Annotated in this window: 50 protein-coding genes and 2 pseudogenes (1 of these 52 cut by a window edge); 25 read left to right on the top strand and 27 right to left on the bottom strand. The window is 72.7% G+C overall.

All coding sequences use genetic code 11. From position 1 onward, the window contains the following. A protein-coding gene (gene treZ / locus ACFWRV_RS09515) for a malto-oligosyltrehalose trehalohydrolase (RefSeq protein WP_384330721.1) crosses the window boundary here: on the bottom strand, window positions 1–1,604 show its 5' portion. It extends 157 nt beyond the left edge of the window; the window shows 1,604 of its 1,761 coding nt (coding positions 1–1,604); the start codon lies at window positions 1,602–1,604; its stop codon lies off the left edge, out of view. A 170-nt stretch (window positions 1,605–1,774) separates the two neighbouring features. Here treZ and ACFWRV_RS09510 point away from each other — a divergent pair, with 170 nt between their 5' ends. Next, complete coding sequence (locus ACFWRV_RS09510; protein WP_384330718.1) at window positions 1,775–3,169, top strand: GH1 family beta-glucosidase; 1,395 nt, start codon at window positions 1,775–1,777, stop codon at window positions 3,167–3,169. Between the two features lie 15 nt (window positions 3,170–3,184). Beyond that, complete coding sequence (locus ACFWRV_RS09505) at window positions 3,185–4,315, top strand: alpha-L-fucosidase (protein WP_384330716.1); 1,131 nt, start codon at window positions 3,185–3,187, stop codon at window positions 4,313–4,315. Here ACFWRV_RS09505 and ACFWRV_RS09500 read toward each other — a convergent pair. Together ACFWRV_RS09500 and ACFWRV_RS09495 are read right to left on the bottom strand one after the other, a co-directional pair. After that, window positions 4,287–5,198 (bottom strand): GNAT family N-acetyltransferase, encoded by a 912-nt coding sequence (locus ACFWRV_RS09500; protein ID WP_384330713.1) that lies wholly within the window; start codon window positions 5,196–5,198, stop codon window positions 4,287–4,289. The two genes, ACFWRV_RS09505 and ACFWRV_RS09500, sit on opposite strands and share 29 nt — an antisense overlap. Before the next feature lie 36 nt (window positions 5,199–5,234). Continuing rightward, window positions 5,235–5,660 (bottom strand): hypothetical protein, encoded by a 426-nt coding sequence (locus ACFWRV_RS09495; RefSeq protein WP_384330710.1) that lies wholly within the window; start codon window positions 5,658–5,660, stop codon window positions 5,235–5,237. Window positions 5,661–5,857: 197 nt separating this feature from the next. Between ACFWRV_RS09495 and ACFWRV_RS09490 the strand changes: the two are divergent. The 3 genes and pseudogenes from ACFWRV_RS09490 to ACFWRV_RS09480 all read left to right on the top strand — a co-directional run. Further along, a pseudogene (locus ACFWRV_RS09490) lies at window positions 5,858–6,415 on the top strand (FHA domain-containing protein); the annotation flags it as partial. Window positions 6,416–6,864: 449 nt separating this feature from the next. Continuing rightward, window positions 6,865–7,080 (top strand): hypothetical protein, encoded by a 216-nt coding sequence (locus ACFWRV_RS09485; protein ID WP_384330707.1) that lies wholly within the window; start codon window positions 6,865–6,867, stop codon window positions 7,078–7,080. A gap of 47 nt (window positions 7,081–7,127) precedes the next feature. Then, complete coding sequence (locus ACFWRV_RS09480) at window positions 7,128–8,192, top strand: cytochrome P450 (RefSeq protein WP_384330704.1); 1,065 nt, start codon at window positions 7,128–7,130, stop codon at window positions 8,190–8,192. A gap of 97 nt (window positions 8,193–8,289) precedes the next feature. On the opposite strand, the gene treY is transcribed toward ACFWRV_RS09480, so the two are convergent. Then, the gene (treY, locus tag ACFWRV_RS09475) at window positions 8,290–10,662 is read right to left on the bottom strand and encodes a malto-oligosyltrehalose synthase (RefSeq protein WP_384330701.1); all 2,373 of its coding nucleotides are present in this window, start codon (window positions 10,660–10,662) and stop codon (window positions 8,290–8,292) included. A gap of 67 nt (window positions 10,663–10,729) precedes the next feature. After that, on the bottom strand, window positions 10,730–12,859 hold the full coding sequence (gene glgX / locus ACFWRV_RS09470) for a glycogen debranching protein GlgX (protein ID WP_384330698.1): 2,130 nt from the start codon (window positions 12,857–12,859) through the stop codon (window positions 10,730–10,732). Window positions 12,860–13,252: 393 nt separating this feature from the next. Here glgX and ACFWRV_RS09465 point away from each other — a divergent pair, with 393 nt between their 5' ends. Both ACFWRV_RS09465 and ACFWRV_RS09460 read left to right on the top strand, forming a co-directional pair. After that, window positions 13,253–14,488 (top strand): SAV2148 family HEPN domain-containing protein, encoded by a 1,236-nt coding sequence (locus ACFWRV_RS09465; protein WP_384330695.1) that lies wholly within the window; start codon window positions 13,253–13,255, stop codon window positions 14,486–14,488. 151 nt (window positions 14,489–14,639) lie between these two features. Beyond that, window positions 14,640–15,353 (top strand): 3'-5' exonuclease, encoded by a 714-nt coding sequence (locus ACFWRV_RS09460; RefSeq protein WP_384330693.1) that lies wholly within the window; start codon window positions 14,640–14,642, stop codon window positions 15,351–15,353. Window positions 15,354–15,406: 53 nt separating this feature from the next. On the opposite strand, the gene ACFWRV_RS09455 is transcribed toward ACFWRV_RS09460, so the two are convergent. Beyond that, window positions 15,407–15,919, bottom strand: coding sequence for a hypothetical protein (locus tag ACFWRV_RS09455; protein WP_384330690.1), 513 nt, complete (start codon window positions 15,917–15,919; stop codon window positions 15,407–15,409). A gap of 65 nt (window positions 15,920–15,984) precedes the next feature. Beyond that, window positions 15,985–16,851 (bottom strand): phosphotransferase enzyme family protein, encoded by an 867-nt coding sequence (locus ACFWRV_RS09450; protein ID WP_384330687.1) that lies wholly within the window; start codon window positions 16,849–16,851, stop codon window positions 15,985–15,987. 143 nt (window positions 16,852–16,994) lie between these two features. On the opposite strand from ACFWRV_RS09450, the gene ACFWRV_RS09445 reads away from it, so the two are divergent. The 7 genes and pseudogenes from ACFWRV_RS09445 (at window position 16,995) to ACFWRV_RS09415 (ending at window position 24,330) form a co-directional block, all read left to right on the top strand. Then, complete coding sequence (locus tag ACFWRV_RS09445; protein ID WP_384330683.1) at window positions 16,995–18,017, top strand: carbohydrate ABC transporter permease; 1,023 nt, start codon at window positions 16,995–16,997, stop codon at window positions 18,015–18,017. Window positions 18,018–18,043: 26 nt separating this feature from the next. Beyond that, window positions 18,044–18,928 (top strand): carbohydrate ABC transporter permease, encoded by an 885-nt coding sequence (locus ACFWRV_RS09440; RefSeq protein WP_384330680.1) that lies wholly within the window; start codon window positions 18,044–18,046, stop codon window positions 18,926–18,928. Beyond that, complete coding sequence (locus ACFWRV_RS09435) at window positions 18,928–20,223, top strand: ABC transporter substrate-binding protein (RefSeq protein ID WP_384330677.1); 1,296 nt, start codon at window positions 18,928–18,930, stop codon at window positions 20,221–20,223. The genes ACFWRV_RS09440 and ACFWRV_RS09435 overlap by 1 nt, the downstream gene beginning before the upstream one ends. 18 nt (window positions 20,224–20,241) lie before the next feature. After that, window positions 20,242–21,478, top strand: a pseudogene (mgt, locus tag ACFWRV_RS09430) (macrolide-inactivating glycosyltransferase). Window positions 21,479–22,046: 568 nt separating this feature from the next. Next, window positions 22,047–23,249 (top strand): S8 family serine peptidase, encoded by a 1,203-nt coding sequence (locus tag ACFWRV_RS09425; protein WP_384330674.1) that lies wholly within the window; start codon window positions 22,047–22,049, stop codon window positions 23,247–23,249. Between the two features lie 141 nt (window positions 23,250–23,390). Beyond that, window positions 23,391–23,936 carry a DUF1697 domain-containing protein gene (locus tag ACFWRV_RS09420; RefSeq protein WP_384330671.1) on the top strand — a complete coding sequence of 182 codons (546 nt, stop codon included), beginning with the start codon at window positions 23,391–23,393 and terminating at the stop codon, window positions 23,934–23,936. Beyond that, window positions 23,929–24,330: a DUF4440 domain-containing protein gene (locus ACFWRV_RS09415; RefSeq protein WP_384330668.1), complete on the top strand. Its 402-nt coding sequence runs from the start codon at window positions 23,929–23,931 to the stop codon at window positions 24,328–24,330. Before ACFWRV_RS09420 ends, ACFWRV_RS09415 begins: the two co-directional genes overlap by 8 nt. 7 nt (window positions 24,331–24,337) lie before the next feature. On the opposite strand, the gene ACFWRV_RS09410 is transcribed toward ACFWRV_RS09415, so the two are convergent. Beyond that, window positions 24,338–25,849 carry an alpha/beta hydrolase gene (locus ACFWRV_RS09410; RefSeq protein ID WP_384330665.1) on the bottom strand — a complete coding sequence of 504 codons (1,512 nt, stop codon included), beginning with the start codon at window positions 25,847–25,849 and terminating at the stop codon, window positions 24,338–24,340. A 224-nt stretch (window positions 25,850–26,073) separates the two neighbouring features. Here ACFWRV_RS09410 and ACFWRV_RS09405 point away from each other — a divergent pair, with 224 nt between their 5' ends. From ACFWRV_RS09405 to ACFWRV_RS09390, 4 genes are all read left to right on the top strand, one after another. Next, on the top strand, window positions 26,074–26,892 hold the full coding sequence (locus ACFWRV_RS09405) for a MerR family transcriptional regulator (RefSeq protein WP_384330662.1): 819 nt from the start codon (window positions 26,074–26,076) through the stop codon (window positions 26,890–26,892). Window positions 26,893–26,970: 78 nt separating this feature from the next. Beyond that, window positions 26,971–28,662 carry an ABC transporter ATP-binding protein gene (locus ACFWRV_RS09400; protein WP_384330659.1) on the top strand — a complete coding sequence of 564 codons (1,692 nt, stop codon included), beginning with the start codon at window positions 26,971–26,973 and terminating at the stop codon, window positions 28,660–28,662. Beyond that, a complete protein-coding gene (locus ACFWRV_RS09395; RefSeq protein ID WP_384330656.1) occupies window positions 28,659–30,464 on the top strand; it encodes an ABC transporter ATP-binding protein in 1,806 nt (601 codons plus the stop codon). Before ACFWRV_RS09400 ends, ACFWRV_RS09395 begins: the two co-directional genes overlap by 4 nt. A gap of 226 nt (window positions 30,465–30,690) precedes the next feature. Continuing rightward, the gene (locus tag ACFWRV_RS09390) at window positions 30,691–31,308 is read left to right on the top strand and encodes a DsbA family protein (RefSeq protein ID WP_384330653.1); all 618 of its coding nucleotides are present in this window, start codon (window positions 30,691–30,693) and stop codon (window positions 31,306–31,308) included. 12 nt (window positions 31,309–31,320) lie between these two features. Here ACFWRV_RS09390 and ACFWRV_RS09385 read toward each other — a convergent pair whose 3' ends face one another. From ACFWRV_RS09385 to ACFWRV_RS09325, 13 genes are all read right to left on the bottom strand, one after another. Then, on the bottom strand, window positions 31,321–32,073 hold the full coding sequence (locus ACFWRV_RS09385; protein ID WP_384330650.1) for a sirohydrochlorin chelatase: 753 nt from the start codon (window positions 32,071–32,073) through the stop codon (window positions 31,321–31,323). Between the two features lie 8 nt (window positions 32,074–32,081). Continuing rightward, window positions 32,082–33,008, bottom strand: a complete 927-nt coding sequence (locus tag ACFWRV_RS09380) for an ABC transporter permease (protein WP_384330647.1) — start codon at window positions 33,006–33,008, stop codon at window positions 32,082–32,084. Next, complete coding sequence (locus ACFWRV_RS09375; protein ID WP_384330644.1) at window positions 32,995–33,786, bottom strand: ABC transporter ATP-binding protein; 792 nt, start codon at window positions 33,784–33,786, stop codon at window positions 32,995–32,997. The genes ACFWRV_RS09380 and ACFWRV_RS09375 overlap by 14 nt, the downstream gene beginning before the upstream one ends. 47 nt (window positions 33,787–33,833) lie before the next feature. Beyond that, window positions 33,834–34,946: an aliphatic sulfonate ABC transporter substrate-binding protein gene (locus ACFWRV_RS09370; RefSeq protein ID WP_384330641.1), complete on the bottom strand. Its 1,113-nt coding sequence runs from the start codon at window positions 34,944–34,946 to the stop codon at window positions 33,834–33,836. A gap of 231 nt (window positions 34,947–35,177) precedes the next feature. Beyond that, the gene (locus ACFWRV_RS09365; protein ID WP_384330638.1) at window positions 35,178–36,524 is read right to left on the bottom strand and encodes a sulfate adenylyltransferase subunit 1; all 1,347 of its coding nucleotides are present in this window, start codon (window positions 36,522–36,524) and stop codon (window positions 35,178–35,180) included. Window positions 36,525–36,526: 2 nt separating this feature from the next. Further along, a complete protein-coding gene (gene cysD, locus ACFWRV_RS09360) occupies window positions 36,527–37,465 on the bottom strand; it encodes a sulfate adenylyltransferase subunit CysD (RefSeq protein ID WP_384330631.1) in 939 nt (312 codons plus the stop codon). Continuing rightward, on the bottom strand, window positions 37,462–38,007 hold the full coding sequence (gene cysC / locus ACFWRV_RS09355; RefSeq protein WP_384330628.1) for an adenylyl-sulfate kinase: 546 nt from the start codon (window positions 38,005–38,007) through the stop codon (window positions 37,462–37,464). Before cysC ends, cysD begins: the two co-directional genes overlap by 4 nt. 23 nt (window positions 38,008–38,030) lie before the next feature. After that, window positions 38,031–38,747, bottom strand: coding sequence for a phosphoadenylyl-sulfate reductase (locus ACFWRV_RS09350; protein WP_384330625.1), 717 nt, complete (start codon window positions 38,745–38,747; stop codon window positions 38,031–38,033). Continuing rightward, entirely contained in the window at window positions 38,744–38,923 is a 180-nt protein-coding gene (locus tag ACFWRV_RS09345) for a hypothetical protein (protein WP_384330622.1), read from the bottom strand. The genes ACFWRV_RS09350 and ACFWRV_RS09345 overlap by 4 nt, the downstream gene beginning before the upstream one ends. Then, window positions 38,920–40,617: a nitrite/sulfite reductase gene (locus ACFWRV_RS09340; RefSeq protein ID WP_384330619.1), complete on the bottom strand. Its 1,698-nt coding sequence runs from the start codon at window positions 40,615–40,617 to the stop codon at window positions 38,920–38,922. The genes ACFWRV_RS09345 and ACFWRV_RS09340 overlap by 4 nt, the downstream gene beginning before the upstream one ends. Before the next feature lie 115 nt (window positions 40,618–40,732). Next, entirely contained in the window at window positions 40,733–40,816 is an 84-nt protein-coding gene (locus ACFWRV_RS09335) for a putative leader peptide (protein WP_309486338.1), read from the bottom strand. A 188-nt stretch (window positions 40,817–41,004) separates the two neighbouring features. Continuing rightward, the gene (locus ACFWRV_RS09330; RefSeq protein WP_384330616.1) at window positions 41,005–41,601 is read right to left on the bottom strand and encodes a GNAT family N-acetyltransferase; all 597 of its coding nucleotides are present in this window, start codon (window positions 41,599–41,601) and stop codon (window positions 41,005–41,007) included. A gap of 114 nt (window positions 41,602–41,715) precedes the next feature. Continuing rightward, window positions 41,716–43,011, bottom strand: a complete 1,296-nt coding sequence (locus ACFWRV_RS09325) for a GAF domain-containing protein (protein ID WP_384330613.1) — start codon at window positions 43,009–43,011, stop codon at window positions 41,716–41,718. A 396-nt stretch (window positions 43,012–43,407) separates the two neighbouring features. On the opposite strand from ACFWRV_RS09325, the gene ACFWRV_RS09320 reads away from it, so the two are divergent. Further along, complete coding sequence (locus ACFWRV_RS09320) at window positions 43,408–43,968, top strand: DoxX family protein (protein ID WP_384330610.1); 561 nt, start codon at window positions 43,408–43,410, stop codon at window positions 43,966–43,968. An 82-nt stretch (window positions 43,969–44,050) separates the two neighbouring features. Here the strand turns inward: ACFWRV_RS09320 and ACFWRV_RS09315 are convergent, their stop codons facing one another. Then, window positions 44,051–45,688, bottom strand: a complete 1,638-nt coding sequence (locus tag ACFWRV_RS09315; protein ID WP_384330607.1) for an acyl-CoA dehydrogenase family protein — start codon at window positions 45,686–45,688, stop codon at window positions 44,051–44,053. A gap of 17 nt (window positions 45,689–45,705) precedes the next feature. Here ACFWRV_RS09315 and ACFWRV_RS09310 point away from each other — a divergent pair, with 17 nt between their 5' ends. Continuing rightward, window positions 45,706–46,950: a YhjD/YihY/BrkB family envelope integrity protein gene (locus ACFWRV_RS09310; RefSeq protein ID WP_384330604.1), complete on the top strand. Its 1,245-nt coding sequence runs from the start codon at window positions 45,706–45,708 to the stop codon at window positions 46,948–46,950. Between the two features lie 25 nt (window positions 46,951–46,975). Next, the gene (locus ACFWRV_RS09305; RefSeq protein WP_384330601.1) at window positions 46,976–47,743 is read left to right on the top strand and encodes a DUF6597 domain-containing transcriptional factor; all 768 of its coding nucleotides are present in this window, start codon (window positions 46,976–46,978) and stop codon (window positions 47,741–47,743) included. On the opposite strand, the gene ACFWRV_RS09300 is transcribed toward ACFWRV_RS09305, so the two are convergent. The 4 genes from ACFWRV_RS09300 to ACFWRV_RS09285 form a co-directional block, all read right to left on the bottom strand. Beyond that, a complete protein-coding gene (locus tag ACFWRV_RS09300) occupies window positions 47,674–48,078 on the bottom strand; it encodes a VOC family protein (protein ID WP_384330598.1) in 405 nt (134 codons plus the stop codon). The genes ACFWRV_RS09305 and ACFWRV_RS09300 overlap by 70 nt on opposite strands. Window positions 48,079–48,151: 73 nt before the next feature. After that, window positions 48,152–49,702, bottom strand: coding sequence for a 3-hydroxyacyl-CoA dehydrogenase (locus ACFWRV_RS09295; protein ID WP_384330595.1), 1,551 nt, complete (start codon window positions 49,700–49,702; stop codon window positions 48,152–48,154). Between the two features lie 49 nt (window positions 49,703–49,751). Then, window positions 49,752–50,597 carry a CoA-transferase subunit beta gene (locus ACFWRV_RS09290; protein ID WP_384330592.1) on the bottom strand — a complete coding sequence of 282 codons (846 nt, stop codon included), beginning with the start codon at window positions 50,595–50,597 and terminating at the stop codon, window positions 49,752–49,754. Between the two features lie 140 nt (window positions 50,598–50,737). Further along, entirely contained in the window at window positions 50,738–51,691 is a 954-nt protein-coding gene (locus ACFWRV_RS09285) for a CoA transferase subunit A (protein ID WP_384330589.1), read from the bottom strand. A gap of 91 nt (window positions 51,692–51,782) precedes the next feature. Here ACFWRV_RS09285 and ACFWRV_RS09280 point away from each other — a divergent pair, with 91 nt between their 5' ends. Both ACFWRV_RS09280 and ACFWRV_RS09275 read left to right on the top strand, forming a co-directional pair. Next, window positions 51,783–52,688: a LysR family transcriptional regulator gene (locus ACFWRV_RS09280; protein ID WP_384330586.1), complete on the top strand. Its 906-nt coding sequence runs from the start codon at window positions 51,783–51,785 to the stop codon at window positions 52,686–52,688. 122 nt (window positions 52,689–52,810) lie between these two features. After that, window positions 52,811–54,031: an acetyl-CoA C-acetyltransferase gene (locus tag ACFWRV_RS09275; protein ID WP_384330865.1), complete on the top strand. Its 1,221-nt coding sequence runs from the start codon at window positions 52,811–52,813 to the stop codon at window positions 54,029–54,031. Between the two features lie 225 nt (window positions 54,032–54,256). Here ACFWRV_RS09275 and ACFWRV_RS09270 read toward each other — a convergent pair whose 3' ends face one another. Beyond that, window positions 54,257–54,919: a chaplin family protein gene (locus ACFWRV_RS09270; RefSeq protein ID WP_384330583.1), complete on the bottom strand. Its 663-nt coding sequence runs from the start codon at window positions 54,917–54,919 to the stop codon at window positions 54,257–54,259. Between the two features lie 540 nt (window positions 54,920–55,459). Between ACFWRV_RS09270 and ACFWRV_RS09265 the strand changes: the two genes are divergently transcribed. Together ACFWRV_RS09265 and ACFWRV_RS09260 are read left to right on the top strand one after the other, a co-directional pair. Next, window positions 55,460–55,861: a rodlin gene (locus ACFWRV_RS09265; protein WP_006128514.1), complete on the top strand. Its 402-nt coding sequence runs from the start codon at window positions 55,460–55,462 to the stop codon at window positions 55,859–55,861. 295 nt (window positions 55,862–56,156) lie between these two features. Beyond that, the gene (locus ACFWRV_RS09260; protein WP_384330580.1) at window positions 56,157–56,390 is read left to right on the top strand and encodes a chaplin; all 234 of its coding nucleotides are present in this window, start codon (window positions 56,157–56,159) and stop codon (window positions 56,388–56,390) included. Window positions 56,391–56,551 lie beyond the last annotated feature (161 nt).

Here is a 56,551-nt window from a genome sequence, read left to right as displayed (position 1 = left end):
TTGACCACGATCCGCAGATCGCCCCTGCGGTACGCGAACCAACGCGCGTCCTCGTCGAAGGCGACCTTCACCGACGCCAGGTCCGGATCGTGCAGATCGGGCAACGTACGCCGCAGCGCGATCAGTTCGCGGTACCAGGCGAGCAGCCGTGCGTGCGGTTCGCGCTCCGGCTCGGCCCAGTCGAGGCAGGAACGGTCCCGGGTCGCCGGGTCCTGCGGGTCGGGGATCTCCTCCTTTGCCCAGCCGTGCTCCCCGAACTCCCGCCGCCTGCCGCTGCGTACGGCCTCGGCCAGCTCCGGGTCCGTGTGGTCGGTGAAGAACTGCCACGGGGTGCGCGCCCCCCACTCCTCGCCCATGAACAGCATCGGGGTGAACGGCCCGGTCAGCACGAGGGCGGCGGCGCACGCCTGGAGGCCGGGGGAGAGGGAGGAGGCCAGCCGGTCGCCCAGCGCCCGGTTGCCGATCTGGTCGTGCGTCTGCGCGTACCCGACGAAGCGGTGCGCCGGGCTTCGCGTCACGTCGACCGGGCGGCCGTGGGTGCGGCCCCGGAAGCTGGACCACGTCCCGTTGTGGAAGAAGGCCGACGTCACCGTCTTGGCCAGGGCGGCGAGCGGGGCGTGCGCGAAGTCGGCGTAGTAGCCCTGGGACTCGCCGGTCAGCGCGGTGTGCAGGGCGTGGTGGAAGTCGTCGTTCCACTGGGCGTGCAGCCCGAGGCCGCCCGCCGGGCGCGGGGTCGTGGTGCGCGGGTCGCAGAGATCGGACTCGGCGATCAGCCCGAGCGGCCGCCCCAGCTCCACCGCCAGCGCGTCGACCGCCGCCGACAGCTCCTCCAGGAAGGTGAGCGCCCGGGTGTCGGCCAGCGCGTGCACCGCGTCCAGCCGCAGCCCGTCGAGCCGGTAGTCGCGCAGCCAGGCCAGCGCGCTGCCCAGCAGGAACGCCCGCACCTCGTCCGAGCCGGGCGCGTCCAGATTGACCGCCGCGCCCCACGGGGTGTGGTGGGTGTCGGTGAAGTACGGGCCGAAGGCGGGCAGGTAGTTGCCGGTGGGGCCCAGATGGTTGTGGACGACGTCCAGGACGACCCCGAGGCCCAGCCCGTGCGCCCTGTCGACAAAGCGCTTCAGTCCCTCCGGCCCGCCGTACGGCTCGTGCACCGCCCACAGCGAGACGCCCTCGTACCCCCAGCCGTTGACGCCCGGGAACGGGCAGAGGGGCATCAGCGACACATGGGTGACACCCAGCTCCGCCAGATGGCCCAACCGGGCCGCCGCCGCGTCGAAAGTGCCCTCGGGGGTGTACGTCCCCACATGCAGCTCGTACAGCACGGCCCGGTTCAGCCGCCGCCCCGCCCACCCGTCGCGCCAGGCGTACGCCTCCTGGTCGACGACCGCGCTCGGGCCGTCGGGCCCGTCCGGCTGACGGCGTGAGCGGGGGTCCGGCAGCAGCGGCCCGTCGTCCAGCCGGAAGCCGTACCGGTCCCCGTCCGAGGCCTCCGCCTCGGCCGTCCACCAGCCGTCACGCCCCATGTCGCGCTCCATCGGGGAGCGGACGTCCGCCGCCTCCAGCACGACCGAGTCCGCATCGGGGGCCCACACCTCGAACTGCATCCACCACTCCTCGTCCCTGGGCGGGGCGCGCGGTCGCCCGGGGCGGGCTCCACGATCCACGCGACGGACTCTGTTGCCGCCCGCCACCGGCCATTAAGGTCTGGTCCTGATCATTGCCCGGCGAGGCGCCCGCTCATACGGATTCCCACGTACGGCTGCTGGAGGCCGCGATGACCCTGCCGATCTTCCCGCCCGGCTTCCTCTGGGGAGCCTCCGCCTCCGCGTTCCAGACCGAGGGGGCGGTGGACGCGGACGGCAAGGGCCCCTCCGGCTGGGACGCCTTCGCCGCGCTCCCCGGCCGGATCAAGGACGGCACCGACACCACCCGGGGTACCGGATTCCACGCCCGCTACCGCGAGGACGTCGCCCTGCTGGCCGGGCTCGGCGCCGACGCCTTCCGGTTCTCCGTCAGCTGGCCGCGCGTGGTGCCCGGCGGCAGCGGAGCCGTCAACGCCGACGGGCTCGACTTCTACGACCGGCTCGTCGACGAGCTGTGCGCCCACGGCATCACCCCCGCACCGACCCTCTACCACTGGGACACCCCGCTCCCGCTGGAGGAGGCGGGCGGCTGGCTCGACCGGGACACCGCCCACCGCTTCGCCGAGTACGCCGGCATCGTCGCCGAACGCCTCGCCGACCGGGTCCCGATGTGGATCACCGTCAACGAGCCCGCCGAGGTCACGCTGCTCGGCTACGCACTCGGCGAGCACGCCCCCGGCCGCACCCTGCTCTTCGACGCCCTGCCCGCCGCCCACCACCAGCTCCTCGCCCACGGCCTGGCCGTCCGCGCCCTGCGCGCGGCGGGCGCGGACAACATCGGGGCCGCCTTCTCGCACGCCCCGGTCTGGACGGCCGGGGACAGCGACGAGGACCGCTTCGGCGCGGAGCTGTACGACACCCTCACCAACTGGCTCTTCGCCGACCCCGTCCTCACCGGCCGCTACCCGGACGAGAACCTCGCCGCCCTGATGCCGGGCCCGGTCGCCGACGACTTGAAGGTCATCTCCACCCCGCTCGACTGGTACGGGATCAACTACTACAACCCGACCCTCGTCGGCGCGCCCCGGCCGGAGGCCCTGGAGACCTTCTCCGGCTTCACGATGCCCGCCGAACTCCCCTTCGGCATCCGGGAGATCGAGGGGTACGAGAAGACCGGTTTCGGCTGGCCCGTCGTCCCCGAAGGCCTCACCGAGATCCTCACCACGCTGCACACCCGCTACGGCGACCGCCTCCCGCCCCTGTACATCACCGAGAACGGCTGCGCCCTCAAGGAGCCCCACGCCGACGACCGCCGCATCGCCTACCTGGAGAGCCATCTGACCGCCCTGCGCGCGGCGATGGACGCGGGGGTGAACGTTCGCGGCTACTTCACCTGGTCGCTGACCGACAACGTGGAGTGGACGGAGGGGGCCTCGCAGCGGTTCGGCCTGGTCCACATCGACTACGAGACCCTGACCCGCACGCCCAAGCGGTCCTACGCCTGGTACCGCGACCTGATCCACGCCCAGAAGACGCACCACCGGGATCCGGCGGCCGAAAGGGCTTACGCGACGCCGCCCGAGTGATCAATACTTCCCGCCATGGTCGCTTCATGGTGGTCCCGGGCCCGGCTGGGGATCTTCGTTCACTGGACACCCGCCTCCGTCCCCGGCTGGGCCCCGCCCTACGTCCCCGCCGCCGACCTCCCGGCGGCGGGCCGGCGTGCGCCGCTGGGCTGGACCTCGTACGCGGAGTGGTACGAGAACGCGCTCCGCTTCCCCGGCTCCCCGGTCGCCGCCCACCACCGCGCCACCTACGGCAAGCGCCCCTACACGGACTTCGGCCACGATTTCGAGGACGGGCTCGCCACCTGGGACCCGGCCGCCTGGGCCCGCTCCTTCCGGGAGGCGGGGGCCGGTTACGCGGTCCTCGTCACCAAGCACCACGACGGGTTCTGCCTCTGGCCCTCCGGGACGAAGAATCCGCACCGCACCGGCTGGCACACCACCCGGGACGTGGTCGGCGAGTTCGCCGAAGCGGTACGGGCCGAGGGCCTGCGCTTCGGCGTCTACTACTCCGGCGGACTCGACTGGACCTTCGACGACCGGCCCATCGGCACCGCCGCCGACATGTTCTCCGCCGTCCCGCGCGGCAGTTACCCCGCCTACGCCGACGAGCAGATGCGGGAGCTGATCCGCCGCTACCGCCCCGACATCCTCTGGAACGACATCGCCTGGCCGGCCGCCGCCGACGGGATCCGCTCGCTGGTCGACTTCTACCGCTTCACCGTCCCGCACGGCGTCGTCAACGACCGCCTGCTGCCCTACGCACCGCACTGGCGGGGCCTGCGTCTGCCGGGTGCGAAGGCGCTGTACAACTGGTGGGACCGCCGGACGGTGGCGCAGGGCGAGGGCTTCGTCCCGCGCACACCGCCCGTCTTCGACTTCCGCACCCCCGAGTACGCCCGGTACGAGGGCTCCGACCCGTACGAGATCACCCGGGGTGTCGACCACAGCTTCGGCTACAACCGGGCCTCGGCACCGGACGCCTTCATCGGCCGCGAGGCCCTGACCTCACTGGTCCGCGACACGGCGGCCGACGGCGGGAACGTCCTGCTCAACGTGGGTCCGCGCGGCGAGGACGCGACGATCCCCGCCGAGCAGCGACGCCGCCTGGACTGGCTGGCCGAGGAGGCCGGAGCCCTCACGCCAGATGGATCCACTCCTGGGTGACCGGGTACCCGGCGCGGGCGAACGCGGCGGCCATCGGCACGTTCCCCCGGTCCGTAGCCCCCGCGACGAACTCGGCGCCCCGCTCGACCAGGAAGCGCGTGCACTCCACCAGCAGGTCGTAGCCGTACCCGTGCCCGCGCGCCTCGGGCACGACCCCGATGAAGCCGACGCAGGGCCCCGACGGGTTGTGCGCGGGCACCTGGATGCCCGCCACCTCGCCGTCCGGGGTGTACGCGAGCTGCCACCACTCCCTCGGTGAGGGGCACCAGTGGAAGAAGTCCAACTCCTCCTGTGCCGCCGCCTCCAGACCTCCGGGTCCCTCGATGGCCTTGCGGGCGTGGGCGTCCAGTGTCGCCGAGTGCACGCGGCGCAGCACGTCGAGGATGACCTCGTCGTCCGGCTCCGGGCGGAAGGTGAGCCGGCCCGTCCGCTCGGGCAGCGGGCAGCCGGGGGTCCACCGATAGCGGTAGCGCTCGACCAACGGCTTCATGCCGGCGGCGGTCGCGGCGGCGACCCGCCCCTCGACGGCGGCCCGCACCGCCGGGTCGTCCCGCCACCCGGTGGGCGCGATCAGCTCGTACTCCTTGTCGAACGGGGCGCGGCGCAGGAGTTCGGCGGCCGCCTCCGCCTCCCCGTCCGCGAAGTCGAACCAGTTGAGCACGACGGGCTCGGTGTCGTCGGGCCCGGACCACCAGGCGGCCCTGGCGATCACGGTGTCGCCGCGCAGGGCGACCCAGGACCACTCGGGGCGGTACTCGCCGCCGTCGGCGGTCGAGGTGTAGCGGTGGCCGAAGGCGGCCCGGCCGACGTGGGGGCTGTCGGGGAACGTGGTGAAGAGTGCGGCGTCGCTCGGCGTGAGCGCGCGGATGACCGGATCGGTCATGAAGGTGTCCTCCGGGACGGAATGCCGCGCTCCCGGTCAGACGAGGTCCGACACCGCCCGGTGGACGGGACGGGAGCGCGAGAGTGACGTACTGCGGTTGGTGGTGCGGCTGTTCGCGCGCATGTCTCTCGCCTCCTTCCACGACGGGCGTCGGACGTCGGTGCAGACGGTAGCCGCCGCCCGCACCCGCCGTCCACCGAATATCCGGGAACCGGCCTCGGACACGCCCCAGCGCCAGCCCTGGCCCCGGTCCTCGCCCTTCTCCGCGTCCCACACCATGGTGAACGCCCGCTCGAAGGACTTCGCCATCGGTACGTTGCCGAGGTCGGCCGCCGCCCCGGGCACCGGCGTACCGGTCCGCCACTCCAGCCGCCGCCGTTCCCTCCGCATCAGCGCCCCGGTCGCCTCCATCACAGCGATCCGGGTCTCGACGGTGTCCCGCGCCACCGGGTCGAAAGGCAACAGAACAGGTTGAGTTCGCCGGGTCCGGTCAGCGGACGGACCGTCAAGCGGGAGGGCGCAGGGGCACACGGTCTCCTGGTGATCAGTGAGCCGCAGACGTCAGCAAGGCGGTCCGTGTGGCAGCGGCGCAGGTCAGGGCGGGAGGAAACACGGCCTCGTCTGGACACTCCGGGCCCTTCGGCCCGACAATCGTCGACGTGACATCCTCCTTCGAGTTCCACACGTATCCCGCGCGGCTTTCGGACGCCCAGCGCGACCGTGTCCTCGGCGTGCTCAGAGAGGGTGCCGCACAGGGCAAGCTGTCGCACGACACCTTCATGCGGCGCATGGAACTCGCCCTCGTCGCCCGGCGTCCGGAGGAGCTGGCGGCCCTCACCTCCGACCTGGACACCGGCGGTCACTGGTCCCAGGGACTGGTCCGCGCGGTGGGCGGCATCTCCGCCTTCCCCGGACGGCTGCGCCGTGCCTGGCAGACCGAGCGGCTCCCCAAGCTGCTGCTCCCCGTGCCCGGACCGTATCCGCTGCTCATCGGCCGCGACCCGGCCAACGGGCTGCGCCTCAACCACGAGACGGTCTCCCGGCTGCACGCCGAACTCCACGCGCTGAACGGGCGCTGGCTGCTGCGCGACCTCGGCTCCACCAACGGCACCTGCGTCAACGGCCAGCGGCTCGTCGGCTCGATCCCGGTGCGGGACGGGGACCAGGTGAGCTTCGGCCGGATGAGCTTCCGCCTCACCGCCCCGGCCCACCGTCCGCTCGAACTGCCGCCTCCCGCAGCCCGGCCGGCCGCCGCCGCGCCGCCTCTCGCAGCCCGGCCGGCCGCCGCCGCGCCGCCCGAGCGGCCGTCGCACGCACCCGAGCCTCCGTCGCCGGGGCCCGAGCTGCCGCCGCCCGGCCCCGGCTCGGTGCCCCGCCCGGCTTTCGGGCCCGGCTCGGTTTCCGGGCCCGGCTCGGCTTCCGGCCCCGGCTCGGCTTCGGGCCCCGGCCCCGGCTCGGCTCCCGACCCCGGATCGGTTCGCGGCCCGGCTTCCGGCCCTGGCTCGGCTTCGGGCCCCGGCCCGGCTTCCGGCCCGCCCGAGCCCCCGCGCCAGGAGGCCTGAGCCCCGCGTTCGCCCTGCCCTGCGTCGCCCCGGCCTCGCCTGCCCCCGCCCTGCCGGTCCGGGTCAGTGCTGCCGGCGCGGCCCTCGCCCACCTCGTCCGGAGCGTGATCGGCGAGGGCTGCGCGGTATCTGGCGTCGGCCCGTCCTGGCTGCGCCCGCTGGGCGTGTTCTCCCGGGTGGCGCCGACCGGGGCGGCGGCGGCCTTCACGGAACTGCTCGGCGCCCTGCCCACTGCCGGGATCCGCGCCCCGCGCCCCGCCGCGCTCTCACCCGAACGGCCGTACGCCGACTGCGGTGCGCCCCCGTCGGTGGTCCGCTGAGAGGGCGCGCGCCGACCACCGGCGCACCGAATTCCAGGGGGCGCGGGATGCCGGTCGACCGCCCCGACGCGCTGCCCGCCGCCCGTCGCCCGCACCGGATAGCGGGCGGGCAGCCGGGACTTCTGGCTCCGGGGGCCACCACGGACCCGTACCGGCTGCGCCTCTACCGCCTGCTGCGCACCGACTACCCGCTCGGTTACGACCCTGACCTCGGCGCCTGGCTACTGAGCCGGTACGTGGACGTGGCCCTGGCCCTCACCGACCCCCGGTTCACCGGCTACCCGCACGACGGGGCCCCGCGCGGCCGGGCCCCCGTCCCGCTCGGCCTCTGCCGGGGCAGCCTGGTCTGCGCCCCGCCCGCCGTGCCGTGGCGCACCGCCGAACCCGCCGTCGAGCGGACCGCGTACGTCCTGGCCCGCCGGATCGCCGGGCGCGACCGGGCCGATCTGGTCGCCGACTTCTGCCGGTGGCTGCCCGCCGGGGCCGCCGCCGCGGCGGCCGGGCTCTCCTATCCGGACCTGAGCACCCTGCCCCGGGCCACCCGCCACCGGGGCGGGGGAGCGGGTGACTGCTCCGGCCCCACCGGGCTCCGCGAGCACGCCCTCGCCTCGTTCCTCGCGAACATGCTGGACGACCCCGACCTGCTGGCAGCCGCCACGGCCGTCGCGACGGCCGGAGGCGCGGCCGGGGGAACAGCCGGAGACGCAGGAGGGGAAGGTTCCGCGACGCTGCTCGGGCGGGCCTGGGCCGAGACGCTGCGCCGCGATCCGCCCGTCCAGATCGTGCTGCGCCGTACCCGTACCGAGGTGGCCGTCACCGGCGGCACGCTCCCCGCCGACGCGCCCGTCGCCTGCCTCATCGGCGCGGCGGGCCGCGACCCGGCCCGGTTCTCCGCACCCGACCGGTTCGACCCGCTGCGCGCCGACGCCGACCCGCTGCTCATCGGTCCGGCCGGCTGCCCCGCCGCCCTCCTCGGCAGGCTGGAGGCCGAACACGGCCTGCGCGCCCTGCTGACGGCGATGCCCGGCATCCGCTGGGCCGACGGCTTCCGCCCCGTGGCGGGCGGCCTGCTCACCCGCGGCCCGCGCACCCTGCTCGTACACCCGTCCTGACGGCGGTCACCGGTTATCGGTCATCGGTTGCCGCGCGCCGGTCTCCGGGCGAGGCGCCCTGACGGCAGCGGCGGGATACCGGCCAGGCCCCGGTCCGTCAGTCGCGCACCCGTCGCAGCAACGCCACCGGCCGCTCGGCGAACAGCTCGCCCGCCACCACCGTGCCGCCCGTGAACTCCCGGCCCGGCGAGGCCGACAGCAGGTCCCGCCAGGGGCCCTCGTCCGGCAGCTCCAGCACGGTGTCCCGCCAGCCCCCGCCCTCGGCCAGCCGCAGCGACAGCCGGGTCACCGCCGTGACCACCTCGCCCGACCGGCAGAACGCCAGCAGATGGGAGGCGGCCGGACCGGTCGCCTCCAACGGCTCGTACGTCCCCGACTCACCGAACACACCCGGCAGTTCGCGGCGCAGCCCCAGGGCGGTCGTCGTCAGCGCCTGCTTCTCGTCCGGGACCTCGGGCCGCCGGAACGGCCGTCGGTTGTCCGGGTCGACCAAGGCCAGGTACTCGTGCTCCGTGCCCTGGTAGAGATCCGGCACCCCCGGCATCGTCAGCTGTACCAGCGCCGCCCCCAGCACCTGGGCCCGCACCTGCGGGGCGAGCGCGTCCGCGAACTCGGCCACCATCCGCCGGGCCACGCCCGCCCCGCTGCCCGGCCCGGCGGCGACGAACTCCGACACCGCGCGCTCGTACGCCGGGTCCGGCTCCGTCCAGCTGGTGAACAGGCCCGCCTCGCGCACCGCCTTCAGCAGCGCAGGCTCCAGCCGCCCGCCCAGCTCGTCGGCCGGCAGCTCCGCGCAGCCGTACGCCGACTGCCACGCGGCCCAGGCCAGTTGGGGGTCCGGGGCGGCGAGCGGCGTCACCGCCGTCAGCTCCGCCACCAGCACCGCCCACCGCTCCGGGCACTGCGACAGCACCGCGATCCGGGCCCGAACGTCCGCGCTGCGCTTGGTGTCGTGCGTGGTCAGGACCGTGCCGGTGGCGGGCCAGTCGCGGGCGATCCGCGCGGCGAACGCGTGGAACTCCGCGGGTGACACGGCGGGTTGCCCCGGGTCGCCGCCCACCTCGGTGGCCGAGACCAGCGGGACGTACCGGTAGAACGCCGTGTCCTCCACCGACTTGGCGTGCAGCGCGGACGCGGTCTGCGCGAACCGGGCACAGAAGGAGGCCTGTTGCTCACCGCCGCCGAGCCGTCCGAGCGCCAGATCGCGTACGACGTCGACGGCCGCCGCCTCCTCCGGCACGGAGAACACCGCCTTCGCCTCCCGTACCGCCGTCCCGGTCAGTGTCTCCTCGGCGATCCGGGTCGGCGGCTCGCCCGCCGTGACGTACGGCCGGTAGACCGGGATCCGCACCAGCAGCTCCCGGATCGCTGTCCGCAGCGCCCACGGTGCGTGGTCGCGCAGCGCGGGGTCGCGCTCGCAGATCCCGGCCGCGAGCCGGGTCAGCCACGCGGTCTCGGCGGCCAGCTCGTGCGTCGCCACCCGGTACGCGGCCCGGCGCACGGTAGCCGTCCAGTCGCCGCCCCGGTCGCCGGGCGGGCCCGCGAACTCCCGGTAGCGGCCCAGCAGCTCGGCCGCGCCGGACGGGTCGGTGAACAGCCCGTCGATCCGGCGCAGGGCGTCGTACCCGGTGGTGCCCGCGACCGCCCAGTCCGGCGGGAGGTGCTCGTCGGCGGTGAGGATCTTCTCCACCACCGTCCAGCGGCCTTCCGTGGCCTCGTTGAGCCGCTCCAGATAGGCGGCGGGGGCGGCGAGACCGTCGGGGTGGTCGATGCGCAGCCCCTCCAGGACGCCGTCGCGGAGCAGTTCGAGGACCTTGGCGTGCGTGGCGTCGAAGACCTCCGGGTGCTCGACGCGCACCCCGATCAGCTCCGGGACGGTGAAGAACCGCCGGTAGTTCAGCTCGGTGCGGGCCAGGCGCCACCAGCCGAGCCGGTAGTGCTGCTCCTCCAGCAGCTCCGGCAGCGGGAGGTCCGCCGTGCCGGCCCGGAGCGGGACCTCCAGGTCGTGGTAGCGCAGCACCTCGCCGTCCACGGTCAGGTGCTCCAGCTCCTGGCCGAGCGGCCCGGCGAGCACCGGCAGCAGCACCTTGTCGCCGCCCGCCGCCCAGTCGATGTCGAACCAGCGGGCGGAGGGGGAGTCCGGGCCCTCGCGCAGCACCTCCCACAGCCGGCGGTTGTGCCGGGGCGAGGCGGCCATGTGGTTGGGCACGATGTCCAGGACCAGCCCGAGCCCGTGCTCCCGGGCGGCCGAGGCGAGCGAGCGCAGCCCCTCCTCACCGCCCAGCTCCGCCCGGACCCGGCTGTGGTCGACCACGTCGTAGCCGTGGGTGGAGCCGGGGACCGACTCCAGGACGGGGGAGAGGTGGAGGTGCGAGACACCGAGCGCGGCGAGGTAGGGCACGGCCTTCTCGGCGGCGGCGAAGGGGAAGTCGGGCTGGAGCTGAAGCCGGTACGTGGCGGAGGGCGTCATGGACTCCTACGTACCCCGCCCGGGGCGATCTGTGTCACCCCGGGCGGGACGCTCACTCCCGTCGCCCTCAGGCGGGGCGCTTCAGGACGGTCAGGCTGCGTCCGATCAGCGTGACGTGTTCGCCCTCGGCCACCTTCGGCCCCGTGCCGGGCGGCACCCCGTCGGGGCGCGCGGTGTCCACGACGACCTGCCACTGCTCCCCGTGGGCGACCGGGACGGCGAACTCCAGCGTCTCGGCGCTCGCGTTGAACATCAGCAGGAACGAGTCGTCGGAGATCCGCTCCCCGCGCGGTCCGGGCTCGGAGATCGCGTGGCCGTTCAGGAACACGGTCAGCGCCTTGGCGTGGGCCGCCTGCCAGTCCTGCTGGGTCATCTCCTCCCCGTCGGGCGTGAACCACGCGATGTCGGAGAGGTCGTCGTGCGTGCCCTCGACCGGCCGCCCGTGGAAGAACCGGCGACGGCGGAACACCGGGTGGTCGCGGCGCAGCCACACCATGGCCCGGGTGAACTCCAGCAGGGTGGACGCCGGGGCGTCGGCCGGCTCGTTCGGATCGGGCCAGTGCACCCAGGCCAGCTCGTTGTCCTGGCAGTAGGCGTTGTTGTTGCCCTTCTGCGTACGGGCGAACTCGTCGCCGTGGCTCAGCATCGGCACGCCCTGCGACAGCATCAGCGTGGCGACGAAGTTCCGCATCTGGCGGGCCCGCAGCTCCAGGATCTCGGGGTCGTCCGTCTCGCCCTCGGCCCCGCAGTTCCAGGACCGGTTGTGGCTCTCGCCGTCCCGGTTCTCCTCCCCGTTGGCGTCGTTGCGCTTCTCGTTGTACGAGACCATGTCGTGCAGCGTGAAACCGTCGTGGCAGGTGGCGAAGTTGATCGAGGCGAGCGGCCGGCGGCCGTCGTCCTGGTAGAGGTCGGAGGAGCCGGTGAGCCGCCCGGCGAACTCCGCCAGCGTGCGCGGCTCGCCCCGCCACAGATCGCGCACCGTGTCGCGGTACTTGCCGTTCCACTCGGTCCACAGCGGCGGGAAGTTGCCCACCTGGTAGCCGCCCTCGCCGACGTCCCACGGCTCCGCGATCAGCTTCACCTGGCTGACCACCGGGTCCTGCTGCACCAGGTCGAAGAACGAGGACAGCCGGTCCACCTCGTGGAACTGGCGGGCCAGCGTGGCCGCCAGGTCGAAGCGGAAGCCGTCCACATGCATCTCGGTCACCCAGTACCGCAGTGAGTCCATGATCATCTGGAGGACGTGCGGGGACCGCATGAGCAGGGAGTTCCCGGTGCCCGTGGTGTCCATGTAGTACCGCTGATCGTCGGTCAGGCGGTAGTAGGAGGCGTTGTCGAGTCCGCGGAAGGAGAGGGTGGGCCCCAGGTGGTTGCCCTCGGCGGTGTGGTTGTAGACGACGTCGAGGATGACCTCGATCCCCGCCTGGTGCAGGGCCTTCACGGCCTGCTTGAACTCCAGCACCTGTTCGCCGCGGTCGCCCCAGGAGGCGTAGGTGTTGTGCGGGGCGAAGAAGCCGATGGTGTTGTAGCCCCAGTAGTTGGCGAGCCCCATGTCCGCGAGGCGGTGGTCCTGCACGAACTGGTGAACGGGCATCAGCTCGATGGCGGTGACGCCCAGTTCGGTGAGGTGGGCGATCACCTCCGGGTGCGCGAGCCCCGCGTACGTGCCGCGCAGCTCGGGCGGGAGGCCCGGGTGCAGCATGGTCAGGCCCTTCACATGGGCCTCGTAGATGACGGTCCGGTGGTAGTCCGTACGGGGGAGGCGGTCGTCGCCCCAGTCGAAGTACGGGTTGACCACCACCGAGCTCATGGTGTGCGGGGCCGAGTCGAGGTCGATACGGGCGTCCGGCTTCCCGAACGGATAGCCGTACACCTCCTCGCCCCAGCCGATCTTCCCGGCCACCGCGCGGGCATAGGGGTCGAGCAGCAGCTTCGCGGAGTTGCACCGCTGCCCGTTCTGCGGTTCGTAGGGCCCGTGCGCCCGGAAGCCGTACCGCTGCCCCGGCATGGTCCCGGGGAGGTAGGCGTGGCGCACGAAGGCGTCCGACTCGCGGAGTTCCACCGCCGTTTCTGAACCGTCGTCGTGCAACAGGCACAACTCGATCCGATGGGCGGCCTCGGAGAAGACCGCGAAGTTGGTTCCGGCGCCGTCGTAGGTGGCGCCGAGGGGATAAGCGTGTCCCGGCCAGACCTGCATGATGAAGACTCTTCCATTTCTGATCCGGGTTCGGCGGCTTTCCGCGGTCCTTCACTCCCCGCATATTCCCCGAAAACGCGATGCCCACCTAGGACGTCACGCGGCACGGCCGGGTCCCGGTCGCCCGGCCGGGCCGACCGGTCAACTTCGGACACTCCCGTGCCGCCCCGGACGTGCTTGCGGACCCCGTCACCCGGCGGGCGTCCGGTTCCCGCTCCGGAGCAGGGGGTCCAATCACTATGAATCCGCTCACTCCACCCGATCTCGACGTAAGGAACAGGCCTTACGTTCAGGGGAGTTGAGAAAGTCGCCTGTGCATCGGGCTGCGTCGGATCACGCTCCCGGAGTACCCTTCCTTGATCGTTGGGTGGGGGAGTGGAAGGCGGTACGCGGGTGAGCTCGGGAGGGTTCGAGCTGCCCCCAGGTGACGCAGGTCACGAGGGGGAATCGACCGATGCCCCGCCCGGGGCGGTGTCCCTCGCGCAGCCCGTGGAGATAGGCGCCGAGCTGGACTGGGGCACAGAGGCCTGGGGCGAGGTGCGGACCCGGGCCCAGCGGGCCGGGCGGGCCTATATCTGGCTGAATCTGGTCGAACAGCGCCTACGGGCCGTCGTCGCCGCGGTGCTCCGGCCGATCTACGAGCCGGTGCACGGCGAGGAGTGGGTGGTGGCCGCGGCCGGACCGGCCGGTCAGGAGTGGGTGCAGCGCGCCGTCGCCGTACGCGAGGTCTCGCGCCGCAAGGGCTATCTGCTCGACCCGGCCGACGACAACGTCCTCAGCTTCCTGACGCTGCCGCAGCTGCGCGAGCTGATGGTCCAGCACTGGCCGTGCTTCGAGCCGTACTTCGACGACCGGCGCGATGTCGAGCTGGCCCTGGACGAGCTGGAGGTCGCGCGGAACGTCGTCTCCCGCAACCGCGCCCTGAACGAGGCGGTCCTCGCCCAGGCGGAGCGCGCCTCCGCCCGGCTCCTGGACATCCTCGGCAGCGGGGCCGGGGTGCCCTCCGCCGACCGGCTGCCGGTGGACGCGGTGGAGGAGCTGGTCGGCGACCGGTACGCGGACGTGGTCTCCGTCCACCCCGACCGGGTCCGGCTCCAGCGCCAGCTGCCCGCCGAGGACCTTTTCGGCGGGGCGCGGCGGCTCGACGCCATCGGGATAGGCCTCAACCTCCTCGTCCAGAACTTCTCCGGCCGCCGGCTCGTGCGGCTCGCCGAGTCGGGCTGCCGGGTCCGGCTGCTGTTCATCAACCCGGCCAGCAGCGCGGTGCGCCGTCGGGAGCGGGAACTCGGCCTCAAGAAGGGCGAGCTGAGCCGCTCGGTGGAGATGAACATCCTGCACATGCGCCGGGTCCGCTCCAAGCTCCGCGACCCGGGCGCGTTCGAGATCCAGGTCTTCGACGAGACCCCGCGCTTCACCGCCTACCTGGTGGACGGCGACGGCCCGGACGCGGTGGGCGTCGTCCAGCCCTACCTGCGCCGGGCCCGGGGCATGGAGGCGCCCGTGCTGGTGCTGCGCGGCGGGGGCAGGCGCACGGTGGTGCGGGCGGGCCAGGACAACGAGCACGGTCTCTTCGAGACGTACCGCGAGGAGTTCGAGTCGGTCTGGACGGACTCCCGCCCGGTCTCCTGACGCGCCGGAGCCGCGCCCGGACGGTTCCCGCCCGGTCTCCTGACGGGTCGTGCGCCCGCAGGGCCCTCGGGGGCGCTGTCAGTGGCCCGTGCGAAGGTGGTCATCACTCGGGGGGAGCACCACGGGGGAGCACCACGAAGGAGGTATCGGGATGAGCTGGCACCAGGGCACACTGGTCGGCTTCGACCTGGAGACGACGGGGACCGACGTCGAGAGCGACCGGATCGTCACCGCCGCACTCGTCCGGCTGGACCCGGACGGCACGGTCGCCGAGCAGCGGACCTGGCTGCTCGACCCGGGGGTGGTGATACCCGAGCAGGCCTCCGCGATCCACGGCATCGGCACCGACCACGCCCGCAGGCACGGGGCGCGGGCCGTCTCCGCGGTCGAGGAGATCGCCCACGCGGTCGGCGAAGTGCTGCGCTCGGGCGTCCCGCTGGTGGTGATGAACGCGCGCTACGACCTCTCGCTGCTGGACCGCGAATGCCGCAGGTACGGGCTGCCGTCGGTCGAGGAGCGGGTCGGCGGGGCCCCCTCGCCCGTCATCGACCCGCTGGTGATCGACAAGCACGTCGACAAGTACCGCAAGGGCAAGCGGGCCCTCCAGGCGCTGTGCGACCACTACGGGGTCACGCTCGACGGGGCACACGACGCGAGCGCCGACGCGGTGGCCGCGGTGCGCGTGGTGCGCCGGATGGGGGAGCGGCACCGGCCCGTCGCCACCCTGCCGCCCGACGAACTGCACGCCCTCCAGGTGCGGGCCGCCGCCGAGCAGTCGGCCTCGCTCCAGGCCTATCTGCGGCGCACCACCGACCCGGCGGCCGTGGTCGAGGCGTCCTGGCCGGTGATCCCGCGCAGCCGCTGAGCCGGCAGCGGCCCCGCGGAGCCGGTGGACCCCGGCCGTTGCCGTCGGGCCGCTCAGAGCTTGCCGAAGATCACTCCGCGCCAGGTCCAGCCCGATGCGAGGGTGGTGGTCCGCAGAGGGTCCGTCAGCTGCGCGCTGTCGAAGCTGAACGACTCGGCCGCCTCCAGACGGCCGCTCTCCCCTCGTCGCAGCGTGTACTGGCGCGAGATGGTCCTGCCCCCGCCACGCTCGTACGTCGCCGACGTCTTCAGCCGCGGAGGGTTCCCGACGCGGGTGACCTCCCAACTCTCCTGGACGGCACGCACCTCGGGGACGTCCTCGGCCAGCCGCATCCGGATCCGGACGGCGTGGGTCAGCTGTGACTGGACGAAGATGTGCTGCCAGGCGGGCTCGTCGATCCGCCACTCCGCCACCAGATCGGCGCCGTGCGCCGCGCCGTCGCTGATGAGGTAGGGGACGTCCGGCCGGTTGAGACCGAGCAGTGCCGTCCGCAACTCCTCGGCCGGTCGTGGCGCCGCCCCGGCCTCGGGGTGCTTGGTTCCGGTCAGCTTGTCGAAGAGTCCCATGAGGTCAACCTAAGCGACCACGGAAGTCGCGACCGGAACCAGGTCGTTGGGAGGTGGGAGGCCGTTCAGAACGGGTACCAGCGGACCTCGGGGTCGTTCTCGCGCAGCGAGGCGACCCGGCGGCGGAATTCCGTGAGCGCCTTCGGGTTGGCCGGGGCGTGCTGGGAGACCCAGGCGCAGCTGGCCGTCTCGCGGGCGCCGCGCAGGACCGCGCACCCCTCCCACTCCCGGACGTCCCAGCCGTACGCGGAGGTGAAGGCGTCGTAGGCCGCGGGGTCGAGGCCGTAGCGGTCGCGGGAGAGGGCCAGAACGACCAGGTCGTGTTCCCGCAGATCGGCGGAGAAGGTCTCCAGGTCGACGAGGACCGGGCCGCCCGGCCCGACGAGGACGTTGCGCGGGAGGGCGTCGCCGTGGATCGGGCCCCGGGGGAGGTGGGGCACCAGCGCCGCGGCCGCGGCCGCGAAACCGTCGCGGCGCTCGCGGAGGTAGTCGGCGTCCGCCGGGTCGATCGTGTCCCCCGCCAGGGTCAGCCACCGCTCCACGCCGCCCAGCAGTTCGCGGCGCGGCAGGGTGAAGTCCGTCGGGGCGGGCAGCGCGTGCACCAGGGAGAGCAGCGGGGCGAGGTCGCGCGGCTCGGCGGGGCGTACGGGGTCGGGGAGCCGGTGCCACAGCGTCACGGGGTGGCCCTCGACCAGGCGGGGTTCGCGCTCGGCCGCGCGGACGGCCGGGACGCCGGACGCGGCGAGCCAGTCGGCGAGGGCCACTTCCCGCTCGGCCCGCGCGCGCAGCTCGGGGTGGCCGGTGGCGTCCCGGCCGACCTTGATCACCAGGTCGCCGGCGGCGAACACCGCGTTCTCGCCCAGCGCGAGCAGCTCCGCCGTACCGGGGAGCCCGGCGGTCGTCAGTACCTCGCGCGCACGCATCTCGTCCATGGGTGCGATTTTCGCATCCGTGCAGGCCACCTTGACGAACCGACGGCCCGTCCGCACGATGACGGAGGCCTCCCCGGCAGCCAGAACGGGATGAAGTCCACCTCAGGTGCATCAGTGAGATACGGGACAGAGGGGTCTTCTTCGTGACATCGGTGACCGCGACCAAGCGGCCCGGACCGGACAGTCCGCACGGCGGGCGGAACGGCCCGGGCGGGCACGACGGGCAGGGCGGGCAGGGCGGACGCCCGGGGAGGTCCTGGCGTCCCGGGCGCTCGGGCGGGCCGGAGCAGAAGGCGTTCGGGGACCGGGCCGCCTGGTTCCTGGTGCTGCCCGCGCTCATCCCGATCCTGATCCTCAGCGTCGGACCGCTCCTCTACGGCATCGCGCTCGCCTTCACCGACGCCCAGTCCGGCCGGACCCGCTCCACCCAGTGGATCGGCACCCTCAACTTCCAGGACCTGTTGCACGACACCCTGTTCTGGGACTCGTTCCGGATCGGCCTGGTCTGGGCCGTCGGCGTCACCGTCCCGCAGTTCCTCCTGGCCCTCGGCCTCGCCCTGCTGCTCAACCAGAACCTGCGGCTGCGCTGGCTGGCCCGGGCGCTGGCGATCATTCCCTGGGCGATGCCGGAGGTCGTCGTCGGCATCATGTGGCGGCTCGTCTACAACCCGGACGCCGGCATCCTCAACGAGACGATCCGCGACCTCGGACTCGGCGACGGCCGGGACTGGCTGACCGGCCTCGCCACCGCGCTGCCCGCCGTCATCCTCGTCGGCATCTGGGCGGGCATGCCGCAGACCACCGTGGCCCTGCTCGCCGGACTCCAGAACACCCCGCGCGAACTCCACGAGGCGGCGGCCCTCGACGGAGCGGGCGCGTGGCGCCGGTTCCGTACGGTCACCTGGCCCGCGATCAGGCCCGTCGCGCTCGCGATCTCCGCCCTCAACCTGATCTGGAACTTCAATGCCTTCGCCCTCGTCTACGTCCTGACCAGTGGCGGACCCGGTGGCCGGACCCGGCTGCCGATGCTCTTCGCCTACGAGGAGGCCTTCCGGTACGGGCAGTTCGGCTACGCCGCGGCGATGGGCTGTGTGATGGTCGCGGTGATCTCCGTGCTGCTCGCCCTCTACCTCGTCGGCCGGCTCCGGGGAGGCGAGGACCGATGAGGCGAGGGCTGATGGGACGAGGGCCGATGGGACGAGGCCCACTGGGGGGCGGACCCGGGCGGCGGGAGTCCACGGGGCTGCGTACCGGCAGGGCCGCGCGCACCGGGCAGTACCTGGCCCTTCTGGCGTACCTGGTCTTCCTCGCGTTCCCGTTCGTCTGGCTGATCTCGACGGCCTTCAAACCCGCCCGCGAACTGGGCTCGCTGCACCCCACCTGGATCCCCGAGCAGCCCACGCTGGACAACTTCCGGCAGGCCTTCGACGAGCAGCCGCTGCTCCAGGCCGCGGGCAATTCGCTGGTCGCCGCCGTCTCCGCCGCCCTGATCGCCGTCGTGATCGCCACCCCGATGGCCTATGTGATGGCCCGCCACCGGGGCCGCCTCGCCACCGCGGCGACCGGCTGGGTCGTGGTCAGCCAGGCGTTCCCGTTCGTCCTGGTGATCATCCCGCTCTTCCTGATCCTGAAGAACCTGCACCTGATCAACACCCTGTGGGGGCTGATCCTCGTCTACGTCGTCTGGTCGCTGCCCTTCGCGCTGTGGATGCTCGCCGGGTACGTACGCGCCGTGCCCACCGAGCTGGAGGAGGCCGCCGCCGTGGACGGCGCGGGCCGCGTCCGTACCCTCGTCTCGGTCGTCGCCCCGCTGCTCGCCCCCGGCATCGTCGCCACCGCGCTGTTCGCGTTCATCACCGCATGGAACGAGTTCTTCTTCGCGCTCGTCCTGCTCAAGACCCCGGAGAAGCAGACCTTGCCGGTCGTCCTCACCCACTTCCTCGGCGCGGAGGGCGTGGCCGACCTCGGGCCGCTCGCCGCCGCCGCGTTCCTCGCCACGCTCCCCTCCCTCGTCCTCTTCGCCTTCATCCAGCGGCGGATCACCGGCGGGATGACGGCCGGGGCGGTGAAGCACTGATGCGCGCCACTCTCCGGCGGGCGGCCACCGTCGTCGCCGTCCTGGCCCTGCTGCTCACGGGCTGCTCCGGCGGCGACGACGGGCGGGACGCGGACGGCACGATCCGGCTCCGGTTCCAGTCGCTGGCCTGGCAGAAGGAGTCCGTCGACGCCAACAAGCAGCTGGTGAAGGAGTGGAACGCCGCCCATCCCGACGTCCAGGTGGAGTACGTCCAGGGCAGCTGGGACAGCGTCCACGACCAGCTCCTCACCTCCTTCGAGGGCGGCGAGGCCCCCGACATCATCCACGACGCCTCCGACGACCTGGCGGACTTCGCGTACGGGGGTTACCTCGCCGACCTGCGCCCCCTCCTGCCCGAGCGGCTCAAGGCCGACATCCCCGAACAGTCCTGGCGCACCACCACGTTCGGCGAGGGCGTCCACGGGGTGCCCTTCCTCCAGGAGCCCCGCGTCCTGATCGCCAACACGAAGCTGCTGAAGGCCTCGGGCGCGCGCATCCCGACCCCGCGGCGCCCCTGGAGCTGGGAGGAGTTCCGGCAGGTGACGAAGGAGCTGTCGGGCAAGGGGCGGTACGGGATCGCCTGGCCGCTCAAGGAGCCGGTCTCCGTCACCCTCAACCTGGGCCTGTCCGGCGGCGGGCAGCTCTTCCACCGGGACGACGACGGCAAGGCGGTCCTGCGCTTCGAACCGGGCGACGGCGTCGTCACCGGCACCATTCACGACCAGGTCAACACCGACGGCAGCGCGGCCCGCAGCGCCCTGGGCATGGGCGGGTCGGACGCGCTGCCCGGGTTCTTCGGCGGCAAGTACGCGATGCTGCCGCTCGGGTTCTCCTACCGCCAGCAGATCATCCAGCAGGCCCCCGAGAGGTTCGACTGGACGGTCCTGCCGATGCCCGCGGGCGCGGGCGGCACGGTCCAGGGCGTCAGCCCGCAGACGCTGTCGGTCGCCGAGGAGAGCCCGCACAAGGAGGAGGCCGTGGCCTTCATCGACTTCCTGCTGCGGCCCCCGAACATGGTGCGCCTGGCGCGCGGGGACTGGATGCTGCCGACCGGAACGGAGGCGCTGGCCGACCCGTCGCTGCGGGTAGCCGAGCACGGCTGGGCCGTCGGCGCCGCCCTCGCGCAGGGGCTGCGGCCGGCGCCCGCCCAGGCGGTGCGCGGCTACCCCGAGTGGAAGGACAAGGTCGCTACCCCGGCGTACCAGGAGTTCTACAGCGGCGCGATCGACACCGACGAGCTGAGCAAACGGCTGGTGGAGGACGGGAATCGGGTGCTGGCCCGCTACCAACGCTGACCCCGACGCGAATAGAGGTTGCACGAGACGTCTCGTCTCGCCTACGGTGAGCGGCATGACGGAATCCCCGCGTGCCCACATCGCCATGTTCTCCATCGCCGCCCACGGACATGTGAACCCGAGCCTCGACGTCATCCGCGAGCTCGTCGACCGTGGACACCGTGTCAGCTACGCCATCCCGGCCTCCTTCGCCGAGAAGGTCGCCGCCACCGGCGCCGAACCGGTGATCTGGACCTCCACCCTGCCGACGGACGAGGACCCCGAGGCCTGGGGCACCGAGCTGATCGACAACATCGAACCCTTCCTCAACGACGCGATCCAGGCACTCCCGCAGCTCGTGGACGCCTTCGCGGGCGACGAGCCCGACCTCGTCCTGCACGACATCACCTCCTACCCCGCCCGCGTCCTCGCCCACCGCTGGGGCGTCCCCGCCATCTCCCTCTGGCCCAACCTGGTCCCCTGGGAGGGGTACGAGAAGGAGGTGGCGGAGCCGATGACCGCCGAGCTGAAGCAGACCGAGCGCGGCCGGGCGTACTACGCGCGCTTCGAGGGCTGGCTCGCCGAGAACGGCCTCGGCCATGTCCCCAGCGACGACTTCGTGGCCCGCCCGCGCTTCGGCATCGTGCTGATCCCCGAGGCGCTCCAGCCGAACGCGGACCGGGTGAACCGCGAGATGTACACCTTCGTCGGGGCCTGCCAGGGTGACCGTGCCGACCAGGGGGAGTGGCACCGCCCGGCCGGCGCGGAGAAGGTGCTGCTGGTCTCGCTGGGCTCCTCGTTCACCAAGCAGCCCGCCTTCTACCGGGAGTGCGTCGCGGCTTTCGGCGACCTGCCCGGCTGGCATGTGGTGCTCCAGATCGGCGCGCACGTCGACCCCGCCGAACTCGGCGACGTGCCCGGCAATGTGGAGGTACGTGACTGGGTGCCGCAGTTGTCCGTCCTCCAGCAGGCCGACGCCTTCATCACCCACGCAGGTGCGGGCGGCAGCCAGGAAGGGCTCGCCACCGGCACCCCGATGGTGGCCGTACCGCAGGCCGTCGACCAGTTCGGCAACGCGGACATGCTCCAGTCGCTGGGCGTGGCCCGGCATCTGCCGATGGAGGAGGCCGACGCGGCGAGCCTGCGCGAGGCCGTGCTCGCTCTCGTGGGCGACCCCGAAGTGGCCGCCCGGTGCGAGCGGTTGAGCGAGCGGATGGCGCGCGAGGGCGGCACCCCGAGGGCCGCCGACCTCATCGAGGCGGACCTGTCGCGCTGAGCGGAGTCCCCTGACTGATATCCGGACGTTCTCCGTCCCGCCCCGGCAGCCGCGGCCTGCGGTTTCCCGGGGTGGGGCGTTCGTGTTTCGGTTCTGTGAAGCCGACAGGGCGGCAGGTCCGTTCGGTGCATCTGCACGCACCCCCTCGCGATTTCACACCCGGGACCGGGTGTTCACCCTTCTTGCGCACACCTTCACGGCTCTTCACGTGTCTTCACGCATGGTCATCCCTGTCCCAGGGGCCCCGGGCGGGGTGCGGGCGCCGGTCGGGCGAGCGGTGTCCGGCGCTTCACGTGCGGCTCTGAGCAGGCGGAACGCGGGGCGGAGGGGCTCTCCCGGGATGGCCGACGACCGGCCGATCCGGGCGAGGTGGGTGCTCGCCGGCCCGCCGCGGCCGTTGTGACCAGCCATGGCCGATTTCTTATTACGAAACCTTGTTGAGCAAGTCACACCTCCATGAGGGTCTTGATCTGCGCTCGTCAATCGGTCAAGGTTTCGACCCAACCCCCGGAGATCTTCCGGCCGAGGGTCAATCCCCCCACAAAGAATGACGAGGAGAGCCCTCTTCATGGCCAAGCACCAGCGCACCCGTCGCATCAAGCTCACCGCCGCGATCACCGCCGTGGCGGCCGCCGCCGGAGTCACCCTTCTCGGAACCTCGTTCGCGGGAGCCGCACCGGCCCCCATGGGAACGGTCTACGGCGCCGACGCCGCGACCGCGGTGTCCGGCAGCTACATCGTGATGCTGGACGAAAAGAAGGCCGACAAGTCCGAGCTCGCCAAGGAGTACGGCGGCAAGCTCAAGCGTGACTACACCTCCAGCATCAACGGCTTCTCCGCCAGCGGCCTTTCGGAGACCGAGGCCAAGCGCCTCGCCGCCGACCCGGCCGTCGCCAAGGTGGTGCAGAACAAGAAGTTCAGCATCAACGCCACCCAGGAGAACCCGCCGTCGTGGGGTCTGGACCGGATCGACCAGGCCGAGACCGCCGGCGACAAGGCGTACAACTACCCCGACGCCGCGGGCGAGGGAGTCACCGCGTACGTCATCGACACCGGGGTCCGCGTCACCCACGAGGACTTCGAGGGCCGGGCCACCTCGGGCTTCGACGCCATCGACAACGACGACGACGCGGACGACGGCAACGGGCACGGCACCCACGTGGCGGGCACCATAGCCGGGGCCGCGCACGGCGTCGCCAAGAAGGCGAAGATCGTGGGCGTCCGCGTCCTGGACGACAACGGCTCGGGCACCACCGAGCAGGTCGTCGCCGGGATCGACTGGGTCGCCGCCAACGCCAAGGGCCCGTCCGTCGCCAACATGAGCCTCGGCGGCGGGGCCGACCCGGCCCTCGACGAGGCGGTCCAGAAGGCCATCGCCGCGGGCATCACCTTCGGCGTCGCCGCCGGGAACGAGTCCAGCGACGCCGGCCAGGGCTCGCCCTCCCGCGTCCCGGAGGCGATCACCGTCGCCTCGTCCACGGAGGCCGACGAGCAGTCGGACTTCTCCAACTTCGGCTCGGTCGTGGACATCTACGCCCCGGGCTCGGACATCACGTCCACCTGGAACGACAGCGACAGCGGCACCAACACCATCTCCGGTACGTCCATGGCCACCCCGCACGTCGTCGGCGCGGCCGCCGTCTACCTGGCGGGCCACCAGGACGCCACCCCGGAGGCCGTCGCCACGGCGCTCACCGAGGGAGCCACCCCGGACGCCATCACCAACGCCACCGAGGGCACGGCGAACAAGCTCCTCAAGGTCGTCGAGTAGGACCCCGTTTCCGACCGGAAGCCGGGCGGCCGGGGGCACGCTCCCCCTGCCGCCCGGCCCCGCGCACACCAGCCGCCGCGCTCGCCCCCACGGGGCGCGGCGGCTGCGGCGTGTACGGAGACCGCTCTAAGGTGAGTGGCCATGACGACGTACGCAGCGCTCTTGCGCGGGATCAACGTGGGCGGCAGCAAGAGGGTCCCGATGCCCGAACTGCGCGACGTGCTCGCCGGACTGGGCCACACCGCCATCGCCACCCACCTGCAGAGCGGCAACGCCGTCTTCCGCAGCGACAGCGAGGACGAGCAGGCCCTGGCCGCCGCCCTGGAGCAGGCCCTGCACCAGCGGTTCGGGTTCGCCGTCGACTGCCTCGTGCGCGACGCCGGATATCTCGCCGCCGTCGCCGACGCCTGCCCCTTCCCCGCCGCCGAGCTGGCGGGCAAGCAGCTCCACGTCACCTACGTGGACCGGCCCGTGGACGCGAGACGCTTCGCGGACCTGGAGGCGGAGACCTTCCTGCCGGAGGAGTTCCGGCTCGGCGACCGCTGCCTCTACCTGTACGCCCCCGACGGCCTCGGCCGCTCCAAGCTGGCCGTCGCGCTGGGACGCCCCCGCCATGTCAAGGGAATCGTCGCCACCACCCGTAACTGGAACACCGTGGCCAAACTGGTGGAGATGACCCGTGACTGAGCCGACGCCCGCCGTGGCCGCGGCCATCGAGGGCGAGCTCCGCCTGCTGGACCCGGCGGTCCGTGCCTCCGCCGGTCTCCTCGCCGAGCTGCTGCACCCCGAGTTCCGGGAGATCGGCTCCGGCGGCCGGCTCTGGACCCGGGAGTCGATCATCGCCTCGCTCACCGCGGACGACGCCCCGCGCCCCGGCCCGCTCACCGCCTCGCGGATGCGGGGGGTGCAGCTCTGCCCCGACCTGGTGCACCTCACCTTCGACACGGAGTCCAAAGGGATCCGCTCGCACCGCAGCTCCCTGTGGCGGCTGACCCCGGAGGGCTGGCGGCTCTACTTCCACCAGGCGACCCCGTTCGCGGAGGACCCACCGGCGGGCGGGTCCTCCGCGAACGGGGAGTGAGCGCGGCTCAGCCCGCCGGGCAGAACGTGTCCTTCCCGGGCATCTTCCCCTCGACGAGGTAGCGCGTGGTGGTGTTCAGCGCGCAGGGGTTGTCGCCGTACACATAGACCCCGTGACCGCTGTCGTCCACGCTGACCAGCCGGGACCGGTCCGCGAACTTCTGCCGCAGCAGCTTCCCTCCGACGTGCGGGGTGGGCACGTCGCGCAGGTTCTGGACGAGCAGGATGTTGCGCGGCCCGTCGTCGTCGATCGCGACCGGCTTCTCCGCCGGGGCGTACGGCCAGAAGGCGCACGGGGTGATGTTGGCGGTGGCGGCGCCGAACATCGGGTAGCGGGCGCGGTCCTCGGCGACGCCCTTGCGGTAGGTGTCCACGCTGGTGGGCCACGGCACGTCGTTGCAGCTCACGGCGAGGAAGACGGAGAGCTGATTGTCGATGGACGGCGGGGTGTCCGCCGCACCGGCCTGCGGTTCCGCCGCGCGCACGGCCCGGGCGTCGCCGCTCTTCAGCGCCTGCCACTGCTGGGCCAGCTTGGGGTACTGCACCTCCTTGAACAGGTAGCCGAAGGTGAGCAGACGCAGCACGTTGCCGTCGAAGCCGTCGACCGGTTCCTCGTCGAGCCGCTCGGCGAGGGTGAAGTAGGTCCGGCGGACCTCGGCGGGGGTGCGGCCAAGACCGTAGCTGTCGTGGCGGGCGGCCGCCCACCGGGCGAAGTCGGGGAACGTCTGCTCCACCCCGAGCGCGTAGCGGCGCATGCCGTCGCGGTCGAGGTGGGTGTCGCCGATGTTGCTGTCGAGCACGATGCGGTCGGAGCGCTCGGGGAACATCGACGCGTAGGCGGCCCCCAGCGCCGTGCCGTAGGAGTAGCCCAGGAAGCTGGTCTTCTCCTCGCCGAGCGCGGCCCGGACGCGGTCCAGGTCGCGGGCGGTGTTGGCCGTGGTCAGGTGGGGCAGCACCCCGTCCTTGTCGCGCTGCGCGCACTGCTCGGCCACCTTCTTCACCACCTTCGCCCGCGCGGTGACCGCCGCGTCGTCGACCGCGTACGGCGGGATGTTGGCGAAGTACGGGCCCTCCGGAGTGAATCCGCAGGTCACCGGTGCCGAGCGCCCGATGCCCCGGGTGTCCGTGCCGATCACGTCGTAGGTGTCCAGCACCTCGGAAGGGATGCCCCGGTTCGCCAGGAAGGCGGGCTGCGACAGACCGGAGCCGCCCGGACCGCCCGGGTTGAGCATGAGCGTGCCGCGCCGCTTGTCGGGGTTCGTACTGGCCAGCCGGGAGATCATCAGCTCGATCCGGTCGCCGCCCGGGTCGGCGTAGTCCTTCGGTACGGGCACGGTGCCGCACTCCAGCACGACCGGCGCCGCCTCGGCCGCCACGTCCTCGGGGCAGGCGCCCCACCGTACGGTCGGCCCCTCCTTCTCCTCCGCGCCCGCCGGTCCCGCGACGAGCGACCCGCTCAGGCCGAGGCCGAGAGCGACCGCCAGGGCCGCGCTCCGCCGGATACCGCGTCCTCGTGTCATATATCCGCATCTCCCCATGCGCTGGTGGTGGGTTGGCCGCGCCCATCGCACTCTGTGCCCCAAGGGCACGGTCAAGCCCGCCGCGCGCGAGGCGTCCCGTGCCGGCCGGGGATCGATCCGGCGGCCAGGGGGCAGGGGAGTGGCAGGGCCCCTCCCACCGGACGGGCCGCCGGACGGCGCGCGCGGTCCGGCGACGGACGACGGAACCCCGGAAAGGGACGGCCGTGACATGGAGTACGCGTCAGCTGGCGGAACTCGCGGGCACGACGCTCAAGACGGTCCGGCACTACCACCGGCTGGGTCTGCTGGAGGAGCCCGAGCGTGCCCCGAGCGGCTACAAGCGCTACGACGTACGGCATCTGGTCCGGCTGATGGGCATCCGCCGGCTGACCGACCTCGGCGTGCCGCTCTCCGACATCCCCACGGTGGCCGCCGCGGACGAGCGGTCCAAGGAGATCCTGCGCGTCCTGGACGCCGAACTCGCCGCGAACATCGAGCGCCAGCAGCACATGCGCCGCCAACTGGCCGCCATCCTGGAGGACGGGGCCTCGCTCGACCTGCCCGCGGACTTCGGGGCCGCCGCAGCGAGTCTGCCGCGGCCGCAGCAGGATCTCCTGGTGGCGTATTCGAGCGTCCTCACGCCGACGGCGATGTCCGTCATCCGGGACCAGTACGCGCACCCCCGCGACGACATCGCCGAGGAGTTCGAGCGGCTGCCGGCCGACGCCCCCGAGGACGTGCGCCGCAGACTGGCGGGCCACATGGCGGCCGAGGTACGGGCCAAGCGGGCGGACCCCTCCTTCATCACGGACCTGGACGCCGCGTCCCGCCGCAACGGCGCGCTCACCCGGTCCGTCGTCACGCAGGCCCTGGTCGCGTTCTACAACGAGGCCCAGCTGGGCGTCCTCCGCCACCTGCACGCCCTGCTCGAACAGGAAGAGGCCGACGGGAGCGTCGAGCGGGACGAGCGGGACGGGAAAGGCGAGCAGGATCACAGCGGCGATCCCCACCCGCACCGGGTCACCCCCGGGGCGACAGGTTAGCCTTGCCTTCGTTTGGCTGGAGGCGGCTGTCCTGAAATCACCCCTCCGCTGTCCGTGACACGCTGAGGAGCAGATGAAGTGGGGGCTGACACAGCCGGGCGCGGGGTCATACGCCGCGCTGTCGCGGGACAGCGTCGGGATGTCGTCGTCGGGTCGATCCTGGGCGCCTGCCACCAGATCGGCGAGGCGCTCGTCCCCGTACTCATCGGGCTGATCGTCGACCGCGCCGTGGTCCGCCCCGACGGGGGAGCCCTGGCGATGTGGCTGGTGGTCCTCGCCGTCGTCTACACCCTGCTCTCCTTCGGCTTCCGCTTCGGCGCCCGCGCCGGTGAACGCGCCGCCGAACAGGCCGCCCACCACCTGCGCCTCGACGTCGTCCGCCGCGTCCTCGCCCCGCACGCCGGCGCGGAGGCGGGCCGCCCGCCCGGCGCGCTGGTGAACGTGGCCACCGAGGACGCCCGCCGCGTCGGGGCAGTCAACATGGCCCTGACCCTCGGCATCGCCGCCGTCGTCGGAGTCGTCGCGGGCGCGGTGCTCCTCCTCCGCGCCTCCCTGCCCCTCGGGCTCCTCGTCCTGATCGGAGCCCCGGTCCTGATGGCGCTCGGCCACTTCCTGGCCCGCCCCCTGGAGCACCGCAGCGAGGCCGAACAGGAACAGGCCGCCCACGCCTCCGGGGTGGCAGCCGACCTGGTCGCCGGGGTCCGCGTGCTCAAGGGCCTGCGGGCCGAGCGCGCCGCCGTCGACCGCTACCGCGCCACCAGCCAGGCCTCCCGCGAGGCCAATGTGCGCGCCGCCCGCGCCGCCGCGCTCCAGACCGGCCTGATGCTCACGCTGACCGGCTCGTTCATCGCGCTCGTCGCCCTCGTCGGCGGCCGCCTGGTCCTCAGCGACTCCATCGGCCTCGGCGCCCTCGTCTCCGCCGTCGGCCTCGCCCTCTTCCTCCCCGGCCCGATCGGCATGCTGGCCTGGGTCGGCGCCGAGCTGGCCAAGGGCCGCGCCTCCGCCGCCCGGATCGCCGACGTGCTGGCCGCCCCGGGCGAGACCGCCGGCGGCACCGCCGAACCTGCTGCCTCCGCCCCCGGCGAACTGCGCCTGAACGGCCTCGGCCACGCCGGACTGGACGCCCTCGACCTGACCGTCCGCCCCGGCGAACACCTCGGCATCGTCGTCACCGACCCGACCCACGCCCAGGCCCTGCTGCACTGCCTGGCCCGCCGCCGCGACCCGGAGCGGGGGAGCGTCGAACTCGACGGCGTACCGCTCACCGAACTGGCCCCGGCCGCCCTGCGCTCCGCGCTGCTCGTCGCCGAGCACGACGCCCAGCTCTTCGACGGCACCCTCCTGGAGAACGTCACCGCCGCCGCCCCCGCCGGGGCCGACCCGCACGCGGCGATGGACGCCGCCGCCGTCGACGAGGTGGCCTCCGCCCTGTCCGGCGGCACGGGCGGCCTGATCGGCGAGCGCGGCAGCTCGCTCTCCGGCGGCCAGCGCCAGCGCGTCGCCCTGGCCCGCGCACTCGCCGCCGACCGCGGCGTCCTCGTCGTCCACGACCCGACCACCGCGGTCGACGCCGCCACCGAGGCCCGGATCGCCGCCGGCATCCGGCGCGCCCGGGCCGGCCGTACCACCGTCCTGGTCACCAGCAGCCCCGCCCTGCTGGCCGCGACCGACCGCGTCGTCCTCGTCGACGGCGGCACGATCACCGCCGAGGCCCCGCACGAGGACCTCGTACGCGACCATCCCGTCTACCGCACGGCGGTGCTCACATGACCACGCCTCCGCAACCGGCCGACGACAGCGCCGAGCTGCTCCCCATCGCCACCCCGGCCCGCACCCGGGCCGCCCTGCGCGCGCTCATCCGCCCGGACCGGGGCCTCGCCCTGGCCGGCATGGGCATCCTGGTCGCGGCCACCGCCGTCGGCCTCCTCGTCCAGCCGCTGCTGGGCCGGATCGTCGACATCGTCGCCGACGGCCGCCCCGCCGGGGACCTGACCCTCCCGGTCGTCCTCCTCGTCGCGGTCGCCGTCGTCCAGGGCCTCACCACCACGCTCGGGCTCACCCGGATCGCCCGGCTCGGCGAGACCGTACTGGCCCGGCTGCGCGAGCGGTTCGTCGAACGCGCCCTGAACCTTCCCGCCGACCGCCTGGAGCGCGCCGGGTCCGGCGACCTCACCGCCCGCGTCACCGGCGACGTCGCCCGGGTCGCCGAGGCGGTCCGCTCCGCGCTGCCCGAGATGGCCCGCTCCGTCCTCGCGATCCTCCTCACCCTCGGCGCGCTGGCCCTGCTCGACGTACGGTTCCTGCTCGCCGCGCTCCTCGCCGTCCCCGTCCAACTGCTCACCGCCCGCTGGTACGTAGGCCGGGCCCTCACCCTCTACGCCGATCAGCGGGTCGCCAACGGAGCCCAGCAGCAACAGCTTCTGGAGACCATCGGCGGAGCCGCGACCGTGCGCGGTCACCGGCTGGAGGAGCAGCACACCGAGCGCGCCGCCGGACGCTCGCGCAAGGCCGTCGACCTGACCATGCGCAGCGTCAACCTGGTGCTCGGCTTCTACGGACGCCTGCACATCGCCGAGTACATCGGCCTGGCCGCCGTGTTGATCGCCGGCTTCTGGCTGGTCCGCGACGGCGCGGTGTCGATCGGCACGGCGACGGCCGCCGCCCTCTACTTCCACAGCCTCTTCGGACCCGTCAACGCCGCCCTGGTCCTGCTCGACGACGCCCAGTCGGCGGCGGCCGGACTCGCCCGCCTCGTCGGGGTGACCGACCTCGCCGAGCAGCCGGAGCCGGCGGCGGGGAAGGCGGCGCCCGCCTCCGTACCGCAGCAGCGCACCGCCCCCGAAGAGGCCGTCGCCGTCGCCGTGCACGCCGTCAGCCACGCCTACGGGCCCGGCCGCCCCGTGCTGCACGAGGTCTCCCTCACCCTGGAGCCCGGCGAACACGTCGCGCTCGTCGGGACCAGCGGCGCCGGGAAGTCCACCCTCGCCCGGATCGTCGCGGGCGTCCAGCAGCCCACCGCGGGCACGGTCACCGCACCGGCGGGCGCGGGGGAACCGTCCGTCGTCCTGGTCACCCAGGAGGTCCACGTCTTCACCGGCACCCTCGCCGAGGACCTCCGGCTCGCCCGCCCCGACGCCACCGACGCCGACCTGCGCGCCGCCCTGTCCGCCGTGCACGCCCTGGACTGGGCCGAAGCGCTCCCCGACGGGCTCGGCACCGTCGTCGGCGAGGGCGGCCACCGCCTCGACCCCGCGCGCGCCCAGCAACTGGCCCTCGCCCGGCTCGTCCTGGCCGACCCCGCCCTCGCCGTCCTCGACGAGGCCACCGCCGAGGCGGGCAGCGCGGGCGCCCGGGTCCTGGAACGCTCCGCCGAGGCCGCCCTCGCCGGCCGCACCGCCCTGGTCGTCGCCCACCGCCTCACCCAGGCCGTCGCCGCCGACCGGGTCGTCGTGCTGGAGGCCGGCCGCGTCGTCGAGAGCGGCCCGCACGAGGAACTGCGCGACGCGGACGGGCCGTACGCCGCCCTGTGGCGCGCCTGGTCCGGCAGCCGGGCCGCCGCACCGCACCGCTGACCCCACCCCAGGACGTCTTCGGCCCCGCGTTGACAGGCGACGACGGACCCGGTCAGCCGGACCCCGCTGGTGATCCCGGTCGGCCGCCACCACACCCCGGAGCCGGAGGAGCCGGGCCAGAACCTCGCCTGAGGGGCGGAGCGCGCGGCGGGCGCCCCGAATGGCCCACCGGATCGGTGGGCGATTGGCCCGGGAGCTCCCGCCCATCGCTTCCTAGGCTGGGCCCATGAGCACCGGACACCGCACCTCCGTCGACTTCTTCTTCGACCCCGCCTGCCCGTTCGCCTGGATCACCTCCCGCTGGATGCTGGAGGTGGAGCGGCACCGGGACATCGACCTGCGCTTCCGCCCCATGAGCCTCTACCTGCACAACGAGGGCAACGACCTGCCCGACTGGTACCGCGAGCTCGTCGACAAGTCGATCGGCCCCGTCCGCGTGGCCGTCGCCGCGGCGGCCGCCCACGGCGACGCCGTCCTGCGGGACCTCTACACCGCGCTCGGCACCCGCATCCATCAGCACAAGGAAAAGGACTTCGACACGGTCGTCGCCGCGTCCCTCGCGGAACTGGGCCTGCCGCCCGAGCTGGCGGAAGCCGCGCACTCGACGGCGTACGACGACGGGGTCGCCCGCGGCCACGACGCGGGCAAGGACCCGGAGCAGGACGCGTACGTGGGCACGCCGACGATCCACGTCGACGGCACGGTGTGGTTCGGCCCGGTCCTGAACGCGATCCCGCGCGGCGCGGAGGCGGCCGAACTCTTCGACAGCTTCAGGGTCCTCGCGAACCACCCGGGCTTCTTCGAACTCAAGCGCGCCCGGTCCGGCGGGCTGTCCTACGACTGACCGGCCGGGGCCTCACGCCGACAGCGACGCCCGCACCGTCACCCGCGCCTCGTCGAACCGGGTGAGCAGCAGCCGCGCCAACTCCGGTGCGGGGCCCAGGACATCGGCCAGGACATCCGCCCCGGCCGCCTCGGCGCCCGCCGCGATGCGGTCGGGGAGCCGGCCGGGCGCGATGACGTACGGGGCCACCGCCACCCGGTCCACGCCCTCGGCGCGCAGGGCCCGGACCGCGTCCTCGGTGCGGGGGAGGAGTGCGGAGGCGAACGCAGGCCGCACGGCGCACCAACCGGTGTGCCGCAGCTCCCGCGCGATTTCAGCGATCACTGCGATCGCCTCCGGGTCTGAGGATCCCGCCGAGGCCAGGACGAGCCCGGTCCGGGGGAGGTCGCCGGGACGGACCCCGGCCTCCCGCAGCCGCCGCCCCAGGGTGGCGTTCAGCAGCGGCGACGGGCCGAGGACGTCGGCCTGCCGGATGCGCAGCATCGGCAGCCGGGCGCGGGCCTCGCGCAGGACCGAGGGGATGTCGGTCTTGGCGTGGAACGCCCGGGTCAGCAGGAGGGGCAGGGCGACGACCTCGTCGGCCCCCTGCGCGGCCAGGCGCTCCAGCACCCGGGGCACGGACGGGGCGTTGAACTCCAGGAACGCGGTCTCCACCCGCAGCCCCGGCCGCTCGGCGCGGACCCGCTCGGTGAGCGCGTGCACGGTCGCGGCGTGCCGCGGGTCGCGGCTGCCGTGGGCGATGACGAGGAGAGTGGGACGGGACATGGCGTGACTCAGTTCTTGACGAGGAGACCGCGGCTGCGCAGCACCCGCCGCTCCAGCGGACTGAAGATCAGCAGGTCGATCGCGATGCCGACGAACAGGATGAGCAGGATCGAGAGGAAGATCCCGGGCATGTCGAAGTTGCTGCGGCCGTTCTCCAGCAACTGACCGAGCCCCAGGCCCAGTTCGGGAGACGATGCGATGATCTCGGCGGCCATCAGCGAGCGCCAGGAGAACGCCCAGCCCTGCTTGAGGCCCGCCAGATAGCCGGGCAGCGCCGCCGGGAGCACGATGTGCCAGGTCCCGCGCAGCCCGGTCGCGCCCAGCGTGCGGCCCGCCCGGAGGAACAGCGGCGGCACCTGGTCGACGCCGGAGACCAGCCCGTTGGCGATCGAGGGCACCGCGCCCAGCAGGATCACCGCGTACATCATCTGGTCGTTCAGGCCGAGCCAGATCACCGCCGGGGCCACCCACGCCACCGAGGGCAGCGACTGGAGCCCGGACAGGATCGGGCCGATCGCGGCCCGGACCAGCTTGACCCGGGCGACCAGCAGCCCCAGCGGCGTACCGATGGCGACCGCGAGCAGGAAGCCGAACAGGCCGCGCGAGACGCTGGTCCAGACGACCTCCAGCAGCGTGCCCGCCAGCCACATGTCCTTGGCGCTGTCCCATACGGCGGACGGCGGAGGCAGCTTGTACACCTCGGTGACCTGGGCGCGGACCAGCAGCTCCCAGACCACCAGGACCAGTGCCACCGCCACGACCGGCGGCAGCACCTTCTGCAGGAGGACCTCGCGCACCGGGGTACGGCGGATCTGAACGGCGTCGAGCGCGTCGAGCCCGGCCTCCAGGCCCGCCAGATCGTCGGTCTTCGCGTCGACCGGTCCGGCCGCCGCGTCCGGCCGCTTCCGGTCGGACGTGATGTCAGTGCTGGCCATGTCGGCGGATCTCCCCACGCAGTTCTTCGGTGATCTCGACGGACAGCTCCGCCACGGCGGTGTCCTCGATGCGGCGCGGCTGCTCGATGTCGACCGTCCACTCCCGGGCGATCCGGCCGGGCCGGGACGACAGCAGCACGACGCGCTGCGCGAGCCGTACGGCCTCGCGCACGTTGTGTGTGACGAAGAGGACCGAGGCGTTCGTCTCCCGCCAGATCCGGGTCAGCTCGTCGTGCAGCACATCGCGCGTGATGGCGTCGAGCGCCGCGAACGGCTCGTCCATCAGCAGCAGCTGGCTGTCCTGCGCGAGCGCGCGGGCCAGCGCGACACGCTGGCGCATACCGCCGGACAGCTCGTGCACCCGTTTGCCGTACGCCCCGCCTAGCCGGACGAGTTCGAGCAGCCGCTCCGCCTCGGTGCGGCGCTCCGACTTCGGCACTCCGCGCAGCCGCAGGGCCAGTTCGATGTTCTTGCCCGCGGTCAGCCACGGGAAGAGGGCGTGCTCCTGGAACATCAGGGCCGGCCGCCCGCCGGGGGTCTCGATGGACCCCTTCGACGGGCGGTCGAGTCCGGCCACCAGATTGAGCAGCGTCGACTTGCCGCACCCGGAAGCTCCCAGGAGGGTGACGAACTCACCCGGAGCGACATCGAGGGTGATGTCGTCCAGCACGAGCTGCTGACCCGTGGGTCCGGCGAAGGACTTCGAGACGTGCGCGAGACGGGCTGCGTGCTCGACCGTCGTACGGTCCTCGGCCTTGGTGAGGGTAGGGGTCGCCATGGTCGTCACCTCCTGGGAATCCTTACGTCCTGCTGCGGATGGGCGGGCTACTTGACGCCGAGACCGGCGTCGGCGATCTCGGGCTGCCCTTCGGCCTTGAGGATCTTGTTCAGCGGGCCCAGGTCGTAGATGCCCTGGAGGTTCGGCTCCTCTAGCAGACCGGACTTCACCGAGTAACCGGCCTGCGTCTTCAGCGTCTCGGCCAGCGGGTCGTTGGTGATCTCGATGGACTCCCACGCCGGGTCGAGGATCTCCGTCGGCAGCGGCTTGCCGCTCAGCTTCTCCAGCGCCTTGTTGGCGGACGCCTTGGCCTCCTCCGGGTTGGCGTTGATCCACTTGTTGGTGGACACCGAACCCTTCAGCACCGCCTCGACCACGTCCGGGTGCTCGTCCAGGAACTTCTGCGACACGATGATGTTCGTGATCACGAACTTCTTGTCCGGCCACAGGTCCTTCTCGTCGAGGAGCACCTTCGCCCCCTCGGAGACCAGCTTGGAGGCCGTCGGCTCGGGCACCCACGCGCCGTCCAGGTCACCGGACTTGTAGGCGTCCGGGGTCACCTTGTTGTCCGAGCGGACCACGGAGACGTCGCCCTTGCCGCTCTGGGCGTCGACCTTCCAGCCCTTCTCGGAGATCCAGTTGAGGAAGGCCACGTCCTGGGTGTTGCCGAGCTGCGGGGTGGCGATCTTCTTGCCCTTGAGGTCGTCCAGGGTCTTGATCTTGTCCGGGTTGACGACCAGCTTGACCCCGCCGGAGGCCGAACCGGAGATGATCCGCAGCCCCTTGCCCTGGGACTTGCTGTACCCGTTGATGGAGGGGGAGGGGCCGATGAACCCGATGTCGATGGAGCCGGCGTTCAGCGCCTCGATCTCGGACGGGCCCGCGTTGAAGGTCGTGGACTCGACCTTGGTGCCGCCCAGTTCCTTCTGGATGGTGCCTTCCTGGATACCGACCAGGGCGGTGGCGTGCGTGAGGTTCGGGAAGTACCCGATCTTCACGGTGTCGGAGGAGAGCTTCTTCCCTCCGGCGGAGACGTTCGCCTTGGCGTCGTCGTCCTTGGACTCGGAGCCGTAGCCGCAGGCGGTGGCAGCCAGGGCGAGCAGCGGCAGGGCGGCGGCAGCGGCGAGGCCGCGGCGAACGGTGGAACGGTGGGCAGGCACGGGAGGCTTTCCTCTCGTTGGCCCGGTACTCGCGTCCCGCTGTCTGGTCAGGGGGGCGCGGCCGGGAGGTCGGCAGGTCTTCGGCGGTACGGGTGCGGGGGGTTCAGGGCGCGCGAGCGGTGCGCGTACGTCATCACGCACATCGCCCCACGCCTCCCTGACCGCTGCCGAGGGCGCCGCTGCCCACGCGGCCGCCCTCCTTCGCGAAGGTGGAGAAGAAGTCGGTGGCCATCAGAAGTCCCATTCGGCGTCGTCGTCGGCGGCCTGCGCGACGGCTTCGGCGACCGCGGCGAACGCGGCGCCCGCCATGCCGGCGCTCAGCGTCGTACCGTCGGCCGGGTCGATCAGCAGGAACGAGCCGGTGCGCCGGGAGTCCTCGTACGCGTCGAGCGCGAGCGGCTCGGCGGTGCGCACGACGACCCGGCCGATGTCGTTGGCGACCAGCTGCCCGGGGGCCGGGTGCTGGGAGAGGTCGTCCAGCGTGAGCCGCGACGGGATGTCCTTGACGATCGCCTTGACGGTGCGGGTGGTGTGCTTGAGCAGCACCCGCTGGCCCACCGAGAGCGGCTGGTCGGCGACGTGGCAGACGGTCGCCTCCACGTCCTGGGTGACCGGCGGGGCGTCGTCGGCGGGGGCGATCAGGTCGCCGCGCGAGATGTCGATGTCGTCGGCCAGCCGCAGCGTCACCGACTGCGGGGCCCAGGCGATGTCGACGCTCCCGCCGAGCGCGTCGATGCCGGTGATCGTGGTCGTACGCCCCGAGGGGAGTACGGAGACGGGCTCGCCGACCCGGAACACCCCGGCGGCGATCTGCCCGGCGTACCCCCGGTAGTCGGGGTGCTCGGGGCTCTGCGGCCGGATCACGTACTGCACGGGGAAGCGGGCGTGGCAGGCGGTGAGGTCGTGGCTGACCGGCACCGTCTCCAGGTGCTCCAGGACGGTCGGCCCGCCGTACCAGTCCATGTGCGCGGAGGGCTCCACCACGTTGTCCCCGGCCAGCGCCGAGATCGGGATCGCGGTGATCTCCGGGACGCCGAGCGACGCGGCGTACGCGGTGAACTCCTCGGCTATCGCGGCGAACACGGGCTCCGCGTAGTCGACCAAGTCCATCTTGTTGACCGCCAGCACCACGTGCGGGACCCGCAGCAGGGCGGCGACGGCGGCGTGCCGGCGGGTCTGCTCGACGACCCCGTTGCGGGCGTCGACCAGCACCACGGCCAGCTCCGCCGTGGAGGCGCCGGTCACCATGTTGCGCGTGTACTGCACATGGCCCGGGGTGTCGGCGAGGATGAACCGCCGCCGGGTGGTGGCGAAGTAGCGGTAGGCGACGTCGATGGTGATGCCCTGCTCACGCTCGGCCCGCAGGCCGTCGGTGAGCAGCGCCAGGTCCGGCGCCTCCTGGCCGCGGCCCCGCGAGACCTGCTCGACGGCCTCCAGCTGGTCGGTGAGGACCGACTTGGAGTCGTGCAGCAGACGTCCCACGAGGGTGGACTTGCCGTCGTCGACCGACCCGGCGGTGGCGAAGCGCAGCAGGGTGGTGGCCGACAGCTGCTCGGCCGACTGGAGTTGGGTGGTCATGGTTAGAAGTACCCCTCGCGCTTGCGGTCTTCCATCGCGGCCTCGGACATCTTGTCGTCGGCGCGGGTCGCGCCCCGCTCGGTGAGCCGGGAGGCGGCGATCTCGGTGATCACGGCGTCCAGCGTGGTGGCGTCGGAGTCGACGGCCCCGGTGCAGGACATGTCGCCGACCGTGCGGTAGCGCACCAGACGGGTCTCGGTGGCCTCGTGCTCCTTCGGCCCGCCCCAGTGGCCCGCGGTCAGCCACATGCCGTTGCGGTTGAACACCTCGCGCTCGTGGGCGAAGTAGATCTCCGGCAGCGCGATCCCCTCGCGCTCGATGTACTGCCAGACGTCCAGCTCGGTCCAGTTGGAGATCGGGAAGACCCGGACGTGCTCGCCGGGGGCGTGCCGGCCGTTGTACAGCTGCCACAGCTCGGGCCGCTGGCGGCGCGGGTCCCACTGCGAGAACTCGTCGCGCAGCGAGAACACCCGCTCCTTGGCGCGCGCCTTCTCCTCGTCGCGCCGCCCGCCGCCGAACACCGCGTCGAAGCGGTGCTGCTGGATCGCCTCGGTGAGCGGCACGGTCTGGAGCGGGTTGCGGGTGCCGTCGGGGCGCTCGCGGAGCTTCCCGGCGTCGATGTACTCCTGCACGGAGGCGACGTGCAGCCGCAGCCCGTGCTTCTTGACCGTACGGTCGCGGTACTCCAGGACCTCGGGGAAGTTGTGCCCGGTGTCCACGTGCAGCAGCGTGAACGGCACCGGCGCGGGCGCGAACGCCTTCAGCGCCAGGTGCAGCATCACGATGGAGTCCTTGCCGCCGGAGAACAGGATCACCGGCCGCTCGAACTCGCCCGCCACCTCGCGGAAGATGTGGACCGCCTCGGACTCCAGGGAGTCCAGGTGGCTGAGCGCGTACGGGTTCGCTGTGCCTTCCGGCACGGTGGTGGTGACGGCACTCACGCCAGGCCCCTCTCGGTGAGCAGCGCGTGGAGCGCCGCCGCTGACTCCTGCACGGTCTGCTGGTGCGACTCGATCCGCAGGTCGGGCGATTCGGGCGCCTCGTAGGGGTCGTCGACCCCGGTGAGACCGCTGATCTCGCCGGCCGCCTGCTGGGCGTAAAGACCCTTCACATCGCGTACGGAGCACACCTCGACGGGAGTGGCGACGTGCACCTCCAGGTAGGTGGTCGACTCGGTGGCGTGCCGCTTGCGGACGGCCTCGCGGCTGTCGGCGAACGGGGCGATGACGGGGACCAGCACCTTCACGCCGTTGGCCGCGAGCAGTTCGGCGACGAAGCCGATCCGGGCCACGTTGGTGTGCCGGTCCTCGCGGGAGAAGCCGAGGCCCGCGGAGAGGAACTCGCGGATCTCGTCGCCGTCGAGCACCTCCACCTTGTGGCCCTCGGTCCGCAGCCGGCCCGCCAGCTCGTACGCGACGGTGGTCTTGCCCGCGCTCGGCAGACCGGTGAGCCAGATCGTGGCCCCCGTCTCCGTCACGCTCATCGAAGTCTCCTGATCAGTCGTCATCAGCCGTGCAGCCCGCATTCGGTCTTGCCGCGTCCGGCCCACCGGCCGGCCCGTGCGTCCTCGCCCTCCAGCACCCGGCGGGTGCAGGGCGCGCAGCCGACGGAGGCGTAACCGTCCATCAGCAGCGGGTTGGTGAGCACGCCGTGCTCGGCGACGTAGGCGTCCACGTCGTCCTGGGTCCAGCGGGCGATGGGGGAGACCTTCACCTTGCGGCGCTTGGCGTCCCAGCCGACGACCGGGGTGTTCGCCCGGGTCGGCGACTCGTCGCGGCGCAGCCCCGTCGCCCACGCGGCGTACGCGGTCAGGCCGTCCTCCAGCGGCTTCACCTTGCGCAGCGCGCAGCACAGGTCGGGGTTCCGGTCGTGCAGCTTCTCGCCGTGCTCCGCGTCCTGCTCGGCGACCGTCTGCCGGGGGGTGATCGTGATGACGTTGACGTCCATCACCGCGTCCACCGCGTCCCGGGTCCCGATGGTCTCCGGGAAGTGGTAGCCGGTGTCCAGGAAGACCACGTCCACGCCCGGCAGTACCCGGGAGGCCAGGTGCGCGACCACGGCGTCCTCCATCGAGGAGGTGACGCAGAAGCGCGGCCCGAAGGCGCCGGTCGCCCACGTCAGGATCTCGGTGGCGGAGGCGTCCTCCAGCTCTCGTCCGGCCTGCTCGGCCAGCTCCTGGAGCTCGCGGTCGGTCAGCTCGTCACTCAGCAGAGTGTCCGTCATATCCGGTCCCCTTCACCGTCGTTGCGCTGAACGCCCCGGGTCAGCAGACCCAGGAACTTCAGCTGGAACGCACGGTTGCAGGCGGCACATTCCCAGGCGCCGTGACCCGTCTCGTTGGGACGCAGGTCCTCGTCGCCGCAGTACGGGCAGTAGAACGGGGCGGCTCGCTCGCTCATGACAGCGACTCCGCACTGGCGCGCGCCGCCCAGGTCGCGAAGCGCTCGCCGTCCTCGCGCTCCTCCTGGAACCGGCCGAGCACCCGCTCGACGTAGTCCGGCAGTTCGGCCGAGGTGACCTTCAGGCCACGGACCTTGCGGCCGAACCCGGCCTCCAGGCCGAGCGCCCCGCCGAGGTGCACCTGGTAGCCCTCGACCTGGTCGCCGTTCTCGTCCAGCATCAACTGGCCCTTGAGACCGATGTCCGCGACCTGGATACGGGCGCAGGCGTTCGGGCAGCCGTTGATGTTGATGGTGATCGGGTGGTCGAACTCCGGGATGCGGCGCTCCAGTTCGTCGATGAGGGAGGCGCCGCGCGCCTTCGTCTCGACGATGGCCAGCTTGCAGAACTCGATGCCGGTGCAGGCCATCGTGCCGCGCCGGAACGGGGAGGGCGTGACCCGCAGGTCGAGCGCCTCCAGACCGGCGACCAGGGACTCCACCTGCTCCTCGGCCACGTCCAGCACGATCATCTTCTGCTCGGCGGTGGTCCGTACCCGGCCGGAGCCGTGCGCCTCGGCCACCTCCGCGATCTTGGTGAGCGTGGTGCCGTCGACCCGGCCCACCCGCGCGGCGAAGCCGACGTAGAAGCGGCCGTCCTTCTGCCGGTGCACCCCGAGGTGGTCGCGCCAGGTCTGCGCGGGCTGCTCGGGCGCGGGCCCGTCGACCAGCTTGCGCTGGAGGTAGTCGTCCTCCAGGACCTGGCGGAACTTCTCCGCGCCCCAGTCCGCGACCAGGAACTTCAGCCGGGCACGGGTGCGCAGCCGCCGGTAGCCGTAGTCACGGAAGATCCCGATGACCCCGCCGTACACGTCGGCCACCTCGTCCAGCGGTACCCAGGCGCCGAGCCGGACCCCGAGCTTGGGGTTGGTGGAGAGGCCGCCGCCGACCCAGAGGTCGAAGCCGGGGCCGTGCTCCGGGTGGTTCACGCCGACGAACGCGATGTCGTTGATCTCGTGCGCCACGTCCAGCTGCGGGGAGCCGGAGACGGCGGACTTGAACTTGCGGGGCAGGTTGGAGAAGTCGGGGTTGCCGATGAACCGGCGCTGGATCTCGTCGATCGCGGGCGTGCCGTCGATGATCTCGTTCTCGGCGATGCCGGCGACGGGGGAGCCGAGGATCACGCGGGGTGTGTCACCGCACGCCTCGGTGGTGGACAGGCCCACCTCTTCGAGCCGCCGCCAGATCTCGGGCACGTCCTCGATACGGATCCAGTGGTACTGCACGTTCTGCCGGTCGGTGAGGTCGGCGGTGCCGCGCGCGAACTCCTGCGAGATCTCGCCGATCACCCGCAGCTGCTGCGTGGTCAGCCGGCCGCCGTCGATGCGGACGCGCAGCATGAAGTACTTGTCGTCCAGCTCCTCCGGCTCCAGCACGGCCGTCTTGCCGCCGTCGATGCCGGGCTTGCGCTGGGTGTACAGCCCCCACCAGCGCATGCGACCGCGCAGGTCGTTCGGGTCGATCGAGTCGAAGCCGCGCTTGGAGTAGATCGTCTCAATACGTGTCCGTACGTTGAGACCGTCGTCGTCCTTCTTGAACTGCTCGTTCCCGTTGAGGGGCGTGTGGTGGCCCACGGCCCACTGACCTTCACCACGGTGGCGTCCGGCCTTGCGGCGGGGCGTGGCGGTCGCAGGCTGTTCCGGGGTAGCGGCCATGGCAATACGTCCTTCGGGACTGCGGGAGGGCGGCTCTGAGCGGCACACTCGCGCGGAGGCGCGGCGGTGCGCGGGCGGGATCAGAGGGAAGAGAAGTGCGGCGTTGCCGGGGCTGTCAGCTCGCCGGACAGATGGCGCTGGACATGCGGCCGAGGTCGACGTGGCGTCGACTCACCAAGGCAATTCCAGTTCCAGACATGACGGAAGCGTGTCACGCGCATCTCGGGACAGTCCACCACTATCCGCTATGTGGACGGCTGGGTCTCGAAACATGGGACGATGTGGCGCCCGTCACGGGATACGGCACCGGCATTGGCGACAAAACGCCCGCGAGCGGTTCACCGGAAGGGGGACGGTCACCGCACCGCCCCCGGGGAACGCGGACGGTCAGGAGGCGTGCGCCCCGGGCCAGGGACCCGGCGTCGCCACCTCCGCCTCCACCTCGGTCTTCGTGTCGAAGAGCCGGAAGCCGCGCCGCAGGTAGTTGTCCATCGCGTGCGGGCCGTCCTTCGAGCAGGTGTGCAGCCACACCCGCTTGGTCTCCGGCCGCTCCGGCCAGCGCTCCGCCAGGTCCCAGGCGCGCGCCACCCCGTACGACAGGAGGTGACCGCCGATCCGCCGCCCCCGGAACGCGGGGATCAGCCCGAAGTACATGATCTCGACCACGCCGTCGTCCTGGGCGTCCAGCTCGACGTACCCGGCCGGCGTCCCGTTCTCGTACGCCACCCAGGTCTCCGCCCCGGGCCGCTCCAGGGCCTCCTGCCACTGGGCGTACGTCAGGCCCAGCCGGTCGGTCCACCGGATGTCCCCGCCCACGGCGGAGTACAGGAAGCGGCTGAACTCCGGCAGCGGAACCTCGGACCGGACGATGCGCACATCGCCCTCCGGCGCGCGCGCCGGGCGGAGATCGGCGGGCGAGGTCTGCTCCAGGGACCAGACGGTCACCTCGATGGTCGGCGCTGCGGGCTGCGGGATGTCGCTCATGACGGCCAGAAAACCATGGAGCCGCCCGCCCGCGCACAGCGGCCCCGCCGCGGACCGCCCCGCCCGGGGGCTGCCCGCTCCTTCGGACCGCCCGCCCGCGCGCGGCGGCCCCGCTCAGGTGGCCCGTGCCGCCCTGCGGGCCTCCGCCACCACCGGCGCCAGGGAGTGCGGCAGCAGATCCGCGCCGTGCTCCGGATGGATCACCTCCACCTCCACCCCGTCCCCGAAGCGGTACGGGCGGTGGGCCAGGACCTCCGCCAGATGACGTCGCAGCCGGGAGATCTCGGCCCGGACCGTCACCGTCCGGGTCGCGTCCCCGAAGATGTCCCGCGCCAGCTCCGATGCCGTCCGCCCCTGGCGGTGCACCGCCAGTGCGTACAGCAGCTCCGCGTGGCGCGGCGAGAGCCGCTGCGTACGGCTGCCGAGCGGTCCCGTCAGATGCACGGCGAGCGCCCGGGGCCGGCTCAGGTCCACCACCACCCGGCGCGGCGCCCCCTGCGTCCCGCCGTCGTCCACCTGCACCAGCCAGCCGCCCGGCAGCGGCTCGACCCGGCACATGCCGAGCGAGGACAGCCACACCGGCCCCGGCCGCAGCGACTTCGGCAGCGGCAGCCGGTCCACCGGAGCCATCCCGGTCACCGCCGCCAGCCGCCCGTGCACGTCCACCGCCAGTGCCCGTCCGCCGATCCGGCACAGGATCGGCGCTGCCACCGCGCGCAGCCGCTCGATCTCCGCCAGGTGGCGGGTGCGGATCTCGCCCTCGGCGAGCCGGGCCACCGAGTCGACCAGGGCCAGCGTCGCCGGGTGGAAGGTGGACGCCGGCCCGCTGATGTCCACGATCCCGATCAGCCGTCCGTCGCGCGGGTCCCGGACCGGGGCCGCCGCACAGGTCCAGCCGTGCAGCGCCCGGATGAAGTGCTCGGCCGAGTGGACCTGGATGGGGACCCGGGCGGCGAGCGCCGTCCCGATCGCGTTCGTGCCGGTCGCCGCCTCGGCCCAGGCGGCCCCTTCCTCCAGGCAGATGTCGTGGGCCCGGCGCAGCACCCCCGTGTTGCCCTGCCGCCACAGCACCCGGCCCTCGGGGTCGGTCACCACCATGATCTGCTGCGCGGCATCCGCGATCGAGGCCAGGCCCGCCCGCAGCAACGGCATCAGTTCGCCGAGCGCCGTGCTGTGGCGCCGGTGCTCGATCTCGTCCGCCTCCAGCAGCTCGCTCTCCGGCGACTGGTCGGGATTGATACCGCTGCGCACCACGCGGTCCCAGGAGGCGTCGATCTCCGCCCGGGGCGCGACACCGGACCGTGCCCCCGTCAGCCGTGCCTCCCGCGCGCCGTGGAGCAACCGGGTCGCCCGGCGGTCCGCCCCCTGACCCGTCACCCGCACCACCCCCGCCGAACCTGTGTCCGTCATGGTCCCCGTTCCCCCCGAACGCTTCCCGACCCCGCCCGGTCCATCCTGCCGGTCACCCGGCCCGGCCGCCGAGCAGTCCACACAATGGTTGCAACCCTTTGCAACTCTGGCGAAGTCCCCTGGGTCCGTACGAGAGTGGGAGAACACTGTGCGCCGGGCCTGTCCCGGCCGCCCGGTGTCGCACAAGCATGGAGGGTGGTGCCGTGTCGGCGCAGCACCACCCTCCTTCGCTTGCGGTGGCTGCTCGGTCCGGCCGCCCGCGTCGCGCCGCCGTACGCCCGGGTTTCCCGCGCCTTTGCGGTCCGACCCCTCGCGTACCGCCGATCAGCCGCCGCCCTGGAGCGTGCCGGTTTCCGAAATGAGTGTGGTCCGCGCCGGACGGGGCACCGGTCGGACATGGCTGTTCTGCGCAGAGTCGCCCGGCCCCTGCTGGCCGCGAAATTCATCCGTGACGGGATCGCGACGGTCCGCGATCCCGCCCTCCCCGACCCTCCGGAGGACTCCCGGGGCGAGCGGGAGACTCCCGCACTCGCCTCGCGGCTCCCGTTTCTGCCCGAGGACCCCGAGCAACTCGTACGCCTCCAGGGCGCGGTGCAGCTCGGCGCCGGAGTCCTGCTCGCCGTGGGACGCGCGCCCCGGCTGGCGTCCGCGGCCCTCGCGGTGACCCTGGTGTCCTCCGCCCTGGGGGCCTGCGGCCGCCGGGCGAGCGACGACCCCGAGGCGCGACGTGCGGATCTCCTCACCGATATCTCCCTGTTCGGCGGGCTGCTGATCGCCGCGGCCGACACCCACGGCAAGCCTTCGCTCGCGTACCGGACCCGCCGGACGGCGGGCCACGCGTCCGACGCGCTCAGCCACCACGCCCACGCCGTCTCCCACCAGGTGGGGAACGCGGCGGGCGCGACCGTGGACACCGTCACGCACTCCGTCGAGGCCGCCCGCAAGCGCCTCTCCTGAGCGCGGCGCGAGCGCGCGGTCCCCAACCGTCGACGCCGGGCCCCGAAGAAGTCACCTTCGGGGCCCGGCGTCGCACCAGGCCCTACGCGACCGCCGGCCGGGCCCGTGCCACCACCGAGGCCAGATCCAGACTGTGCGGCAGCGTCCCGAACGACGAGCCCCAGTCCCCGCCCAGACGCGAGGCGCAGAACGCGTCGGCCACCTCCGGCGGAGCGAAGCGCACCAGCAGCGAACCCTGGAGCACCAGCGCGAACCGCTCCACCAGCCGCCGCGCCCGTGCCTCGACGCCCTCCAGATCGGCCAGCTCCGTCAGCAGATCCTTGATCGCCGCGTCCAGCCGGTGATCCGCCCCCCGCGCCCTGCCGACCTCCCGCAGGAACGCGTCCAGGGCCTGCGGCTCCCGTTGCAGCGCCCGCAGCACGTCCAGGGCCTGCACATTGCCCGCGCCCTCCCAGATCGAGTTCAGCGGCGCCTCGCGCAGCAGCCGCGGCATCCCCGACTCCTCGACGTAACCGTTGCCGCCCAGGCACTCCAGCGCCTCGCCCACCACGGCGGTGCAGCGCTTGGTGACCCAGAACTTCGCGGCGGGCAGCGCGAGCCGCAGGAAGGCCCGCTCCTCCTCGGTGTCCGCGTCGTACGCGGCGGCCAGCCGCATCGCCAGCACCGTCGCCGCCTCCGACTCCAGCGCCAGGTCGGCCAGGACGTTGCGCATCAGCGGCTTGTCGATCAGCGGCCCGCCGAACGCGCTGCGATACGCGCTGTGGTGGATCGCCTGCGCCACCGCCTGCCGCATCAGCGCCGCCGAACCGACCACGCAGTCAAGACGGGTGGCCGCCACCATCTCGATGATGGTGCGCACCCCGCGCCCCTCCTCGCCGACCCGGCGGGCCCAGGTCCCGTCGAACTCGACCTCGCCGGACGCGTTGGACCGGTTGCCCAGCTTGTCCTTGAGCCGCTGGATCGCGAACACGTTGCGCGTGCCGTCCGGGAGCACACGCGGCACCAGGAAGCAGCTCAGGCCGCCCGGCGCCTGCGCCAGCACCAGGAAGCCGTCCGACATCGGCGCCGAACAGAACCACTTGTGCCCGGTGAGCAGATACTCCCCCTCGCCCGACAGCGGCTCCGCCCGCGTCGTGTTGGACCGCACGTCCGTGCCGCCCTGCTTCTCGGTCATGCCCATCCCGAAGAGCACCCCGGCCTTCTCGCGCGGGGGCCGCAGCCCCTCGACGTACGTGTGCGAGGTCAGCAGCGGCTCCCACGCGGCGGCCAGCGCCGGATCGGTGCGCAGGGCGGGCACCGCGGCATGCGTCATCGACAGCGGGCAGCCGTGCCCCGCCTCGGCCTGCGACCAGACCAGGAACCCCGCCGCACGCCGGACATGACCGGCCGGACGGCCCCAGGCGTCCGTCAGCCCCGCCGACACGGCATGGCTCAGCAGCCGGTGCCAGGACGGATGGAACTCCACTTCGTCGACGCGATGCCCATACCGGTCGTGGGTGCGCAGGACGGGCGGATGGGCGTTCGCCTGCGCACCCCACTCCTGGGCCTGGGCCGAGCCCGCGGCCCGGCCGAGCTCCCCGAGCTCCACCAGCGCCACGGGCCGGACCCCGGGATCGATGTGCCGCTCGACGGCCTCGGAAAGGACCCGGTCGGCGGCGAAGACGTCATAGCCGACCAGCGGCGGAACCTGATTGGTCACTGTGTGGGTGGTGGCTGCCATGCCGATACGGTAAGGAGGTGCAGGCAGCAAATGAAACACCCGAGCGGCCACCGGGCCGGCTCCACCGGGCGCGAGTGCTCTACCGCAACGTCTCCAAACGGCGCATGGCGTGGCACTTGCTCAAGGACACCGTCAACTCGTGCATCGAGTACCGCATTCTGGGCCTCGCGGCCGAGGCGGCGTTCTTCACCCTGCTCTCGCTCCCCCCGCTGCTGCTCGGCATGATCGGACTGCTCGGTTACGTCGACGAGTGGACGACCACCACCACGGTCGCCTCCATCGAGCGCAACATCCTCTCCGCCGCCCAGACGGTGCTCTCCGAGCGCGGGGTCAACGACTTCGCCAAACCGCTGCTCGCCGACGTCACGACCGGGGCCCGCCCCGACGTCATCTCCATCGGCTTCGCCATCGCCCTGTGGTCCGGCTCCCGCGCGGTGAACGTCTTCATCGACACCATCACCGTCATGTACGGACTCGACGGCCACCGCGGCATCGTCAAGACCCGCCTGCTCGCCTTCCTGCTGTACGTCGTCGCCCTGCTGCTCGGCGCGGTCGTGCTGCCGCTGCTGGTCGTCGGCCCGGACCGGGTGGTCGAGTTCGTCCCCTGGGGCACCGAGGTCATAGCCGTCCTGTACTGGCCGCTGGTTATGCTGCTGAGCATCGCGTTCCTCACGACGCTCTACCACGTGTCCGTGCCGGTGCGTTCGCCCTGGATCGAGGACGTACCCGGGGCGCTGGTGGCGCTCGGCATGTGGGTCCTCGGCAGCTTCCTGCTGCGCATCTATCTGACCAACACGGTCGAGGGCCCGACCATCTACGGCTCCTTGGCGGCGCCCATCGCCGTGCTGCTGTGGATCGGCATCTCCGCCTTCGCGGTCCTGGTCGGCGCCGCCGTCAACGCGGCCATCGACCGGGTGTGGCCCTCGCTCGCCACCGCCGCCGCCCGCGAGGCCACCGAACGTGTCCGGGCCGCGCAGGCCGCCGAGTTCGTCGCCCGGGCCCGAGCGGCCGCCTACGACGCCACGGACGACGACGATGACGAGGACGACGGCCCCGCGTACATGCCGTCCGAGTTCCCCGAGCGCTGGTCCCGCTTCCTGCCGCCCGACGATGTGAAGTCCCGGCTGCACGCGACCTGGGAGAAGGAGCCCAGGGACGCGAAGGAGTCCAAAGAGCCCAAGGAGTCCAGGGAGCCCAAGGAGTCCCCGGGCGTGAAGGAGCCGAAGGGCTCCACGCCGCCGAAGGAACCCCCCTTCGGCTGACCGCCGACCGCGCTAGCGTGGAAGGATGCCCCGCGAACGCCAGCGGTACCAGGAACGTCCGTCCCGGCTGGACGGGGCCGTCGTCTGGACCCTGGACGTTCCGCCCGGCCCCCGGCCGCCCGCCCGGTCCGTCCTGCCGGACGGCTGCATGGACCTGATCTGGACCGCCGGCCGCCTGGTCGTCGCTGGGCCCGACACCCACGCCTTCGAGGTCGACCCGCGCAACCGGGGTTCCTGCGCGGCGATCCGCTTCGCGCCCGGCACCGCCCCCGTGCTCCTCGGCCTACCGGCGCACGAGCTGCGCGACCACCGGGTCGACCTGGCCGCGCTCTGGTCCCGTACCGCGGTCGCGGCGCTCACCGAACGGATCGACCGGGCCCCGGACCCCGCCGCCGCCCTGGAGGACTTCGCCCTGGGCCGCGCAGCCGACACCGGACCGCCGGACCCGCTCACGGCGGCCGTCGCGGAGGGACTGCGGCGCGGCAGGTCCGTCGCGTCGACGGCCGCCGAGGTCGGCCTCGGGGCCCGCCAGCTGCACCGCCGCTCCCTGGCCGCCTTCGGCTACGGCCCGAAAACGCTGGCCCGGATCCTCCGCCTCCAACGCGCCCTGGACCTCGTCCGCACCGGCGTCCCGTACGCCGAGGCCGCGTACCGGGCGGGCTGCACCGACCAGGCGCACCTGGCACGGGAGATGCGCGATCTGGCCGGCACGACCCTCGGGGCCTACTTCGCGGCGGGCGAGGCGGCGAACAGCGAAACGCCGCAGCCGTCGGGGTCCAGGACGACCGCGTAGCGCTGCCCCCACACCGCGTCCCACGGCTTCAGGTGCCCGGTGTGACCGGCGTCGACCAGCTCCGCGTACAACGAGTCCACCTCCTGCGGGCTGTCACAGGCGAAGGCCAGGGCGACCCGCTCACCGCCGCCCGACGGGCGCTCCCAGCCGGGGTCGAACGAGGCGATGACCTCCTCGGTGTCCCACAGCAGCCGCTGCCCGCCCGGGAGCGTCACTTCGACATGGGGCGCGGACTGAGCCCCGTCGGGGATGTCGAGGCCGAGCCGCCGGTAGAAGGCGAGCGAGGCCGCCAGGTCCGCCGTGATGATGCTGATCGCGTCGAGTCGTGGAGTCATGCCCCGACCGTAGGCACAAGGCGCTCCCGCCGTCTTGTACGAATCGGTCGCGCGGGAACGGGCGGCGCGGCCCTCACCCCAGGCAGTCCGCGGGCGAGGTCCCCGGATCGGTCAGCGCCAGCCCCAGGGCCGCCCGCTCGGTGACCCACCGCGTCGGCCGGTGCCGCGGATCGCCGGTCGACGCGTGCAGCGCCCGCTGGAGCGCCAGCATCCGTACGGCCCCGATCCGCTCGCCCCACGCCAGCGGCCCGGCCGGATAGCCGAGCCCGGTCGTCACCGCCAGATCGATGTCGGCGGGCGCGGCGAGCGAGCGCTCCGCGATCGAGCAGCCGACCGCGACGACGGACGACAGCAGCCGCTGTGCCACCGACCCCGCGGTGTCCCGCACCACCGACACCGCGTACGGCTCACCGCCCCCGGCCGCCCGCGCCAGCACGGCCCGCGCGTCCCGGGCGGCCGCCGGATCGGAGGCGGCCGTCACCGCGAGGACCCGCCGCCGCCCGGCCGCGGGCAGCACCTCGACCCCGAACGCACGCTCCCGGGGCAGCCCGCCCGCCGCGACCGCCGCCGCCACCGACGTCCCCCACACCGGCACCAGCACCACGGCCCCGTCCGACGGCCCCTCGCCGCGCTCCACGCGGACCCCCGCCGCCTCCAGCGCACCCGTCAGCGCCTCCTCGTACGCGACGGTCTCCCGCAGCCCGGCCGACGCCAGGAACACCGGGCGCTCCCCGTCCCCGCCGACCGGGCTCTCCGGAGCGGGGCCGGACGCCCCGTCGCCGTACGCGTACCAGCCCCGGCCCGTCTTGCGGCCGTGCAGCCCCGCCGCCACCCGGTTCGGGGTCAGGAAGGACGGGCGCAGCCGGTCCTCGTAGCGGAAGCCCTGCCAGATCGAGTCGATCACCGCGGCCGTCACGTCGAGACCCGTCAGGTCCATCAGCTCGAAGGGCCCCATCCGCAGCCCCAGCACGTCCCGGGCGATCCGGTCGATCTCCGCCGGGTCCGCCACCGACTCCTCCAGCAGCGCGAGCGCCTCGGTCACCAGCCCCCGCCCGGCGTGGTTGACCAGGAACCCCGGCGTGTCGGCCACGGTCACCGCCCGGTGCCCGCACCCCTCCACCAGCCCGGTGAGCAGGGCCCGGATCTCCGGGCGGGTCGCCGCGCCCGGCACCACCTCCACGATCCGCATCAGCGGCACCGGGTTGAAGAAGTGCAGCCCGGCCAGGCGCGAGGGGTCCTGGAGGGTCGCGGCGATCCGGGTCACCGACAGGGAGGAGGTGTTGGTCGCGAAGACGGCGGATGAGGGCAGCGCCCGCTCCAGCTTCCCGAACACCTCGGCCTTGGTCTCCAGGTCCTCCCGTACGGCCTCGACGACCAGCTCCACGTCCGGTCCGGCCGCCCACGGGTCGTCGAGCGGCACCAGCCGCGTCACGGCCCCGTCCCGGTCGGCGGGGGACATCCGGCCCTTGGCGACGGCCCGGTCCAGCATCGACGTGACGAATTCCAGGGCCTCCGTCACCGCCTCGGCCCGTACGTCACCCAGCTCCACGGTGTGTCCCGCGCTCGCCGCCCACTGGGCGATGCCGCGGCCCATGGCCCCGGCTCCGACGATCCTGATACGCATGGCAGTTGGGGCCCTTCCGGCGGAGGCGGTCATGATGAGGATGGGGCGGTCAGCGGAGGTAGACACGGTTCGGGTCGACGTCGTCGCGCAGGAGCCGCAGCTCCGCAGGGGTGGGCGGGTCCGTCGTCGCGACCCGGCCGGCGGCCTTGAGCTCCCAGCCCGTCGCCGCCCGCACCTGCTCGACGGTGACTCCGGGGTGCACGGCGACCAGCCGCAACTCGTCCCCGAGCCCGGCCCGGGCGAGGACGCCCAGCTCGGTGATGACCCGGGTGACGCCGACGCCGAGCGGGCGGATGCCGTCCGCGAGCGCCCGGTCGGGACCGGGCGTCGTACAGAAGTCGAGCACGTCGGCGAAGGAGCGCGGGGTGTGGCGGCGCATCACGACGAAGACCTCCCGGGCGTTCGCCATCACCTCGACCGCGCCCCCGGAGCCCGGCAGCCGCACCGACGGGCTCTCCCACTCCCCGATCACCGAGGTGTTGAGGTTGCCCCACCGGTCGATCTGCGCGGCCCCCAGGAAGCCGACGTCGATGTGCCCGCCCTGGAGCACCGAGCCGAACAGCGTGGGCATGGACACCACCGCCTCGGCCCCGGTGATCAGGACGGCGTCCGCGATGGTCTCCGGCAGATGGGAGGGGTGCGCCCCGCAGACCCCGGACTCGTACACCACCTCGATGCCCGGCGCGACGGTCAGCCGCGCCAGTTCGGCGGCGAGCGTCGGCAGCCCGATCCCCGCGAACACGGTCCGCCGGCCCGTCAGTTCGCGCGCGGCGACGACGGAGAGCAGCTCGGACGCGGTGACGGGCCCAGGGCGTGTCCGGCCAATCAGGGCCGGGTCCGCGACGCCTGGCACTTCCCCAGGCTCTCGGCTTCGCTCGTGCAGGGGAGGCTCCATCCCTCGCGGCGTTGCCGAAACGCCCGAATCGCTCCGCGATGAGGACGTTCCAGCGCCTGGCGATGCACCGCACCAGACGCCGTGGCCTGTCCGGCCCTGATCCGCCGGACACGCCCTGGCGTCCCGCGCATGCCGCTCGCTCACAGCCGCCTCCCGTAGTCCACCGGCTCGCTCAGCGCCTCGCCGACCGCGAGGCCGGCCCAGAACTCCTCGCCCAGCTTCGCCACGTACGCCGCGTGGTCGGCGGTCCCGTACACCCACTCCGCCAGCCAGCCCCGCAGCCGCTCCGGATCCTTGCTGATCGCGGACCAGGCCCGGTAGAAGGCGTTGTCCCGGTCGTAGTAGCCCTGCGCGAACGACGGGTGCGCCCCGCGCGGGCAGAGGACCACCGCGTCGACCGCGTGGGCGGGGACGAGGGTGCGGTTCGGGTCCGCGCGGATCACCTCGTCCGCCACCAGTTCCTCCACCACCACGACCGCCTTCTCCGCCGCGTACACCGCCTCGGCCTGGACCCCGGTCAGCCCCCAGATCTGGGTGTTGCCCCGGCGGTCGGCGCGCTGGGCGTGAATGATCGTCACGTCCGGGTGTACGGGCGGTACGACATAGATCTGCTCGGTGCCGCCGTCGGCGTCCGGGTACGGCGAAGTGACCTTGCGGATACCGGGATTGACGGCCGGCAGATCGCTGCCCGCGTAACTGCGCAGCGGATGGAACGGCAGCCGCTGGGCGCCGGCGAGATAGCGGCAGACCATTCCGTAGTGGCTGTACTCCTCGAACGCCAGCGGCTCGGGATCGGCGTGCTCGATCCGCCGGCGCAGCTCACCGAGCGAACCGGCGGAGGAGTTGCCGACGAAGGAGGAGACCAGCCTGCTCACGCAGCCCGCCGCCAGCATCTGGTCCACCACGATGTCCGCCGTCATCCGGACGACCGTGAGATCCCGGCGGCCCTGCCGGATGATCTCGTGCCCGGCGGCGGTCGGGATGAGATGGGTGAACCCTTCGAGGCTCACGGTGTCCCCGTCGTGGACGAAGGCGGCGACGGCTTCCCGCATCGACATGATCTTGCCGGCCGTCCGGTCCACGGTTCTCCTCATCGTCCGCCTGCGCGGACCCCACGGTGTCAGCGTCCATTGATGGCTGTCCAATACCGAATTAAGGTCGGATCAAGACGCCAGGAGTATCACCATGGAACTACGCCACCTCAACGCGTTCCTCGCCGTGGCCGAGGAGCTGCACTTCGGCCGGGCCGCCAAGCGGCTCCAGATGGCCCAGCCCCCGCTGAGCCAGCAGATCCGCCGGCTGGAGCGGGAACTCGGCGTCCAGCTCTTCCACCGCAACACCCGGTCGGTCCGGCTCACCAGCGCGGGGGAGTCCTTCCTCGAACCGGTACGAACGGTGCTGGACGACCTGGACACCGCCGTCCGGGCGGCCAGATCGGCGGGGATCGGCGAGTACGGCCGGGTCACCATCGGGTTCGCCGGGGCCTCCAGCCACGAGACGCTGCCCCGGCTCACCCGGGCCGTGCGCGCCGCCCACCCCGGGCTCGAACTCGTCATGACCGGCCAGACGTACGCCAACACCGCCCTGGCCCGGGTCGCCGACGGCTCGCTCGACCTCGGCTTCGTCCGGCTGCCGGTGACCCGGCCCGGCGTCGCCCACCGGGTCATCGACGAGGAGGAGCTGGTCTGCGCCCTGCCCTTCGACCACCCGCTCGCCCGGCGGGAGACCGTACCCCTCGCCGTACTCGCCGGCGAACCGTTCGTCTCCTTCCCCGCCAACTCCGGCTCCACCGTCCGCGACGCCATGACCGAGGCCTGCGAGAGCGCCGGGTTCACCCCGCGCGTCGTCCAGGAGGCACCCGACTCGTACACGATTCTCGCCCTGGTCGCCGCCGGGGTCGGCGTCACCCTCACGGTCACCTCCGTCCAGCACATCCAGCAGAACGGCCTGGTCTACCGTCCCCTCGCCGGACGGCCCATCCGCCTGAGCGCCGCCCTGGCCTGGCGCTCCGACAACCCCTCCGCCGCCCTGCGCGCGGTGCTCGCCGTGGCGGAGGGAGCGCTGCCGACACCCGTCCGTACCCTCGATTGAGACGTACGGCCTCTCAAGCCGGTGCGTATTCGATATTGGACCGACTCAGTCACCCGGTGCGAAGGTCATCCCACCGCAACGCGCCCCCGCTCGCCGCCCCGACCCTCAGGAAAGGCTCCGCCGTGCCGCTCGACGTCGTCATCTGCGAACCCCTGCGCACCCCCATCGGCCGGTTCGGCGGGGCCTTCGCCCAGCAGACCCCGGCCGCGCTGGCCGCACGCGTCATCGCGGAGATCGTCACCCGCACCGGCATCGACCCCGCCCGGGTCGACGAGGTGATCCTCGGCCACGCCTATCCGACCAGCGAGGCCCCTGCCATCGGCCGGGTCGCCGCCCTGGACGCCGGACTGCCCACCACGGTCACCGGCTCCCAGATCGACCGCCGCTGCGGTTCCGGGCTCCAGGCGGTGCTGGACGCGGCGATGCAGATCCGGGCCGGCTTCAGCGAAGTCGTCATCGCGGGCGGCGTCGACGTGATGAGCGCCGCCCCCTACTACACCCACGACGGACGCTGGGGCATCAAGGGGCCCGGCCTCCAGCTCCACGACGCACTCGCCCGGGGCCGCGTCACCGCCGGAGGCGTCAACCACCCGGTCCCCGGCGGCATGATCGAGACGGCGGAGAACCTGCGCCGGGAGTACGGCATCAGCCGCGCCGACCAGGACGCCCTGGCCCTCCGCTCCCAGCAACGCGCCGCCCACGCCGTCGCCGAGGGCCGCTACGACGCGGAGACCGTCCCCGTGACCGTACGCACCCGCAAGGGCGAAACGACCGTCACCGCCGACGAACACCCCCGGCCCGACACCACCGCGGAACAACTCGCCGCGCTCCGCCCGGTGATGGCGAAGTCCGACCCGGACGCCACCGTCACCGCGGGCAACGCCAGCGGTCAGAACGACGCGGCCGCCGCCTGCCTGGTCACCAGCGCCGAAACCGCCGGACGCCTCGGCCTCACCCCGCTCGTGCGCCTCGTCTCCTTCGCCCGCGCCGGGGTCCCGGCCGCGACCATGGGCATCGCCCCCGTCGCCGCCACCCGTACGGCACTGGACCGCGCCGGACTCACCCTCGCCGACCTCGACCTGATCGAGCTGAACGAGGCGTTCGCCGCCCAGGTCCTGGCCTGCACACGGGAGCTGGGCCTCGGCGAGAGCGACCACGAGCAGCGGATCAACGTCAACGGATCGGGCATCTCGCTCGGCCACCCGGTCGGGGCCACCGGAGCCCGCGTCCTCGCCACGCTCACCCGCGAACTGCACCGCCGCGAAGGCCGCTACGGCCTGGAGGCGATGTGCATCGGCGGCGGCCAGGGCCTCGCCGCGATCTTCGAACGCATCGCGGACTGACGGCGGTTCGCGCGGAACCAGCGCACCCGGCGACCGCCGCCTCAAGGGCCCGAACCCGGGCCGGGGCGCCGCGTGACCGGCCCGGTGGCCTTCCGGGCGTCCTCGTAGAGGTGGTGCCGCGTCCCGGTCGGCACCTCGGCCCTTGCCGTCGTCCGGCACGCACAGAAGGTCCGGCCGGACAGTCCCCGCTGTCCGGCCGGACCTCGTTCTCCCGGGGGAGCTCTATCAGTCCCGCGCGCTACGGGTGCGGCGCATCAGCACCGCACCGCCGAGCAGCAGCGCGGCGCTCGCGCCGGCGGCCAGGCCCAGGTCGGCGGCACCGGTGTCGGCCAGGTGCGCGTCCGGGGTGTTGGACCCGGGCGTGCCGGACCCGGGAGTGTCCGAGCCGGGCGTGTCGGTACCGGGCGTGTCGGTCGGCGGCTGGTCGACGGGCGGCTCGTCCACGGGGGGCTCGTCGACCGGGGGCTCGTCCACGGGCGGCTCGTCCACGGGGGGCTCGTCGACGGGCGGCTCGTCGACGGGCGGCTCGTCCACGGGGGGCTCGTCGACCGGGGGCTCGTCCACGGGCGGCTCGTCCACCGGCGGCTCATCGACCGGCGGCTCGTCCACCGGGGGCTTGACCGGCGGGTGGTTGTGCTTCGGGCCGTCGGCGTTCACGCACTTGTTGCCGAAGGCAGGGTTCAGCAGAGCGATCACATTCACGGTGTTGCCGCACACATTGACCGGGACATTCACCGGCGCCTGCACGGCGTTGCCGGAACCGACCCCCGGCGAACCGACGGCAGCCCCCTCGGCCGACGCGTCGGCGTGCGCGGTGCCGCCCACCGCCGCCAAGAGGCCCGATGCGGCCGCCATGACGATCAAGCTTTTGTTGAAGACCTGTCGCATTACTTGCCCTTCCTTAGGACATTCGCGAGGACATCGCGTGGGTGTTTCGCGCGCGGATTCCGGGCAGCCATCGGGCGGAGCCGCTGCACAGCCGGATCCGGCGGGAAACCATGGTGAAAGTGGTGAAGACGTGCGCGCTGGACGACTGCCATAACGACTCAGGCAGAGGCGGGAAACTTCGAGTCGCGTGGGAATTGTGTAATCACCCGAACGGGTGGCGCCTGTGTACCCCGCGCATCCCGGTTCGCAGAGCAAGAAAAACGATTCGTCTTCAACTGGGAAGTCGTCTGCTGGTGTTGACAGTCGACGAGCGTCCGCCGCCCCTGCGTCGTGGCGACAGAGGGATCGGCGCTCGCCCGCCCGTTCGGGCCAAAGGATCCGGCGAGGCGTGTGTAATTTCTCCACGAACAGATTCCCGTGCGCCAGGACAGGGGGGGCGCCTCGTGTCCGGCATTCGGGTGAATGGGCGGAACCTAACGTCGCGTGGTGAGTTGACCAGGGGGCTCCGCCACGGGGCAACCGGTACGAGAAGGGTTAATCGTGATCAAGAAGGTTCTGGCTACGGGCGCTGTCGCCGCCTCCATCCTCGGTCTCGGCGCGACGCAGGCCATGGCCATCGCCAACGACGGCGGCACGACCTCGGTCAACGGCAACGGTGCCTCGCAGTCGTACGGCAACTCCGAGACCCACGGTGACTGGAGCCCGCAGTTCGCGCTCGTCCAGGGCTCGCTGAACAAGCCCTGCATCGCCCTTCCGGCCAAGGCGAACGTCGGCTCGCTCATCGGCCTCGTGCCGGTCGCGGTCCAGGACATCAACGTCCTGTCCTCCCCGCAGAACCAGCAGTGCACCGAGAACTCCACCCAGGCCAAGGGCGACGAGGCGCTGTCGCACATCCTGGAGGACATCCCGATCCTCTCCGGCAACGGCGTCGGCAACAACTGATCCGCGGCCGCTCTGCTCGGGCCCGAGCCCTCGGCGTTCCTCCACCGAGCGGCTCGGGCCCGTCGTTCTCCCGGAACGCGAACACGGCTTCCTCGTCCGCGCCCCTAACGCACCGCGGAGAGGCGGGCCATGTGGCATTCGGGCGGATATCCGGGAATCCGCCCGTCGAACAGTTCCGATTCCGGACGTTCATCGTTATGTAGGACAGCGCCGGAGTCGCGAGCCATCACCATTCGGCTCGGGCGGGCACGACTGTCGTGACCGCACCGGACTCCGCCGAGGAAAGGGAAGAAAAGTGAAGTTCACCAAGGTTGCCGCCGTCGCCGCCGGTACGTTCCTGGCGATGGGCGTCGCCGCGCCGGCCATGGCCGACTCGGGTGCCGAGGCCATTGCCGTCGGTTCCCCGGGCGTGCTGTCGGGCAACGTCCTCCAGGTCCCGATCCACATTCCGCTCAACGTCTGCGGCAACACCGTCAACGTGATCGGCGCGCTGAACCCGGCGTTCGGCAACACCTGCATCAACAAGTAACTCCGACCGGCCGGGCCTCTTCGGCCCTCAGGCCGGTGGGCCTCGTACGGCAATTGCCGTACGAGGCCTTTTCGCTGGCCGGTTGTACGCATGCGTGGACAAGGCCGGAGAAATTCCTCGCCCCGCAGTTTCCCGGAAGCGGCCTGATCGTTGATCAGGGA

Source organism: Streptomyces sp. NPDC058576 (genome assembly GCF_042718715.1).
In the GTDB taxonomy this organism is placed as follows: domain Bacteria; phylum Actinomycetota; class Actinomycetes; order Streptomycetales; family Streptomycetaceae; genus Streptomyces.
The sequence above is the reverse complement of the archived record's forward strand: the minus strand, read 5'-3'. Positions and strand labels throughout refer to the sequence as shown.

Coding starts and splice junctions, on each gene's coding strand:
- ACFWRV_RS09510 (WP_384330718.1), top strand. CDS start 1,775: ATGACCCTGCCGATCTTCCCGCCCGGCTTCCTCTGGGGAGCCTCCGCC.
- ACFWRV_RS09505 (WP_384330716.1), top strand. CDS start 3,185: ATGGTCGCTTCATGGTGGTCCCGGGCCCGGCTGGGGATCTTCGTTCAC.
- ACFWRV_RS09500 (WP_384330713.1), bottom strand. CDS start 5,198: ATGACCGATCCGGTCATCCGCGCGCTCACGCCGAGCGACGCCGCACTC.
- ACFWRV_RS09480 (WP_384330704.1), top strand. CDS start 7,128: ATGCCGGTCGACCGCCCCGACGCGCTGCCCGCCGCCCGTCGCCCGCAC.
- treY (WP_384330701.1), bottom strand. CDS start 10,662: ATGACGCCCTCCGCCACGTACCGGCTTCAGCTCCAGCCCGACTTCCCC.
- glgX (WP_384330698.1), bottom strand. CDS start 12,859: ATGCAGGTCTGGCCGGGACACGCTTATCCCCTCGGCGCCACCTACGAC.
- ACFWRV_RS09460 (WP_384330693.1), top strand. CDS start 14,640: ATGAGCTGGCACCAGGGCACACTGGTCGGCTTCGACCTGGAGACGACG.
- ACFWRV_RS09455 (WP_384330690.1), bottom strand. CDS start 15,919: ATGGGACTCTTCGACAAGCTGACCGGAACCAAGCACCCCGAGGCCGGG.
- ACFWRV_RS09450 (WP_384330687.1), bottom strand. CDS start 16,851: ATGGACGAGATGCGTGCGCGCGAGGTACTGACGACCGCCGGGCTCCCC.
- ACFWRV_RS09440 (WP_384330680.1), top strand. CDS start 18,044: ATGGGACGAGGCCCACTGGGGGGCGGACCCGGGCGGCGGGAGTCCACG.
- ACFWRV_RS09435 (WP_384330677.1), top strand. CDS start 18,928: ATGCGCGCCACTCTCCGGCGGGCGGCCACCGTCGTCGCCGTCCTGGCC.
- ACFWRV_RS09425 (WP_384330674.1), top strand. CDS start 22,047: ATGGCCAAGCACCAGCGCACCCGTCGCATCAAGCTCACCGCCGCGATC.
- ACFWRV_RS09420 (WP_384330671.1), top strand. CDS start 23,391: ATGACGACGTACGCAGCGCTCTTGCGCGGGATCAACGTGGGCGGCAGC.
- ACFWRV_RS09410 (WP_384330665.1), bottom strand. CDS start 25,849: ATGACACGAGGACGCGGTATCCGGCGGAGCGCGGCCCTGGCGGTCGCT.
- ACFWRV_RS09395 (WP_384330656.1), top strand. CDS start 28,659: ATGACCACGCCTCCGCAACCGGCCGACGACAGCGCCGAGCTGCTCCCC.
- ACFWRV_RS09390 (WP_384330653.1), top strand. CDS start 30,691: ATGAGCACCGGACACCGCACCTCCGTCGACTTCTTCTTCGACCCCGCC.
- ACFWRV_RS09385 (WP_384330650.1), bottom strand. CDS start 32,073: ATGTCCCGTCCCACTCTCCTCGTCATCGCCCACGGCAGCCGCGACCCG.
- ACFWRV_RS09380 (WP_384330647.1), bottom strand. CDS start 33,008: ATGGCCAGCACTGACATCACGTCCGACCGGAAGCGGCCGGACGCGGCG.
- ACFWRV_RS09375 (WP_384330644.1), bottom strand. CDS start 33,786: ATGGCGACCCCTACCCTCACCAAGGCCGAGGACCGTACGACGGTCGAG.
- ACFWRV_RS09365 (WP_384330638.1), bottom strand. CDS start 36,524: ATGACCACCCAACTCCAGTCGGCCGAGCAGCTGTCGGCCACCACCCTG.
- cysC (WP_384330628.1), bottom strand. CDS start 38,007: ATGAGCGTGACGGAGACGGGGGCCACGATCTGGCTCACCGGTCTGCCG.
- ACFWRV_RS09350 (WP_384330625.1), bottom strand. CDS start 38,747: ATGACGGACACTCTGCTGAGTGACGAGCTGACCGACCGCGAGCTCCAG.
- ACFWRV_RS09345 (WP_384330622.1), bottom strand. CDS start 38,923: ATGAGCGAGCGAGCCGCCCCGTTCTACTGCCCGTACTGCGGCGACGAG.
- ACFWRV_RS09340 (WP_384330619.1), bottom strand. CDS start 40,617: ATGGCCGCTACCCCGGAACAGCCTGCGACCGCCACGCCCCGCCGCAAG.
- ACFWRV_RS09335 (WP_309486338.1), bottom strand. CDS start 40,816: ATGTCTGGAACTGGAATTGCCTTGGTGAGTCGACGCCACGTCGACCTC.
- ACFWRV_RS09330 (WP_384330616.1), bottom strand. CDS start 41,601: ATGAGCGACATCCCGCAGCCCGCAGCGCCGACCATCGAGGTGACCGTC.
- ACFWRV_RS09325 (WP_384330613.1), bottom strand. CDS start 43,011: ATGACGGACACAGGTTCGGCGGGGGTGGTGCGGGTGACGGGTCAGGGG.
- ACFWRV_RS09320 (WP_384330610.1), top strand. CDS start 43,408: ATGGCTGTTCTGCGCAGAGTCGCCCGGCCCCTGCTGGCCGCGAAATTC.
- ACFWRV_RS09315 (WP_384330607.1), bottom strand. CDS start 45,688: ATGGCAGCCACCACCCACACAGTGACCAATCAGGTTCCGCCGCTGGTC.
- ACFWRV_RS09305 (WP_384330601.1), top strand. CDS start 46,976: ATGCCCCGCGAACGCCAGCGGTACCAGGAACGTCCGTCCCGGCTGGAC.
- ACFWRV_RS09300 (WP_384330598.1), bottom strand. CDS start 48,078: ATGACTCCACGACTCGACGCGATCAGCATCATCACGGCGGACCTGGCG.
- ACFWRV_RS09295 (WP_384330595.1), bottom strand. CDS start 49,702: ATGCGTATCAGGATCGTCGGAGCCGGGGCCATGGGCCGCGGCATCGCC.
- ACFWRV_RS09290 (WP_384330592.1), bottom strand. CDS start 50,597: ATGGAGCCTCCCCTGCACGAGCGAAGCCGAGAGCCTGGGGAAGTGCCA.
- ACFWRV_RS09285 (WP_384330589.1), bottom strand. CDS start 51,691: ATGAGGAGAACCGTGGACCGGACGGCCGGCAAGATCATGTCGATGCGG.
- ACFWRV_RS09280 (WP_384330586.1), top strand. CDS start 51,783: ATGGAACTACGCCACCTCAACGCGTTCCTCGCCGTGGCCGAGGAGCTG.
- ACFWRV_RS09270 (WP_384330583.1), bottom strand. CDS start 54,919: ATGCGACAGGTCTTCAACAAAAGCTTGATCGTCATGGCGGCCGCATCG.